The organism is Bradyrhizobium sp. UFLA05-89 (assembly GCF_059803475.1).
The window spans coordinates 1-55,980 of the sequence record NZ_JBANBA010000060.1; the positions used below are offsets into that span (position 1 = coordinate 1).

Below are 55,980 nucleotides of genomic sequence, written 5' to 3' on the forward strand. Positions count from 1 at the left end.
CGATGCCTTCACCCCCGAGGAATGCGCCAACTACCTCAAAAATTCAGGCTATCGAACTTAATGCCATCACGCTTTAGTTGGGAGTTTGCATGATGGGGATCGAGCTTTCGTTCTCATGCGAAACGGGAGGTGTCTTGAACGCGTAGCCTGCATGCAGCGAAACCGAGTGCGGGGAAACGTCACCCCGGATTACGCTGCGCTCCATCCGGGCTACAGGTCCAAACCATCACTCGATGATCGGCACATGCCTTGCAGCCGTGCGCGGCACCGTGCCGTCGAGGCGCGGGTCGTCGGCGATCTCGATCTGATAACGGAAGGCGCGGAAGCCTGAGCGCTGGTAGAAGGCGAGCGCTGAGGGATGATCGAAGGTGCAAGTGTGCACCCAGACGCGGCGCAAGTCGCGAGACCACGCGAGCTCCATCGCGCGGTTCATCAGGAAACGCGCAGCGCCAGTTCCGATCAATCCTGCAGTGACGCCGAAATAGACCAGCTCGCACTGGCCGGCCTCGCGGAAATCCAGCTCCAGCAGACCTTCGTCGCGACCGTCCACGACCAGCGCATGGATTTCTATTCCCGGCGCGTGGATGACCGCGGCAAGCTCCGCCTCGTTCATGCGTCCCCGCGAGAACCACAGCCATTCTTCGCCGACGCGGCGGTAGAGATCGCGGTACCAGTAGAGCGCTGGAGCGTCGACTTTGCGCAGGGTCCACGTACGGGAAGGATCATCCCGGTGCATGGGCCGCGCGGTCATCTCCAGATGGGTGACGACCGTGGCGATCTTCCCGCTCGGCACGTCCGAATAGCCGTCGGGGAGGATCATTCGCCGCTCACTCTCCCTCGTCGCTCGCGAGCACGCCCTTCACCGCGCGGGCCCAGCCGGCGAGCTTCCGCTCGCGCGTCGCCTGGCTCATGCTCGGCTTGAAGCGGTGCTCGAGGCGCCAGTTGTCGGCGAATTGCGTCGGCTCGGGATAGACGCCGGCATTGAGGCCGGCGAGATAGGCCGCGCCCAGTGCCGTGGTCTCCTGGATCACGGGGCGGTCGACCGGTGCATCCAAGAGATCGGCGAGACGCTGCATGGTCCAGTCCGACGCCGTCATGCCACCGTCGACGCGCAAGACCACGCTCGCCGTCTCCGAGCTCGGCCAGTCCGCGCGCATCGCAGCCCAGAGATCGAAGGTCTGGTAACAGACGCTCTCCAGCGCGGCATGGGCGAGCTCAGCCGGGCCGGTGTTGCGGGTCAGGCCGAACAGCGCGCCGCGCACGCGCGGATTCCAGTACGGTGCGCCCATGCCGACGAAGGCCGGCACGAGATAGACGCTTTGCATGGAATCGGACTGGTCCGCGAGCGGGCCGGTTTCGGCCGCGTGCTTGATGATGCCGAGGCCGTCGCGCAGCCATTGCACCGCGCTGCCGGCAACGAAGATCGAGCCTTCGAGGGCGTAGGTGCGTTTTCCGTCGAGCTGATAGGCGATGGTGGTGAGGAGCTTGTTCTTCGAGGCCACCGGCGTGGTGCCGGTGTTGAGCAGGGCGAAGCAGCCGGTGCCGTAGGTCGACTTCATCATGCCCGGACGGAAGCAGGCCTGGCCGATGGTCGCGGCCTGCTGGTCGCCGGCGATGCCGCAGATCGGTATAGCGCCGCCGAACAGGTCCGGGGTGGTCTCGCCGAAGCGGAAGGAGGAGTCTTTCACCTCAGGGAGCATCGAGCGCGGCACGCCGATCAGCTCCAAGAGCTCGTCGTCCCATTCGCCGGTATGGATGTTGAACAGCAGCGTGCGCGAGGCGTTGGTAGCATCCGTCGCATGCACCTTGCCGCCGGTCAGCCGCCAGAGCAGGTAGCAATCGACCGTGCCGAACATCAGTTCGCCGCGCGCGGCCCGCGCACGGGCGCCGGGGACGTTGTCGAGAATCCAGGCGACCTTGGTGCCGGAGAAATAGGGATCGATAATCAGGCCGGTCTTCTCTGAGATCCGCGGCTCGTGGCCTTCGGCCTTGAGCTTCGAGCAGATATCGGCGGTGCGGCGGTCCTGCCAGACGATGGCGCGGTGCACGGCCTGGCCGGTGGCGCGATCCCACACCACGGTGGTCTCGCGCTGGTTGGTGATGCCGATGGCGGCAACGTCCTTGGCGGTGACGCCGGCGCTCTGGAGCGCGTCGCGACAGACCATCACGGTCGAGGTCCAGATGTCCTCCGGCTCATGCTCGACCCAGCCCGAGGCCGGGAAATGCTGCGGAAACTCGGCTTGCGCCTTCGCCGCGATGGAAATGTCGCTGCGAAACACGATGGCGCGCGAGGAGGTGGTGCCCTGATCGATGGCGAGGACGAAAGACATGGAGGCTACCTTGGGCTTTCCCCGATTAAGGGAGGTTCTTGTGTCGCGCCCAAGAAAGGGGATTGGACGGGGAAGGTCAAGGTAGCTCTCCCCTACCCTCCCCTGTATGGGGCAGCAGCTCCGCTGTTTCCTCTCACTCAGTCGTCATCGCCCGGCTTGACCGGGCGATCCAGTACTCGGCGGTAGAAGTTGCGTGAATGAACTGCCGCTGCGGGGTACTGGATGCCCCGGTCAAGCCGGGGCATGACAGTCATCGTGTGACTAGATCAGCCCGCCAGCATCCGCCACGCGGCGCTGGTGATATTCGGTGTCGCCGAACGTGTTCTCGATCATGGTCAGGCGCTTGAAGTAGTGGCCGATCTTCGCCTCCATGGTCATGCCGATGCCGCCGTGGAGCTGGATCGACTGCTGGCCGACGAACTTCAGCGACTTGCCGATCTGCACCTTGGCCGCCGCGATCGCGTTGGAGCGCTCCTTGGCGTCCTCGAAATCACCAGCCATGGCCGCGAACATCGACATCGAGCGCGCCTGTTCGGCGGCCACGAACATGTCGGAGGCGCGGTGCTGGAGGCTCTGGAACGAGCCGATCGCCACACCGAACTGCTTTCGCGTCTTGATGTACTCGACGGTGGTCTTGAGCGACTCATCCATCAGGCCGACCGCTTCGGCGCAGAGCGCGATGCGGGCTTCATCGACGACGCGCTCGATCAGCGCAAGGGAATCCTCGGGGTCACCGATCGCAGCATCGGCGCCGACCTCGACACCGGTGAGGGTGATGTCGGCAGCGTGCAGACCGTCCTGCGTCGGGTATGACTTCTTGGCAACACCCTTGGCGTTCGCCGGCACGAGGAACACGCCGATGCCGCTTTTGTCGCGGCGGTCGCCGTTGGTGCGGGCGGTGACGACAAGCGTGTCGGCGTTCTCGCCGTTCAGCACGACGAATTTTTCGCCGTCGATGACCCAGCCGCTGCCCTTCTTCTTCGCCGTGGTCCCGACATCGAAGAGATCGTAGCGCGAGTTCTTCTCGAGCTGCGCAAACGCGAGCGTCTGGCTGCCCTCGATGATGCCGGGCAGGTGCGCGGCCTTCTGCGCGTCCGAGCCGCCATGGCGCAGGAAGCCGCCGCCGATCACGACGGTTGCGAGATACGGCTCGAGCACGAGCGCCTTGCCGAGCGCTTCCATCACGATCATGGTCTCGACGCCTCCGCCACCGAAGCCGCCATCGGCCTCCGCGAACGGCAGGCCCAAGAGGCCCTGCTCGGCGAGCTTGCCCCAGATGGCTTTGCTCCAGCCGCCCTTCTCGGCCATGTATTTCTTGCGACTCTCGAAATCGTAGGAGTCGGTCAAGAGGCCGTCGACACTGTCCTTGAGAAGCCGCTGCTCCTCGGTCAAATCAAAATCCATCTGTCTCTCCAAAAATCGACGCAGGGTTCTGTCCGCCTGCCGTCGCCTTACCCTTAGACGTCATCCCCGCGAAGGCGGGGATCCAGTAAACGCAACCGCCTGCCGTAATCACGAGCGGCACGGCGTACTGGGTCCCCCGCTTTCGCGGGGGACGACACCGCTTGTGCGTCCCTCAGTCCCTCAAAGCCCCAGCACCGCCTTGGCGATGATGTTGCGCTGGATCTCGTTGGAGCCGCCGTAGATCGAGACCTTGCGATTGTTGAAGTAGCTCGGCGCGATCTGGGCGGTCCAGTCCATGGCTTCGTTCGAACCGTCGTCGCCATGGATGTCGTAGGGCGCGGCGAACGGGCCGATGACCTCCATGAGCAGCTCGGTCGTGGTCTGCTGGATCTCGGAGCCCTTGATCTTCAGCACCGAGGACGCCGGATTGGGCTTGCCCTTGCCGTGCTTGCCCTCATCGGCGACGACACGAAGCTGCGTGAGCTCCAGCGCCTTCAGCTCGATCTCGCAGGCCGCGAGCTTCTCGCGGAAGGCAGCATCCTGGATGATCGGCTTGCCGCCGGACTCGACCTTGGAGGCCAGCTCCTTGATGCGACGGATGCGCTCCTTGGAGACGCCCACGCGCGCAATCCCGGTACGCTCGTTGCCGAGCAGGAATTTTGCGTAGTCCCAGCCCTTGTTCTCCTCGCCGATCAGGTTCTCGTAGGGTACCTCGACGTCGTCGAAGAAGACTTCGTTGACCTCGACGCCGCCGTCGATCGTCTGGATCGGGCGCACGGTCACGCCCTTCGACTTCATGCTGAAGACGATGAACGAAATGCCCATCTGCTTCTTGGCCGACGGATCGGTGCGGCATAGGCAGAAGATCATGTCGGCGTGCTGGGCGAGCGTGGTCCAGGTCTTCTGGCCGTTGACGATCCACTTGTCGCCCTTGCGCTCGGCCTTGGTCTTCAGCGAAGCGAGGTCCGAACCGGAGCCGGGCTCGGAGAAGCCCTGGCACCACCAGTCGTCGACATTGGCAATGCGCGGCAGATACTGCTTCTTCTGCTCCTCATTGCCAAAGGTATAGATGACCGGGCCCACCATGCTGACGCCGAAGGCGAGCGGCTGCGGCGCCGGATAGGACTGCAGCTCCTCGTTGAAGATGTAGTGCTGCACGCTGGTCCAGCCAGTGCCACCATATTGCTTCGGCCAGTGGCTGACGCCCCAACCCTTCTTGTTGAGGATGCGCCACCACGTCACCATCTCGTCCTTCGAGAGGTGGCGGCCCTCGACCAGCTTGCGCCGCGTATCCGGCGGCACGTTGTCGCGGAAGAACTGCCGCACTTCCTCGCGAAACGCCTGCTCTTCCTTCGTGAATGCGAGATCCATCGGATCCTCCTGTGAGCCTTATTCTCTATTCGTCATTCCGGGGCGCGCGAAGCGAGCCCGGAATCCAGAAGTTGTGAAGCGAGGTTCCGGGTTCATTCGCTTGTCGCGAATGTCCAGGCACGACGGTGAACTACTGCAACACCTCAAACAACCCGGCCGCGCCCATGCCGCCGCCGACGCACATGGTGACGACCGCGTATTTGGCCTTGCGGCGGCGGCCTTCGATCAAGGCGTGGCCGGTCAGCCGCGCGCCCGACATGCCGTAGGGATGGCCGACCGAGATCGCGCCGCCATCGACGTTGATCTTGTCGGGATCGATGCCGAGCTTGTCTCGGCAATAGAGCACCTGCACGGCGAACGCCTCGTTCAATTCCCAGAGACCGATGTCGTCGACGGTGAGTCCGTGACGCTTGAGCAGCCGCGGCACGGCGAAGACCGGGCCGATGCCCATCTCGTCCGGCTCGCAGCCGGCCGAGACGAAGCCGCGGAAGATGCCGAGCGGCTTCAGGCCGCGCTTGGCCGCTTCCTTGTCGCTCATGATCACCGACGCACTGGCACCGTCGGAGAGCTGGCTGGCATTGCCGGCGGTGACGGTAAAGCCTTCGCCGCGCACCGGCTTCAGGCCGGCGAGGCCTTCGGCGGTGGTTTCGGGGCGCGGACCTTCGTCCTGCGACAGCGTGACATCCTTGAAGGAGACCTCACCGGTCGCCTTGTCGGTCACGGCCATCTTGGTCGTGATCGGCGCGAGCTCGTCCTTGAACTTGCCCCCCTGCTGCGCAGCCGCAGTGCGGCGCTGGCTCTCGAGCGAATATTCGTCTTGGCGTTCGCGCGAGATGCCATAGCGCTTCGCCACGACCTCAGCCGTGTCGATCATCGGCATATAGACCTCGCCCTTGATCTTGAGCAGCGCCGGATCCTGGGCGTGAAAGGCGTTCATCTTGTCGTTCTGCACCAGCGAGATCGACTCGCCGCCGCCGCCGACCGCGATCTCGACGCCATCAAAAATCACCGAGCGCGCGGCAAGCGCGATCGCCTGGAGACCGGAGGCGCACTGCCGATCGATCGTGGTGCCGGCGACGGTGACGGGAAGGCCGGCACGCAGCAGCGCCTTGCGCGCGATGTTGCCGCCGGTCGAGCCCTGCTGGAGGGCAGCGCCCATCACGACGTCCTCGATCTCCTTCGGATCGACCTTCGCGCGCGCGACCGCCTCGCCGATGGCGTGGCCGAGCAGCGTCGCGCCCTCGGTGTTGTTGAGCGCGCCGCGATAGGCCTTGCCGATTGGCGTGCGGGCGGTGGAAACGATGACGGCGTCGGTCACGAGCGGACTCCTGTAGTGCTTTGTTGGGTGGATTGAGATGGTTTCTGCTGCTGGCGCAATTCGTGGCGCGACAGCTTGCCGACCGGCGTGCGCGGCAGCTCGTCGACGAACTCGACCGCCGCCGGCAATTCATGCTTGCCGACCTTGCCAGTGAGGAAGCTGCGAAGATCGTCGATGGAGAACGGCTTTGCGTCCGGCTTGAGCTTGATGAAAGCCTTTGCCGCCTCGCCGCGATACTGATCGGAAATGCCGATGACGATGACCTCGTGCACGCCCGGGTGCGTATAGATCGCCTGCTCGATCATCTGCGGATAGACGTTGAAGCCGCCGGAGATGATCATGTCCTTCTTGCGGTCGACCAGGAAGAAATAGCCGTCCGTATCCCGATAACCGATGTCGCCGGTGAGGAAGCGGCCGTCGGCAAAGGACTCCGCGCTCTCCTTCGGCTTGTTCCAGTAACCCTTGGTGACGTTCGGGCCCTTGATGCGGATCTCGCCGACTTCACCCGGCGGCAGCACGTTCGTGGGATCGTCGAGCGAGACCACGTCGAGTTCGATGCCGGGCAGCATCAACCCGATCGAGCCCGGCTTTTCCGGGCCGGCGGGCGGATGGCCGGTGCCGGGCGAGCAGGTCTCGGTCATGCCCCAGCCGCTCTTGAGCTTCTTGCCGACCTTGCGCTCGAAGAAGTTCGCGACCTCCACGGGCAGCGGCGCACCGCCGGAGCCGATGGCGTTGAGCGAGGAGAAATCGCGTTTGTCCAGATCAGGGAGCGCCGCGATCGCGATCCACATCGTCGGCACACCCGGAAAGTAGGTCGCGCGCTTGACCTCGATGTCGCGCATGACAGCCTCGACGTCGAACCGCTGGTGCAGCGAGATCAGATTGCCGCGGCGAAGCGAGGACAACAGAACGACGGTGAGCGCGTAGATATGGAACAGCGGCAGCACACAGATCACGCGCTCGATGACATTGCCGCGCGCGGCGCGGGCCGGTTTGCCCCAGACGTCGTAGATCGACACGGCCGAGGTGAGATTGCCGTGCGTGAGCATCGCGCCTTTCGGCAGGCCGGTGGTGCCACCGGTATATTGCAGCAACGCGACATCGTCGGCCGTGACGGCAGGCCATTGCGCCGGCCTGGTCGCGCCCTCGATGAAGGTCTTGAAGGTAACGATCCTGGGATCGGCGGGGATCGCGGCTTGCGGCGTGCCGACCTTGCCCCAATGATCATCCTCACAGACGACCAAGCGGTCGATCAGGCCCTTCTCCAGGAATTTCAGTGCCGTCGGCAGCAGCGCCGCGAGGTTGGAAGTCACCAGCACGCGCGAACCGGAGTCGGAGACCTTGTGCGTCAGGGCGATCTCGCCGTCGAGCGGCGACAGGTGCGCGACGCGGCTGCCTGCCTTCAGCGCGCCGAAGAAATTGACGGGATGGTCGGGCGTGTTGCCGAGGAACAGCGCAACGGAAGAGCCCTTGCCGCATCCGGCGCGCAGGAAGGCAGCGGCGGCCGTTTCCGCCATCGCTTCGAGCTCGCTGTAGCTGATCGGGCGATCGCGGAATTCGAGCGCGGCGCGCGCGCCGAAGTCGGCGGCCGCTTTTGAGAGGAGATCAGGCAACGTACCCTGGGAAATCGCGTCGTCCCAATGCACGCCTTCGGGATAAAACTGTTCGCCGGGATGGGTCATTGAATCGAATTACCGTGAGGTGAGCACGCAGGCTGGGCTCCCTTCCCCCTTGCGGGGAAGGGTTGGGGAAGGGGGTAGCCACAAGTGCTGAACTCTCCCGGGGCTATCCTCCTCCCTGCCCCTCCCCCGCAAGGGGGGAGAGAACGGAGAGAGCGCCGCCGGAACGACAGACGACTCGTGGCAAACCCCATCACGCCGCTTTCGACTCTGCTGCGAGCGAGGCGAAGGTCTTGCCTTCGGCCGCCAGCCTCTTCAGCAACGGCGCGGGCTCGAGGCTCGGGTCGTTGGTCTCCTTGGCATAGACCGACAGGCGGTCGGCGATGTGCTTGAGGCCAACCGTGTCGGCCCAGTACATCGGGCCGCCGCGATAGATCGGCCAGCCATAGCCATAGAGCCAGACCACATCGATATCCGACGGACGCGCGGCGATGCCTTCTTCGAGGATCTTCGCGCCTTCGTTGATCATCGGGTACATCATGCGCTCGAGGATCTCCTCGTCGCTGACGACGCGCTTCTTGCGCCCCAAGCGCAGCAGCGTCTCGTCGATCAGCTTCTCGACCTCTGGATCGGGCAGCGGCGCGCGGGAGCCGGCTTCATACTTGTAGTAGCCCTTGCCGGTCTTCTGGCCGAAGCGGCCAGCTTCGCACAGCGCGTCGGCGATTTCCGACTTGATGCCGCGATCCTTCCGCGAGCGCCAGCCGATATCGAGACCGGCGAGATCGCCCATCGCGAACGGACCCATAGGCATGCCGAACTTCGTCACGACGGCATCGACCTGCTGCGGCAGCGCGCCTTCGAACAGCAGCTTCTCCGCTTGCTTGCCGCGCTGCGCCAGCATGCGGTTGCCGACAAACCCGTCGCAGACCCCGACCACGGCCGGCACCTTCGCGATCTTGCGCGCGATGGTGACGGCGGTCACCAGCGCATCCGGCGCGGTCTTGTCGGCGCGCACGATCTCGCACAGCTTCATGACGTTGGCCGGCGAGAAGAAGTGCATGCCGAGCACGTCCTGCGGACGCTTGGTCGACTTGGCAATCTCGTCGATGTTGAGATACGAGGTGTTTGAGGCGAGCACGGCGCCCGGCTTGACGTATTGATCGAGCTTGCCGAACACCTCTTTCTTCACCGCCATGGTCTCGAACACGGCTTCGATGACGAGGTCGGCATTGCCGACATTCTCGATGCCGACGACGCCATTGATCAGCGCCATGCGCTTGGCGGGCGCGTCCGCCGGGATGCCGCCGCGGGCCGCGGTCGCTTCCCAGTTCTTCTGCATGATGCCCATGCCGCGCTTGAGCTGCTCCTCGCCGGTCTCGATCAGGGTGACGGGGATGCCGGCATTGGCAAAGGACATCGCGATGCCGCCGCCCATCGTGCCGGCACCGAGGATGGCGACCCGCTCCACGGGACGCGACTTCGTGCCCTCGGGCACGCCCGCGATCTTGTTGGCCTCACGCTCGGCGAAGAAGGCGTAGCGCTGCGCCTTGGACTGGTCGCTGGTGACGAGCTTCAGGAAGGTTTCGCGCTCCTTCTTCAGGCCCTCATCGAACGGCAGATCGATGGCGTAGCCGACGGCATCGGCTGCGGCGAACGGCGCTTCCAGGCCGCGCGACTTCTTGGTCATGGCGGCAACCGCATTGGTGAAGATCGAGCGGTCGGCCTTGGCGGCCGCAATCTTGCTGTCGTCATCACGCAACTTGCGGAGCGGACGCTTCTCGGCGAGCAGCTTGCGGGTGAAGGCTTCACCGCCGGCCGCCGGACCTTCGACGATCTCCTCGATCAGCCCGTTCTTCAGCGCCTCCGCCGCGCCGATCGGATCACCGGCCACGATCATCTTGACCGCAAGCTCCGGGCCGACCGCGCGCGGCAGGCGCTGGGTACCGCCAGCGCCAGGCAGCAGGCCAAGCTTCACCTCGGGCAGGCCGAGCTTGGCCTCCTTGGTCGCGACACGGAAGTGACAGGCCAGCGCAACCTCGAGGCCGCCGCCAAGCGCGGTGCCATGGATCGCGGCGACGACGGGCTTGGGCGAATTCTCGATCTCGGCGAGGACGTCATTGAGCGCGGGCGGCTTCGGCGGCTTGCCGAACTCGGTGATGTCTGCGCCGGCGATGAAGGTGCGGCCCGCGCAAGTCAGCACGATGCCTTTGATGGCGGGATCGGCGACAGCCTGCTTGACGCATTCCAGGATCCCGCCGCGCACGGCCGCACTGAGCGCGTTCACCGGAGGGCTGTTGACCGTGACGACCCCGATCTCGTCATGACGCTCAAGCTTGACCACTTCGCTCACGGCATACCCTCCGGTTAAGGATTTACTTTTGTTTCAATTTCGCAGTGCGGAATTTAATTCCGCATCTTGACGGCAGGGTTATTTTGAAGCACGTGGCTTGTCAACGACTCCGCGCAAGAAGCAGATCAGGGATGAAGCGTACAGGAAAGAAACCAGCGACCGATCGGAACTTCGTCGTCGCGCTTTCCCGCGGGCTCGATGTATTGCGCGCGTTCCAACCCAACGACGGGCTTCTTGGCAATCAGGAGATCGCGGCCCGCACGAACTTGCCCAAGCCAACCGTGTCGCGGCTGACCTATACGTTGACGAAGCTCGGTTATCTTACACCGGTTCCCCGCTTCGAAAAGTACCAGCTCGCGCCCGCCGCTCTGGCGCTCGGTTATGCGGCGCTGGCCAATCTCGGCATTCGACATCTGTCCGAGCCGTTTCGCGAGGAAGTGATGCGCGCCACGGGCGGCGCAGTCGCTGTCGGCGGGCGCGATCGCCAGAGCATGATCTATTTCGGGCAGAGCCGGGGCAGCGAGACGGTTGGCGTTCAACTTGACGTCGGCTCCCGCGTGCCGATTGCAACCAGTGCGATGGGGCGCGCCTATTTCTGGGCGCTGGACGAAGAGGAACGCGCTTCCCTCCTGCGCGATCTGCGCGAACATTACGGCAGCCGCTGGCCGAAATTGCGCGACGGGTTAGAGCGGTCCGGCGAGACCGTCGCGAAATACGGCTTCGCGATTTCGGTCGGCGACTGGCACGACGACATCGGCGCCGCTGGCGTTGCGCTCAGGCTGAACGACGGAACCGGGCCCTACGCTTTCAACTGCGGCGCTCCCGCATTCCGCTTCACGGAAGAGCGCCTGATCACCGACATTGGACCACGTCTCTTGGCGATGGTAAGGAACATCGAAGCGGCGCTCGGGGGAATGACGCCGCAATTCAAAAAAGAAGCCGGCAAGAAGCTGAAATCAGGAGGAAAAGTTGCACGTGTGGCCGAGGGGATCAGATAGCCATCGTCGTTGCAGAGGGCGCTTCGTGTCGCCCTTCGGCCCACTCAACGGTGTGGGCGAGACGAGATGACGCAGGCACAGCTCGCGCAGGGGAATTCTCCTCTGCTCGCGGTTCGCGACGTCAGCGTCGTGTTCGGCGGCATCGTCGCGCTCAACGGCGTGTCCTTTGACATGCACAAGGGCCAGATCCTCGGATTGATCGGCCCCAACGGTGCCGGCAAGACCACGCTGTTCAATTGCCTTTCCCGGCTCTACCAGCCCTCGTCCGGCGACATCCTGATGGAAGGCGCGAGCATCCTGACGCGCCCGCCGCACCGGATCGCCGAGATCGGCATCGGCCGTACCTTCCAGAACGTGGCACTGTTCCCCAACCTGTCGGTGATGGACAATGTGCGCGTAGGCACGCATGCGCGCACCTCCAGCGACATCGTCAGCGACTCGCTTCGCCTCGCCTGGGTTCGCCGCAGCGAGTCGAGCGTCAACAAGAAGGTGCACGAGATCCTCGCTTATCTCGACCTCGAGGACGTCGCCCACACCACCGTCTCCGGCCTGCCCTTCGGCACGCAGAAGCGCGTCGAGCTGGCGCGGGCGCTGGCGGCGGATCCCAAAATCCTGCTGCTCGACGAGCCGGCCGGCGGTCTCAACCATGAAGAGGTCTATGTGCTCGGCGACCTCATCCGCCGCATCCGCGACGACCGTCACATGACCGTGCTGCTGGTCGAGCACCACATGGGCCTCGTGATGTCGATCGCCGACCACGTCGTGGCGCTGAATTTCGGCAAGAAGCTCGCGGAAGGCACGCCCGCCCAGGTGCAGGCGGATCCCGACGTCATCAAGGCCTATCTCGGGAGCAAGGACCAATGACGATGCTGCTCAACGTCAAGGACCTGCGCGCCTATTACGGCCAGGTGCAGGCCCTTCACGGCCTGTCCTTTTCGCTCAACGAGGGCTCGCTGACCACGCTCCTAGGGGCCAACGGCGCCGGCAAGACCACCACGCTCCGCGCGATCTGCAACATGGTGCGCTCCACCGGCGCGATCGAGTTCGACGGCAAGCCGCTCGGCAGCCGCTCGACCGAGAACATCGTGCGCTTCGGCATCGCGCATGTGCCGCAGGGCCGCGGCACCTTCACCAACATGACGGTGGAGGAAAATCTTCAGCTCGGGGCCATCACCCGCAAGGACAATGCCGGCATCGTCTCCGACATCGAGCGCATGTATGCGCATTTCCCGGTCCTGAAGCAGCGGCATACCCAGCAGGCTGGCACGCTCTCGGGCGGCGAACAGCAGATGCTCGCGGTTGCCCGTGCGCTGATGCTGCGGCCCCGCCTGATGCTGCTGGACGAGCCGTCCTTTGGACTTGCGCCGCTCGTCGTGCGCGACCTCTTCAAGATCCTCGGCAAGATCAACCGCGAGGACAAGGTCACGATCCTGGTGGTCGAGCAGAACGCCCAGCTCGCGCTCGAGCTCGCCGACCAGGCCTATGTGATCGAGACCGGCCGTATCGTGATGTCGGGCCATGCCAAGGACATCGCGAACAACGAAGACATCCGCAAATCCTATCTGGGTTACTGAGGGAGCCGGGACGATGGAGCTGTTCACCAACCAGGTCCTGGCCGGGATTGCGACCGGCGCGATCTATGCCTGCATGGCGCTCGCGGTGGTCATGATCTACCAGGCGATCGACCATCTCAACTTCGCGCAAGGCGAGATGGCGATGTTTGCGACCTTCATCTCCTGGCAGCTGATGCAATGGGGCGTGCCCTATTGGGCCGCCTTCGTGATCACGCTGGCGTTCGCCTTTGTCGGCGGCATCGCGATCGAGCGCATCCTGTTCAAGCCGCTGGCGAAAGCGCCGATCCTGACCAACGTCGCCGGTTTCATCGCACTGTTTGCCATCATCAACTCCTCGGCCGGCCTGATCTGGGACTTCACCATCAAGCAATACCCGACCCCATTCGGCTCCTCGCCGTTCCTCGGCAGCCAGCTCATCTCGACCCACCAGGCCGGCATGATCGGCGTGACCCTGCTGCTGCTGATCGCTCTGTTCTTCTTCTTCCAGTACACGCGGATCGGCCTCGCCATGCGGGCGGCGGCCTCGCTGCCTGAATCGGCGCGGCTCGTCGGTATCAATACGAGCTGGATGATCGCGCTCGGCTGGGGCATGGCATCGGCGATCGGCGCGATCGCCGGCATGCTGATCGCACCGGTGGTGTTCCTCGAGCCCAACATGATGGGCGGCGTCCTGATCTACGGCTTTGCCGCGGCCGTGCTCGGCGGCCTGTCGAGCCCGTTCGGCGCGGTGGTCGGCGGCTTCCTGGTCGGAATCTTCGAGAACCTCGCGGGCACCTATATCCCCGGCGTCGGCAATGAGCTGAAGCTCCCGATCGCGCTTGCACTGATCATTTCCGTCCTGGTCGTCAAACCCGCTGGCCTGTTCGGCCGGCACATCGTCAAGCGAGTTTGATCATGAGCGCAGCAGAAGAAGTCGTTGGCGAAGGCCACGAGGCGGTCGAGGCCGTTCCGAAGCGGGCCATGACGCTGAGCACGACCACCTCGCTGGTGGTGCTGGCAGCGCTCCTGATCGTTCCGCTGTTCGCCAAGAACTTCATCATCTTCCAGTTGACGATGCTCCTGATCTACGGGCTCGCGGTGCTGGCGCTGAACATCCTGACGGGTGGCTCGGGTCAGTTTTCGCTCGGCCAGAGCGCGTTCTATGCCGTCGGGGCCTACGTCACGGCGGTGCTGATGGAGCAGTTCAACGTCAACTATGCGCTGACGCTGCCGGTCGCCGGCGTGGTCTGCTTCGGCTTCGGCTTCCTGTTCGGCCAGCCGGCGCTGCGACTCTCCGGCGTCTATCTCGCGCTTGCGACCTTCGCGCTCGCGACCGCCATGCCGCAGCTCCTGAAGCTGAACTTCCTCGAGCACTGGACCGGCGGCGTCCAGGGCCTCGTCGTCACCAAGCCGGACGCCCCGTTCGGCCTGCCGATGGGCCAGGACATGTGGCTGTACTACTTCACGCTCGTGGTCACGCTCGCGATCTACATCTTCTCGGTGAACCTGTTGCGCTCCCGCTCGGGGCGCGCCTTCATGGCAATCCGCGACAACGAGATCGCAGCCTCGTCGATGGGCGTCAATGTCGCGCTATACAAGACGCTGGCCTTCGGTGTCTCCGCCGGCATCACCGGCGTCGCCGGCGGCCTCAGCGCAATCGCGGTGCAGTTCGTCGCGCCTGACAGCTACAACATCACGCTCGCGATCTCGCTGTTCCTCGGCATGGTCGTCGGCGGTGTCGGCTGGCTGCCCGGCTCGTTCGTCGGCGCGGCTTTCATCATTTTCGTGCCGAACATAGCGGAGGGCATCTCCAAGGGACTCTCGGGCGCAGTGTTCGGCGTGCTGCTGTTCCTCGTCATCTACCTCGTGCCACATGGCGCAAGGCAGGTCGCGATCGTCAGCCAACAGTTGATTGGCAAACTCAAGAAGAACTGAAACGCTAAAAAGGAGACTGAATTGCTGTCTAGAAGAATACTTGGAATCGCCGTGGTCGTAACGGCGGTCGCAACGATCACCTCCGGCGCAGCACTCGCCCAAAAGAAATACGATACCGGCGCGACCGACACCGAGATCAAGATCGGCAACATCATGCCGTATAGTGGTCCGGCCTCCGCCTACGGCGTCATCGGCAAGACCGAAGAAGCCTATTTCAAGATGATCAACGAGAAGGGCGGCATCAACGGTCGCAAGGTCAACTTCGTCACCTATGACGACGCGTACTCGCCGCCGAAGGCGGTCGAGCAGGTCCGCAAGCTCGTCGAGAGCGACGAGGTGCTGGCCGTGTTCAACCCGCTCGGCACGCCCTCCAACACCGCGATCCAGAAATATCTCAACGCCAAGAAGATTCCGCAGCTGTTCGTCGCGACCGGCGCCACCAAGTGGAACGATCCGAGGAATTTCCCCTGGACCATGGGCTGGCAGCCCTCCTACCAGAGCGAAGCGCAGATCTACGCGAAGTGGCTCTTGAAGGAGAAACCCGACGCCAAGGTCGCGGTGCTCTATCAGAACGACGATTTCGGCAAGGACTATCTCAAGGGCACCAAGGACGGGTTCGGCGGCAAGGCCTCGAACATCATCATGGAGGAGAGCTATGAGGTGTCCGAGCCGTCGATCGACGGCCATATCGTCAAGATCAAGGCCGCCAATCCGGACGTGCTCGTGATCTACGCGACGCCGAAATTCGCCGCCCAGGCCATCAAGAAGGTGGCCGAGCTTTCCTGGAAACCCCTCCAGATCGTCACCAACGTGTCGAGCTCGGTCGGTGGTGTGATGAAGCCGGCCGGCCTTGAAAACTCGCAAGACATCCTGTCTGCCACTTACGGCAAGGACGCCGGCGACCCGCAGTGGAACAACGACCCCGGCATGAAGAAGTGGTCGGAGTTCGTCGACAAGTACATGCCGGGCACCGACAAGAACGACAGCTTCGTCGTCTATGGCTATGGCGCGGCGCAGACGCTCGCAAAGGTGCTGGAAATGTGCGGCGACGATCTAACCCGCGCGAACGTCATGAAGCAGGCGGCAAGCCTGAAGGACTTCGTTCCTGACACCTTGCTGCCCGGCGTGAAAATCAACACTAGCGCGGCCGACTTCGCCCCGATCAGCCAGTTGCAGATGCAGCGGTTCAAGGGCGAGAAATGGGAACTCTTCGGCGAGATCATCAGCGGCGACGTCCCTTCCGAATGATACGCGGACGCTAAAGACTTGATCTGCAACCATCGGCTAAGAGCCCCCGCGAGCAATCGCGGGGGCTTTTTGTTGACGGCCGACGCCAATCTTGTTCAATGCATCGCCGATCCAACCGGGTGGGGAAGAAATGACTGCCGTCCGTCTTCAGTTCGCGGCCTTGTCGGCCGTATTCGTCTTGTGCACTGCAACGAACGGCACCGCTCTGGCGCAAAAGAAATTCGACACCGGCGCCTCCGACACCGAGATCAAGATCGGCAACATCATGCCCTACAGCGGTCCGGCTTCCGCCTATGGCGTGATCGGCAAGACCGAAGCGGCCTATTTCGACAAGATCAATGCGGAAGGCGGCATCAACGGCCGCAAGATCAAGTTCATCTCCTACGACGACGCCTACTCGCCGCCGAAGACGCTCGAGCAGGCCCGCAAGCTTGTCGAAAGCGACGAAGTATTCTTGATCTTCGGATCGCTCGGCACCTCCACCAACAGCGCCATCCGCAAATACATGAACGAGAAGAACGTGCCGCAATTGTTCGTGGCCAGCGGCGCCTCCAAATGGAACGATCCGAAGAACTACCCATGGACCATGGGCTGGCAGCCGAGCTACGCCAGCGAAGCGCGCATCTACGCCAAATACATCATCAAGGAGAAGCCGGAAGCCAAGATCGCCGTGCTCTACCAGAACGACGATTTCGGCAAGGACTATCTGAGGGGCTTGAAAGACGGCCTCGGGCCGAAGGCCTCGATGATCGTGATCGAGGACGGCTACGACACCTCCGAGCCCGCGATCGACGAGCGCGTCGTGAAGCTGAAGGCCTCGGGCGCCGACGTCTTCATCAGCATCACCACGCCGAAATTCGCGGCCCAGGCGATCAAGAAGGCGGCCGAGATCAACTGGCATCCGATGCACATCATCTCCAACGTTTCGGCATCGGTCGGCGGTGTGATCGAGCCAGCCGGCCTGGAGGTGTCGCAGGGCGTCCTCTCGGCGACCTATGTCAAGGACGGCTCCGACCCGCAGTGGAACGCCGACGACGGGATGAAGAGGTTCTACGATTTCCTCGCGCAGTTTGATCCGAAGGCGAACAGGCTGGATGCCGCCGTCGCGTTCGGCTATGGCGCGGCGCAGACGATGGTGAAGGTTCTTCAGATGTGCGGCGACGATCTCACGCGCGAGAACGTCATGAGGCAGGCGGCGAGCTTGAAGGATTTCGCGCCGGACACGCTGCTTCCCGGGATCACGATCAACACCTCGCCGGACAATTTCGCGCCGATCGCGCAGCTCCAGATGATGCGCTTCAAAGGCAAGTCGTGGGAGCTGTTCGGAGACGTGATCTCCAGCGAGTTGAGCCATTAGGCGATCGCGGAGCCGCCTGCTGCCGGGCATCAAGGTTAACACCAGCCCCACCGACTTTGCTCCGCTGTCCCAAGTGCAACTCATGCGCTTCAAGGGCGAAAGCTGGGAACTGCTCGGCAATGTCCTCAGCAGCGACGTCGGCGGCTAAAGGTCCGGCCGGCGGCCGACTGATGACTACTAAAGAAGCAGCCCCTGCAACCTCATTGCAGGGGCTTTTTCTTGATGCTGCATCGCAAATCGTATTCAATCAGTTCCCGGCGCCGCCAAAAAACGCGAGAGAAAAAGGGCGCACACACACCAAAAAAATCAGGGAGACTGGAATGCCCGCTGTCACTGGCAAACTTGCTGCCGCGTCAGTCGCGCTTGCGCTGTTCGCGGCCTCGACCTCCACTGTATCAGCCCAGAAGAAATACGATACCGGCGCGACCGACACCGAAATCAAGATCGGCAACATCATGCCCTACAGCGGCCCGGCGTCCGCCTACGGCATCATCGGCCGTACCGAGGCGGCCTATTTCAAGAAGATCAACGATGAGGGCGGCATCAACGGCCGCAAGATCAACTTCATCTCCTATGACGACGCCTATTCGCCGCCGAAGACGGTGGAGCAGGCGCGCAAGCTGGTCGAGAGCGACGAGGTGCTCTTCATCTTCAACTCGCTGGGCACGCCGCCGAACTCGGCGATCCAGAAATACATGAACTCCAAGAAGGTACCGCAGCTCTTTGTCGCCACCGGCGCCACCAAGTGGAATGATCCGAAAGACTTCCCCTGGACCATGGGCTGGCAACCCAACTACCAGAGCGAGACGCAGATCTATGCGAAGTGGCTGCTCAAGAACAAGCCGGACGCCAAGATCGCCGTGCTGTTCCAGAACGACGACTACGGCAAGGACTATCTCAAGGGCCTGAAGGACGGCCTCGGCGCGAAGGCGGCGAGCATGATCGTTGCCGAGGAAAGCTATGAGACCTCCGAGCCGACGATCGACAACCACATCGTGAAGCTGAAGGCGACCGGCGCCGACGTCTTCATGAACATCACGACGCCGAAATTCGCCGCGCAAGCGATCAAGAAGAATGCCGAGATCGGCTGGAAGCCGCTGCACTTCCTCAACAACGTCTCCGCCTCCGTCGGCAGCGTGCTCAAGCCCGCCGGCTTCGAGAACGCGCAGGACATCATCTCCGCCGACTATCTGAAGGACGTGTCCGATCCGACGTGGGCCAACGACGCCGGCATGAAGGAATTCCTCGCCTTCATGACGAAGTATTTCCCGGAAGGCGACAAGCTCGATCACGGCACCATCACCGGCTACGGCGTGGCGCAGACCCTGGTGCAGGCGCTGAAGCAGTGCGGCGACGATCTCACGCGCGAGAACATCATGAAGCAGGCGGCGAGCCTGAAAGACTTCCGGACCGAGGTGCTGCTGCCCGGGATCCAGATCAACACCTCGGCGACCGACTTCGCGCCGATCAGCCAGCTCCAGCTCGAGAAGTTCAAGGGCGAGAAGTGGGAGCTGTTCGGCGACGTGATCAGCGCCGACGTCGGCGGCTAGCCGTCCGGCAGGTTCGAGGTATGAGAACGCCCCTCGCGAGGCCGTCGCGGGGGGCTTTTCATTGCCTTTCGACTATCATCACGCAATTGCATAATCGAATGATGAGCAAGCCCGCTTACGCTTCGCGCGGCGATGCGCTAGGCAAGAGGCGGCGAACTCTGGCGAGGTCGCCGGCAACCGCCTCTCCTTGACGAAAGCATCGCCATGACCGACCGACGCCCCCTGCTCCGCGCCCTCTATGACGCCGCCGTCGCCGCCGCCCACCCCGACGTGGTGCTGGCGCCGCATCTGCGCCCCGCGCCGAAGGGCCGCGTGATCTGCCTCGCCGCCGGCAAGGGCGCCGGCGCCATGGCCGCGGCCGCCGAGCGGCACTATCTCGACAGGCTCAAGCTCGATCCGGAGCGACTGGTCGGCATCGCCACCACCCGCCACGGCTACGGCGTGCCGACGCGGCGCATCCGCGTGGTCGAGGCCGGCCATCCCGTGCCGGACGAAGCCGGCCTGAAGGGCGCCGCCGACTCGCTCGCGCTCGCAGGCGAGGCCGGCCCCGATGATCTGCTGCTGGTGCTGCTCACCGGTGGCGGCTCGGCGAACTGGATCGCGCCGGTGGACGGCATCAGCTTTGCGCAAAAGCAGGCGGTCAACAAGGCGCTGCTCCGCTCGGGCGCGCCGATCGGCGAAATGAATGTCGTGCGCAAACATCTGTCGCGCATCAAGGGCGGGCGGCTGGCGCGCGCTGGCAAGAATGCCGCTGAGATCGTCACGCTCGCGATCTCCGACGTGCCGCATGACGATCCCTCCGCGATCGCCTCCGGCCCCACGGTGCCCGATCCGACCACGCTGGCCGATGCGCGCGCGATCGTCGCAAAATACAAGCTCGAGCTCGACGAGGCCGTGCGCCGCGCGCTCGATGATCCCGGCAATGAGAGCCGCAAGCCCGGCGATGCCGCGTTTGCGCGCGCGCATTTCGAACTGATCGCGCGGCCCAAGCAATCGCTCGACGCCGCCGTCAAGCTCGCGAAGGACGCGGGCTATGAGGTGATCGATCTCGGCGCCGATCTCGAAGGCGAGGCGCGCGAGGTTGCCGCCGAACACGCCAAGCTTGTCCTGAGCGCGCGCGCCGCCGGCAAACGCACCGCCATTCTCTCCGGCGGCGAGCTTACGGTGACCGTGCGCGGCAATGGCCGCGGCGGCCCCAACCAGGAATATGCGCTGGCGCTCGCCGGCCTCCTGAAGGACACGCCCCACATCGCCGCGCTCGCCGGCGACACTGACGGAGCCGATGGCGGCGCCGGCAACCCCACCGACCCCGCCGGCGCATTGATCGACGCGGCGACGTTTGCGAAGATGAAGACGCTGGCGCTGGAGCCGCAGGCCTATCTCGACAACAACGACGCGACGGCATTCTTTGCCGCGACCGGCGACCTGCTGCTGCCCGGGCCGACACTGACGAACGTGAACGACATCCGGGTGATCCTGGTGGATTGAGAGGCGTTCTGTCGGTCTGATCGGGCCAGGCTGCTCTCGAGCACGATCGTTTTGAGCTCCTGACCAGCAGCCACCTTCTAAAACGCCCCCGCCAGCTCCCTCGCACCGGTATTGTTGCTGTTCGAATCCATCCGCGCGTCCGTCACCGCCAACAGCTTCGCCACCGTGTTGTGCCGGATCGCGACCGGGTTGCGCTCGTAGCCGCCACGCTGGAAGAAGTTCGAGGTCGGCACCTGCTCGCGCATGGCCTGCGGCATCGTCACCATGTCGAGACCTGTGCCGTCGCCGGTGAGATTCATCATCTCGAGCTCGGCGGCGGTGAGCGAGCGGGTATAGCCCTTGGCGCGCGCGAACAGCACGGAGGTGAGCAGCTTGTGGGTCTGGAGCATCGGCCCGACGTCGATATCCAGCACCATCGCGTGCATCGCCCAGCCCTGCGCGGTGTCGCCGATCTTCTCATGCTCCGACCAGGTGTCCGGCACCGACTTCGCCTGCGCCACCATCTTCTTCAACACAGCGAGCTTGTGCTCCAGCGCCTTGCGCGCGGGTCCCGCGGCCTGCGCCGTCTTCTCGGAGAGCGCGCGGACCAACTCATGGCCCTGTTCGGCGAGCAGCTCGACGCTGTTGGTGGTCAAGAGCTGATTGTAGCCGATCGCGGTCGAGATCGCCCGCTTGCCGCCATGTTCAATTCCCGCTTGCACGTCGTGATTGCCGGTGCCGCCGGTCTCGAACGAATAGACCCGCACCGCCTGCTCGCGCGTCAATCCGAACGCGAGCGCATAGCGGGCGTAGGCGCGCTTGAACTCGACCTCGGTCGTCGGCCGCTGCGGCGTAAACTGGTAGAGATCCTGCGCGGCCCGCAACAGATCCGCGACGACGGGGATCGGCTTGCGCGGGCGCGGCTCCGGCTCCTCGGTGGGTTCAGGATTCACCGGCCGCTTCGGCCCGGTATAGAGCGGGGGCTGCTCCAGCACGTAATCGTCGAGCGTGATCTGCTGACCGCCACGCCGCTTGGCGTTGCGGGTGCGACGTTTTTCGGAGATCGCGCCCCAATAGGCGCCGGCCTCTGCGTCGAAAGCGGCGCGCGCCTCCTGGTATTCCTGGAGGCGACGACGATATTCGAGGATGGCCTGGGGCGACGCCTGCGCCATCGCATTGCTGACGGCCGGCGGCAGCGCGGAGGAGTCGCGCGCGGGCGCGGGCGGTGCGAGCAGGGCGAGCGCGAACGGTGCAAGCGTCAGGGCGCGTCGAATCGGTCGGTGATGCATGGTGCCCTTGTAGCAACCACCGCGTGACTGTCAGGTTAAAACGCCGTTTACTTCTAAGGTCATTTCCAGGCGAACACCGGCTGTTCCAGCTCGGCAACGCGGGTTACGCGCCCCGCCAGCACCTCGCGGAACTGATAGATCAGGGCTGCAGTCGGAGCGTGGATCAGGCTGTCTTCGTGGTGGAAGCGGATCACGCGCCGCGTGCTTTCGGGGATGGCGACGAAGTCGAAGGCGTCCTCGCGCTCGATCGTGTCAAGGGCGATGCGATGTACGGAGGCGACCTCCTGCGGGTTCGGCACGAGTCTCCCGCTGCCGGCGGCCCACACCACCACAGGCGTGATCAGATAGCCGGAGCGGGTCGGGTAGTCGTCCAGGAGGCCGAGCACCGTATCCGCCGCGAGCCTCAATCCGAGCTCCTCGTCGAGCTCGCGCAGCGCCGCCTCGACCGGTGTTTCACCGGCATCGCAACGCCCGCCGGGCAAGGCCCATTGCCCGCGATGAGCGCGCAGGTTCGATGCACGCAAGGTCAGCAGCAGCGCCGTGTCGCGCCCCTCGCCTGCCGCGGCAAGCGCAATGGCAACCGCGGCGCGCTTCAACCCCAGCGGGTCGCCATTGTCGGGCAGACGCGCAAACCTCGCGCAAGCGCCAGCGATATTGCGCCGTGTGGCATCGTCGAATGGTCTCATGATGCTTGACTACACCAGGAGCGCGCTTGATGAAATGAGATGCAGATGCTCTGCTTTGACAGACGGACCCGAACATGATCGACAAGGCCGCCGCCAGACTCAAGCACGACGGCTGGACCGTTGTCGAAACCACCGGTTTCATGCACCTCATCGGTCCCCTGTGGGAGCGCCAGCTCGACGGCCAACATGAATACGCGCTGATCACGCAGGACAAGCATCACAACCGCCGCGGCATGGTGCAGGGGGGCGTGACGATGACCTTCGCCGACCGCACCTGCGGCATGACCGCGCGCTACGTCACCGGGAGGCAGTACATGGCGACGGTGCAGCTCGACACCCATTTCGTCGAGGCCGGCAAGATCGGCGACATCCTGATCTCGCGCCCGCGCGTGGTGCGCTCGACCCGCAGCCTGATTTTCATGAACACCGACGTCACCGTCGACGACCGCTGCATCGTGATGGCGAATGGCGTGTTCAAGATCCTGAAGGGGCCGGAGTAGGTGCCAAGCACTCCGCTTTCATTCCCCGCGAAAGCGGGGAATCCAGTACGCCGCGGCCTCTCCGCATCCCTCCGCCGGCTCTGGAATGCTGGATCGCCCGCTCCAGTGCGCAGTTGCGCACAAGGCGGGCGATGACACCTGCGAGGATGGCAAACGCGTACCCCAAGCTCGTCATTGCAAGCTCAGCGAAGCAATCCAGAGTCTTTCCGCGAGCGAATATCTGGATTGCTTCGCTGCGCTCGCAATGACGGAGCGAGATCGTTATGCTGGTGCCCACACAAGCGTTGAGGAAGAACCCATGCAATACCGCCAGCTCGGCCGCAGTGGCCTGAAGGTTTCGCCGATCTGCCTCGGCACGATGATGTTCGGCGGTCCCACGAATGAAGCGGATTCTGCAAAAATCATCGCGAAGGCGCGCGAGGCCGGCATCAACTTCATCGACACGGCGGACGCGTATTCCAAGGGCGGCTCGGAAGAGGTGGTCGGTCGCGCAATCGCCAACAACCGTCACGCCTGGGTGCTCGCCACAAAGCTTGCCAATCCCATGGGCGATGATCCCAATCGCAGCGGGCTGTCGCGGCGCTGGGTGTTGCAGGCGGCCGATGAAAGCCTGAAGCGCCTCGGCACCGATTTCATCGACATCTACTATCTGCACAAGGAAGACCACGCGACGCCGCTGGAGGAGACGGTGCGCGCCATCGGCGACCTGATCCGCGTCGGCAAGGTGCGCTATTTCGGCGTCTCGAACTATCGCGCCTGGCGCGTCGCCGAGATCTGCAACATCTGCGACCGGCTCGGCATCGACCGGCCCGTGGTGAGCCAGCCCTACTATAACGCGATGAACCGCATGCCGGAGGTCGAGCACTTCCCGGCCTGCGGCCATTACGGCCTCGGCATCGTGCCCTACAGCCCGCTGGCGCGCGGCGTGCTCACCGGCAAGTACAGCCCGGATGCGTCGCCCGACAAGGAGACGCGCGCGGGCCGCAACGACACCCGCATGATGCAGACCGAGTGGCGCCCCGAGTCGCTCAAGCTCGCTCAGGAGATCAAGCAACATGCGGAGAAGAAGGGCATCACCGCGGGCCAGTTCGCGGTCGCCTGGGTGCTCAACTCCGCCTTCGTCACCTCTGTCATCGCCGGCCCCCGCACCGAGGCGCAGTGGGACGACTACATCCGCGCGCTCGACTATCGCTTCACCGCGGAGGACGAAGCGTTGATCGACGCTCTGGTGACGTCGGGCCATCCCTCGACCCCGGGCTATAACGACCCGGCCTACCCGATCGAAGGCCGCCGTGCGCGGACAGCGTGACGGGAGTAACCATGGCGCACCAGGACCGCTACGGGCTTCCGATCTCCACCTCATCCGATGCGGCGGCGAGCGCCTATCGCGAGGGCGTCGACCTCATGCTCGCGGGCTGGACCGGCACTGCGGAGGCGCTGGAGCGCGCGATCGTATCTGATCCTGATTTCGCGCTCGCGTACATCGCGCGCGCCCGCGTGCATTCCTTCTATCAGCAGGGCGAGCTCGCCCGGACAAAAGCGGGCCTCGCGCGGGAGCTGGTGGCAAAGCGCGGCACGGCGCGCGAACGCTCGCATGTCGAGGCGCTGGCGCTCGCGGCCGAAGGGCGGATGCCCGAAGCGCTGGCCGCGACCTTGAAGCATGTCGAGGCCTGGCCGCGCGATGCGGTGGTGCTGGCGCTGCCGCTCGGCGCATTCGGCCTGTTCGCCTTTTCCGGAATGGCCGACCATGACCGCGCGCGGCAGGATCTCTGCGCAAGCGTCGCGCATCACTATGGCGAGGACTGGTGGTTCCTCACGCTCTACGGCTGGGCGATCACCGAGAACGGCGACGTCGTGCGCGGCCGCACCATCACCGAGCGGGGCTTTAGTCTGAAGCGCGAGAACGCGCACGGCGCCCACGCCGTGCTGCATGCGATGTTCGAGGACGGCTCGATCGACGAGGCGGACCGTCTCGTCGACGAATGGATCAGCGGCTATGACCGTTCCGGAATCCTGCACGGCCATATCCGCTGGCACCAGGCGCTTGGCGCGCTCGAGCACGGCCATGCGGCGCGCGCGCTCGCGATCTATGCCGACGTGCTGCAACCGTCGATGACGCAGGCGCCGCCGCTCAACGTGATCACCGACGGCGCCTCGCTGTTGTGGCGCCTGTCGGCCTATGGCCACGCCGTGCCCAAAGAGCTCTGGGCCGAGGCTGACGCCACCGCGCAAAAACTGTTTCCGAAATCGAGCATCCCCTTTGCCGACGTCCACATGGCGCTGCTCGCGGCCGCCACGCAGGATCGCGAAGCACTCGCCACGCGGCTTGCCGTCATCGAGCAGCGGTTGGCCGACGGCAAGCTGCCTGCGGGCCCCGTAGTGCCCGCGATCTGCCGCGCGATGACGGCCTTCGCCGACGAGGATTTTGCGGGGTGCGTGCGCGAGCTCACGCCGGTTCTCAATCAGGTCGTGCGGATCGGCGGCAGCCATGCCCAGCGCGAGCTGATCGAGGACACTTTTGTCGTCGCCTTGATGCGCAGCGGCGAGCTCGGGCGCGCCCGCGCCATGCTCGATGCCCGGCTGCACCGCCGTCCCTCGTTGCGCGATGCGCGCTGGCAGGCGGCACTTCAGTGAGATGCCCCGATCAGGCGGCGCCGAGCCGCTGCCGTGCGCTGTCGGTGGCGTCGGTGATGGCACCGGAGGCGCCGGCCTTGCCGAGGCCGAACGGAGGCATGCCGCTGTAAATTGCCTCATAGTCGCCGGCGTGGACCCTGTAGGTCTCGTGCCAGATGCCGACGTCGCCGCGGCTGTCCTTCAGGCGCCGGTTGAAATCGACCCAGGCCGGCCAGTGTTGCGCGTCGTGCGCCCTGGCGTAGCGCTCCAGATGATCAAAGCTCCGCCAATACTGCACCATATTGAGAAGGCCGAGCTCGGTATGGCCGAGGAAGCCGACCTCCTTTGAGGCCTTCTCCAGCTCCTTGATCATCCTGGGCATGGCGAGCGCGACCGGCAGCCATTTGTGGAGCGCCCACGGCTTGTTGACACGCATGCCGATCAGAAACACGACGAAATCGCCTTCGATCCGGCCGGCGACCCGGCTCGGGATGACCTTGGCCATGCGAAGCCTCCCCGTAGATTTCCGGAAAGACTGCCGGAGGGCGGTGACGGCGACAAGCTTGCCACGAAAAAAACATGACCCTGACGGCAAGTGCGCACGGGGGACGGGGTTGAGGCGGTTTTCGCAAATCGCCGGCGGGTGGCACGGTGGTATTGCAGACGGGCATGTGCATTGCACAACAAACGGGATCGCAACCAATTGGTGGTTCGATGTTTGATGCACGGAACTTTTCCGTTTCCACCACGCGCCATGCGAGTCCCATGATGCGCTGCTTCCGACCGGTTCTGGCCGCGAGCCTGATCGCTCTCGCAACTCCTTGTTTTGCCGGGTCTTCCGTTCCCATCAGGGTCGACAACCGGGCCGAGCCGCAAAACTCCTTCATCGACCTATTGGCGCTGATGTCGGGACAGTGCAAGACCTTGCGCATCGCGGGTCGCGAGTTCGCCTGCAAGACGGTGGCCTACGCCCATGGTGACAAGGGCCGGGTCAATTTCGCTGTCGCGGTCGACGACCCCGCCGACGAAAACCACGTCGTCTCATTCTCGGGCGAGAACGGCAAGCGCGCCGACGACAATTCCTACGAGCTGCCGATCGACCGCATGCTGCTCAATTCCAAGGATCGGCCCAGGGTCGACGGCCTGCCGGTGCCGGCCGAGCAGACCTCCACCGGCGTCTGCCGCCAGACCGGCAATTTCGCGGCAAAGCAGGTCTCGAACATCACCTGTACCGCGACGGACAATGAGGGCCGCAGGTATGAGCTGCTGTTCGTCTCCGACGGCACGCCGGTGAGCGTGCGCCGCGTCCGGCAATCCGCACCGTCGATCCAGGATCCGTTCAAGTAAGCGCGCCGGCCGCCCGGTTCACCTCTTCGGGCTTGCCGGCAGGTGAAGATCATTTCGGCCGCGGCGCCGCCGACGGCCTCTTTGCATAGATCTGCTCGATCTCCGCGGCGAAGCGATGCTCCAGCGCGGGGCGCTTGTTCTTCAGCGTCGGCGTCAGCAACCCCGCTGCGATCGTCCACGGCTCCAGCGACCACGACACCGCACGCGGCGTCGCATAGGCCGGATAGTCCTTCACGGCCGTGGCGATCCGTGCGAGCAGAGCAGCGCGCTCCCCGCCCTCGCCCTGCTTGCCGAGCCCAGCGAGCCTCCGTTGCTCCTGCTCCCACGCCTTGGCGTTGAGCACCACCAGCGCAGTGAGGAACGGCCGCTGCTCGCCAACCACGAAGGCCTGCTCGAACAGCGGATCGGCGAGGATCGCGGTTTCGAGATCGACCGGCGCGATCTTCTCTCCGGTGGAGGTGACGAGAATGTCCTTGATGCGCCCGGTGATGGTGATGCGGCCGTGCTCGATGCGCGCCTGGTCGCCGGTGTGCAGCCAGCCGTCGGCCTCCTTGACGCGGCGCGTCTCCTCCTCCCTGTGCCAATAGCCCAGCATCACGCTCGGGCCGCGGACGAGCAATTCGTCCTTCTCGCCGAGCTTGACCTCGATGCCGTCGAGGACATGGCCGACCGAGCGCGGGTCGTTGTCGTCGGCGGTGTTGACGGAGACGACCGGCGAGGTCTCGGTCATGCCATAACCTTGCAGGACGTCGAGCCCAAGAGAGAGGAAGAGACGGATGACCGGTTCCGCGATCGGCGCGCCGCCCGAGACGGCGACGCGCAGACGGCCGCCGAACTGCGCCAATACCTTGTCGGCGACCAGGCGCTTCAGGATCGGCCAGGACAGGCGGTCAAACAGCGAAAGCGCGCGCCTGCTCTGCCGCGCGTCAAAGCACCGGCCGCCGACGGCGAGCGCGAGATCGAGCAGCGCACGCTCGACGCGGCCGGCCGCTTCGCGATGCTGCATGATCAGCGCAAAAATGCGCTCATAGATTCGCGGCACCGAGATCAGCACCGTGGGCTGCACATGCTTCAAGTCCTGCGAGAGCTGCGGCACCGAACGCGCATAGGCGACGCAGGCGCCCGCCGCGATCGGATAGTAGTAACCGCCGGTGCGCTCGAACGTGTGCGAGAGCGGCAGGAAAGAGAGAAAGACATCGTCCGGCTCGGCGGCGATGCGCTGCGCGATCGCCTTCACATTCGCAACGACGTTGTCGTGCGACAGCATCACCCCCTTCGGCCGTCCGGTGGTACCCGAGGTGTAGACAATGGCGGCGAGATCGTCCGCTTGGACGACCACGTCGACAATCGCGGGACCGCCAGCGTTCGAAGAGAGCCAGCGATCAAGCGCGACGACGCGGGCGTCAGTCGGCGCTGCCTCCGAGATACTCGCGCAAACCACGCGCCCGAGATCCGGAACCGGCTGCCCGGTCGAGACGATCGCCTGCCAGCGCTCCAGCGTATCCACGAACAGCAGGCGCGCGCCGGAATCGGCGAGGATGTAGGCGATACTGTCGGGGTTGTCGACGGCATGCATCGGCACCGGCGCGAGACCACGCGACAACGCGGCCTGGTCCATTGCGATATGCGCGATGCCGTTGGGCACCAGGATCGCAACCCGCTCGCCGGCGGCAAATCCTTCGGCGGCGAGGGCCCGGCGCCAACGCTCGATCTCGGCATCGATCTGCTGCCAGGAATAGCTCGCCCAGCGTCCGGCCGTCACATCGTACTGCCGATAGGCTTCGCGGCCCGGCGTCAGCGCAACGCGCCAGCGCAACAGCTGCGGCAACGTCATCACCTCCGCCAGCGCGCGCGGGCGATCTTGAGTGTGAACGGTGAGGTCTGCCATAGAATCATCCCGCAGTGCCGTCGCCAATGTAGAGATCGACAGCGATCCCGGCCAGTCGGCGCGACCTTGATCCTCGGCAATGCCGGCGTTTACCCCTGCACCTTGCAGGTGACGGGGCCGTTGTCGAGCATGAGCTGGTTGCCGCCGAGGTCGGTCACGATCTGCCCGGCATAGATGCCCCTGGCCTTGTCGCGCTGCGCCGAGATCACCACCCGCACCCGGCTCTTGTCCGACTCGTCCATGGCGACGACCAGGAGATTGTCGTCGCGGAAGCTGAACAGCGTGACTTTCGACGGGTAGTCGAAGTCGATCGGCGGCAGGCCGCCCTGCTTTTTCGGCACCTCAAACGTCAGCTCCTGGTCCTGCGGGTAGGAACAGGTGATCGACTTCGCAGCCGCCGCACCCGCATGCAGGATGAACAGCGAGGCAATGCAGAGGATGGCGGCGCGCTCCATGATAAAACTCTTGACGTGAATCTTGTGCATCTGTCGCGCCGGGCGGCCAACACGTTCAGGCGTTAACCGCGAAAGAATCGACTGGTGCGTGACCTACTCACCAACAACCAGTGTCATGCCCCGCGAAGGCGGGGCATCCAGTACGCCGCGCCTTATCCGTATCCCTGCGCCGCTTCTGGAATACTGGATCGCCCGGTCAAGCCGGGCGATGACACCAAGAGTGTGGTACGCGCGTGACACAAGTTCGCAACGACGTCGAAGATGGTGTGACGCAGCACTTCAAGCTTTGCGGCGATTCTGCGCCGGCAAAGCACAGATCAAGGTCGGGCAAGGCGGCACTTTGTCGCCGGAACGCGCGAGCGAGCCATCCCGTTATCTCCGCACACATCAATCGGAGTGAATGACGGAATGAAGAGTTTCTTTGTGGCGATAGCTGTTGCTGCTGCGGCGCTCGCAACCTCATCCGCGGCAAACGCCGCCGGCAAGGGCACGGCCAAAACCGCGCATGTGCAGGCCGGCCAACCGACCGACATCAGCGCGCAGGGCCGGCATCGTCACTGGCACGGCCCGCGCCATCATCATTGGCGGCCTCACGGCTACTATCGCCCGCATTATCGCAGCTACGGCTATTCTCCGCGGCCGCATGGCTACCACGGCCGGCCCCACGGCTATTATGGCGGCCATCGCTGGTGAGAAGAAAAGCCCGCAGCGATGCGGGCTTTTTTGTTGGGGAGTCTGCATCGATGCTTTCAGACCAGCAGCAGCGGCCGGCTTGACGTCGCCACGTGGCGGATCAACTCCATGTCCTCGTCCGAAATCTCGAACAGGCCGAGACGCAGCTTGTAGCCCCAGTTCGGATTGTCGCGCGCAAAGGAGAGGCTTTCAAGCAGCGGCCGGATCGGCACCTCGGCGGCGTCACCCCACGTGACGTCGCGGCGGAACGGATGGAAGCCACCGCCCATATCAGCCTGGTAGGGCACGCCCGGCTTGACCACGCCGATCGCGGTGAAGGCCTGGAGCCGATCCTTGCCGCCAAAGGTTACGGTCGGCGAATAATAGGCGATGTGATCGCCCGGCGAGATCCGCCGCAGGGGTCCGCCCTTGCCGTGGCAGACCTGCATGAAGCCGTGCGCACGCCCGATCCGGACGTGCTGGGCCGAGGCGACGGCGATCCAGTGTTTCATGTAAGGTCCTCCGACAGAGGTCCACCTTTTAGCAGCAGCCGTGTCAGATTCTGGCAGCAGCCATTCGACGCACGGTTTGACCAAGCCGAACACTCCGGCCGCAGACACACTTAACGTCTTAGTTGCAATTACTTACGTAGACTAATGACGAGAGTCGGCCGCTGGCCGAGCCTATCGTGGAAATGCGCCGATGAGTTTGGTCCGACCGATGTCAGAGCTTCCTTCGCCGTCTGAGCACTCATCCGCAAATCGCTCGAAGCACGGGGTCAGCCTGCGATGGAAAATCCTGGCTGGCAACCTGATGACGGGCCTCCTCGCCGTGGCCTTCGCCGTTTCGGTCGCCTGGGATGGATGGCGCGATCTGCGCAAGCGAGAAGCGGCCGCGCGTACGCTTACCGCATTCGAACTGGTGATGAAGGCCAACAGCCTGATTCCGGCCGAGCGTACCGCTTGGTTTGCGGTTACAGGCCCGACGGCCGAGGCGGCGACGTCCGAAAAATTGTCAGCCTTGGACAAAGTTGTTGCCGGCACCGACGCTGCCATCAGCGCCGCCAAGAAGGCCGTTGGCGCGGCGGATCTTCCGGTCGCATCGATTGAGGCAGCCGAGCTTGCCTTGCAACAGACCCGCAGTGCTGGGCGCCAGACGGCGGTCACGGCCAAGGCGCAGCGTCCACCCAACGGCCAGACGGCGATCGTGGATGGGCTTGCGCGCGCCGTCGACTCCCTCACCGCCGCGACCGGCGAAGTCCTGATCAACCTGTCGCGCACAGGCAGCGACATAGAAAACCTGTTGCCGTCGGCGCAGCTCGCGCAAAGCGCACAGGCCATGCGCACCACCAATGGTGCGCGCACGGCGATCCTCGGCCTCTTCGTCCGCAATCAGCCCTTGTCTGCCGCCCAGAACGTCGACGTCACCGAATTGACCGGTCAGGTCGCGCTGCTCTGGCGGCAGATCGAGCAGGGCGTCAGCAATGCCGGCAGCGCGCCGGAGCTCGTTCGCTCGATCGACCAGGTGCGCGCCAAGCTCATGACCGAAGGCGAGCCACGGTTTCGCGAGGTCGCCGCGGCCGCGCGCGATGGCCGCCCCTCTCCGGCCAGTGAAGCCGAGTGGCCCGGCTGGATCGCCGGCACCCTGAACAGCGTGCTGGGCCTGCGCGATGCCGCCTTGGACTTTGCGCACAAGGCCAATGACGCTGCGATCGCTCAGGCGCAGATGCGGCTGAGCTGGGCTCTCGCGGCACTGTTCGTCGTGCTCGCCGCCTCGATCGCCGTGGTTTTCGTAGCGATGCGCCACGTGATCCGGCCACTGGCGCGGCTGACCGGGGCGACGCTGCGGCTTGCCGACCGGGAGCTCAGCGTCGAAATCCCGGACGGACATCGCAAGGACGAGATCGGCACCATGGCCAACGCGCTGCAGATCTTCAAGGACGCGCTGATCGCGAAGAAACTCGCGGATGAAGCGGCTGCACGCGAGGCCGAGGCGCAGATCGAGCGCGGCCGGCGGGCCGACGCCATCACCCGCGATTTCGAGGCCGTGATCGGTGAGATCGTCAGCACGGTGTCGTCCGCGGCGACCGAGCTCGAGGCTTCCGCCGGCACGCTGACGGCGACGGCCAACCGCTCGCAGAAGCTCACCACTGCGGTCGCGGCGGCCTCCGATGAAGCTTCCGTCAACGTGAACTCGGTGGCCACCGCCACCGAAGAGCTCACCTCGTCGGTCACCGAGATAAGCCGCCAGGTTCAGGAATCCGCGCGCAGGGCGAGTGAAGCGGTCGAGCAGGCACACAACACCAACAAGCGCGTCGGAGAGTTGTTGCTTGCGGCAAACCGGATCGGCGATGTGGTCGAGTTGATCAACTCGATCGCGAGCCAGACCAATCTCCTGGCGCTGAACGCGACCATTGAAGCCGCGCGCGCTGGCGAAGCCGGCCGCGGCTTCGCGGTGGTCGCGGCGGAGGTGAAGGCGCTGGCGCAGCAAACCGCGAAAGCGACCGAGGAAATCCACCAGCAGATCCTGGGCGTCCAGACGGCGACGAAGGAGTCGGTCGGCGCCATTGGGGAGATCAGCGACACCATCGCGCAATTGTCGGAAATCTCCTCGGCGATCGCCGCCGCCGTCGAAGAGCAAGGCGCGGCTACGCAGGAAATTGCTCGCAACGTCCAGCAGGCGGCGCTCGGCACCGAGCAGGTATCCACAAATATCGCCGACGTGCGCGACGGCGCGAGCCAGACCGACTCGGCTTCATCGCAGGTGCTGTCAGCCGCCCAGCTACTGGCCCGCGACTCCAGCCGTCTGAAGCTCGAGGTCGGTAATTTCCTGGAATCGGTGCGCACAGCCTAGCTTGAACGGCAACCGCGGACAGCCCCCTGCGGGGAGAGTTAACCAAGCTGCGGCGCCTGCACTTCATCTCATCGCTTTGGTCTTACCTGACACGCCCCGCAGGATAACCCCGGCCGTCTCCCGTCCGCTCGCCAGCGCCGCCTCGACCGTGCCCATGTCACGGCCGCGGTAGAGGGCTTCACCGGAAAAATAGACGGGCGTGCCATCCGCGCTTGAGAGGATCGATTGCGCCACGCGCGTTTGCGGCGTGGCCCAGGAATAGGCGCCGCGCGCGAAGGGATCGTGCGCCCAGTTGATCGCCCGCGCCGCGACGAGCTCTTTCGCGAGATCGCCCGGTGACAGGCCGAAGATGCCGGCAAGCGACGCAAGACCAGCCTGGATCAGCTCCGGCTCGGCGAGCCCCGCAAGGCCTTTCGTCTGCGGACCTCCGAACCAGCCGGTGAGCACGGGATGCTCGGCCGGATGCTGCGTCCACCATACCGGGATTTTCTCATTCGAGAGCAGGAAGGTCAGGTCAGCAAGATCGGCCTGCCGCTCGAGCCACCAGCGCCGCTCGAATCGCAGCAGGATTTTGATGACGTTGCCGAAGCCGATATCCGCGGCCGCCGCAACTCTCTCTCGGGTAGCGCTCGGCAGCGCGATCTCCCTGAGCAGAGGCAACGGCACGGTAAGGACCGCAACATCGCCATGATGTACCTCGCCGCTGCCGCAACGAACGACCACGCCGCCATCGCACTCCTCGATTGCTGACACGGCGGAGTCAAAGTGGATGGCGACGCCATGGGTGCGGCACTCGGCCTCGAGAAAATCGATAAGAGGGCCATAGCCGCCGACGGGACGCGCCTGCATATGCCGCCCGCCATCCATCCATTCGTCGCGCAGCGCCAGCGTGCTGGCACGCGCGGGATCGGCGGCGTCGTAACCTTCGACCATCCGCTCGACGGACTGCCGCAACGACTCGTATTGGGCATCGGCAAAATAGCGACGCAGAAATTCGGAGACGGTCAGGTCGTCCTTCAATTCCCTGACCACCTGGTGAAGCTCGGCCTCGTGCGGATCGTGGCGCGCTTCGCGCGAGAATTTTCCGCCTTCAAAGCTCCATTGCGTCCCTTCGATCGCCTCGAGCGAAAGCCCCGCCTCGGCAAGCAAAGCCCGCGTGACCGGCCCTTCGCCATGGACGAACTCGGCGCCGCCGGCCGCGTCGTATCCAAACTCCGCGGCAGGAAGCGGATGGATCCGCCCGCCACACCTCGCGCGCGCTTCCAGGATCGTCACGCGCCGGCCGGCACGGGCGATCTCGCGCGCCGCCATCAGACCGGCCGCACCGGCACCGACGATCACGATCTGCTCCGACTTGTCCGACATGCCCTGCTTTACTGGCCCGCGGCTTTCGGATCGTTCTGGAGGAGATAACGCAGCAGCAGCACGCCGCCGCCGAGCGGCCGCGTGCTCTCGAGTGTCATCGCGGTGACGGGCGCACGCTGCTCGCTCTCGGCTTCGCCCGAGTCGAACACGATCGGCGCACCACTGGCACCGTCCACGGCCGGACAGAGGATCAGGTTCAGCTCATCGATCAGCCCCGCGCGCAAGAATGCGCCGTTGGCCGCGCCGCCGCCCTCCAGCAGCAGCCGCTTCACGCCAAGCTCGCGATTGAGAACTTCGAGCGTGAGCGAAAGATCGATCTCCGACTTGCCGGCGAAGACGTAGGACACGCCCTCGCCGCGGAGACCGGCCAGATGCGCATCCGATACGCGCTCGGTCAGCACCACGACGATCGGATCGCCGCCAATGTCCGAGCGGCCCCAGCCGATCTTGCCGTGCGCATCGAGCACCACGCCGTAAGCTTTCGCGTCGCGCCGCGCAAACCAGTTTTCACGCGGGAATGTCGCGCTCGTCGTGGGATAGGGCTTGCCCTTGGCGAACTCCGAGCCGGTGACGCGGCCGATCAACCAGGCATCGCCGCCGAGCTCGTCATGTATCTTCTCGAACCAGTCCGCGCCTGCGCCCTTCGGACGCCAGCGGCTGTGATGGGTGCGGCCATCGACGCTCGAGGCCATCAGGCAGATGACGTAGGGCTTCATGCAATTCTCCCTGCTTTCTTCTCAGGCCGCCGGTCCGCCACCCTCGAGGCGATCCTTGGCACGATCCCTGGCACCGTCCTTGGCACCATCCTTGGCGCCATCCTTGGCGCGATCATTCAGGATCACCGCCAGCGGATTGAGCCTTGGCGGCGCGACCAGCTTGAGTGTGTTGGCGTCGTGATGATTGAACGGCGCACCTCGCACGAAAAGCTCGGTCTGGATCAGATAGGTCCAGCTTCCATCGTCGTTGAAGGTGATGTCGCAGCGGTAACTGTCGGTGCGGAAGGCTTGTTCCAAGAAGTCGGTCGAGCAGATCCCGTACGTCGTCTCGCCGCGCTTGGCCGTGACAGAGATCTTCTTGTCGTCCGGCCCGGCCTTGCCCGACGCGAGCAGCACCTGGCCGCGCGGAATCGCCAGCGTCTGCATGATCAGCCCGGTCGCCGGCTCCCACAACCAGTAGCCAACCTGGTCATGGAAGGTGATGTCCTCCTCGGGCGTGTTGATGTGGATGTGATAGCGCAGCCCATAAAACAGCTGCGGTCCGTTGGCCTGCGGATCGATCGGGTCCATCCGGATATGCTCGATGAAAACCCGCCGCTCCGGTCCCTCGGCCTTCGGGTTGATATCGACACCCTTGTTGGCCTGCCAGACACCGGCGAGGCGGCGAAGCGGGCCAAGATTGGCGAGTGCATCGGGAGAAACATCATCGGGCTCGGTGAAGATGTCGGCGGGAATGGGGAGCATGGGGGCGTCTCCGCTGGGGTGCGGGGAGCAGCAATAGCATGAGGATGGTGTGCGTGGCTTCAACACGTCCTTCACAAGCGCGAGTGGGCAAGGGCCACATCTGGAGCCGAAAAAGCCGGCGCGGCCAGGATGTCAGGTTTCGGGTGGCGCTCGCTGGCACCTTGCGGTTGGATGGCAGAGTCATTGCCGAGAGAACCGAAGGTAAACATGGCCGCCAGGACCTACGGGACGGTCTGTCCCGAGCGACAAAAGGAGATGAACGGGCTGGAGTTCGTCAAGGGCCTTGCCAGCGGGGCGCTCCCGCTGAACACGATCGCGCAGACCTTGGGCTACGACGTGGTGGAGGCCGAGAGCGGTCGGGTCGCTATCACGCTCGATCCAACGGCCGCGCACCTCAATCCATGGGGGACGGTGCATGGTGGTCTCACGGCGACGCTCCTCGATAGCTGCATGGGCCTCGCCATCCAGTCGATGCTCGAACGAGGCGTTGGCAGCACGACGCTCGAGTTCAAGATCTCGCTTGTCCGAGCCATCACGCTGGAGACCGGCCAGATCAGGGCCGAGGGCAGTGTCCTGAATTGCGGCCGTCGTGTCGGGACGGCAGAGGGCCGTGTAACCGATACCAAGGGCCGATTGCTCGCGCATGGCACGACGACCTGCCTGATTTTTTCGAGCTAGCGTTGTTGCACCCGTTCCACGGGGCTGTCAGTTCTGACGGGCATTGAGTCGAGCACCGTCACCGTAATGCGCTTCGTCCGTTGCCTGGCCTTTTGAGCTAGACGCGCGTGACGCGCATCGGCCCATCGCGCCCCCAAAAGAGAATCCCATCAACAAAGGCCAACCCGGTCTGCCGTATCGGGCGCCCACCGACATCGTCAACATCGGTACGACGAAACCAACGAATCTATGGTACCTCGCTACGGGCAGGGGAATATCAGGGGAATCGGATGCATTGTGCCTTTCGCAGGGTCGCTCGGGCGATCCTGGCCACTATCTCGATCATGGCTTTCGGCGTCGGCACGGCGCTCTCGCAAACCGCCAGCTATTCGTCACCTGCCTACAAGGAACCCGTCACCCTATCCAGCGAGAACGGCGTGCTCGAAGTCACGCTCACCGCGCAGCAGGGCGAGATCGCGCTCGACACCGCAGCGGCCCCGGTCAGGGACGCTCTCCTGTTCGGCTATCGCCTGGTCCGCGGCAAGGCGTCAAACGGCGTCACCGCTGCAAAGGGCCTCTATCCGGCACCGACGCTGCAGGTCTTCCCCGGCGAGCGCCTCGTCATCCATCTCGAGAACGCGCTGTCTGGACTCACGATCCGCGACTTCTACGACCCGCGATACACGCTGGCCGGCGGCGAAGTACCGACCTATCCCGAGCAGCTCGAGGTCTCGCCGATCAATCTCCACACCCATGGGCTGCACGTCAGCCCGAAGGGGAATGCCGACAACGTCCTCATCCACATGCCGGTCGGCACGTCGAGTACCTATGTGTACGACATCCCCACCAACCAGCCGCAAGGAGCCTATTGGTACCATCCGCATCTCCACACGCTAACGACGGCGCACGTCTACGCGGGGCTTGCCGGCCTGCTTGCGATCGGACGGACCGACGGCAATCTTCCGATCGTGACGCAGAAGGGGATCCCGGTCCGCAACATGATGCTTCAATACAACTTCGTGTTTGATCGCCGGGGGCCGAAGCCGCAGCTCAACAATCCCAACTGGCCGCAATTCGTCAGCACCCTCACCCCCCCCGCGCCGGGAGCGCTGGCGAACGGGACCTATCGCCCGATTCTCGCGCCGGTGAATTTCACCGCAGCGGCGCCCGGCTCCCGCTTCGCCACCGTATGGTATGCAGGCCCGCTCTCGATCCAGAATATGCGCGGGCGCTTCCAGTTCATCCCGAACAATCTCCAGACATTTACGGCCAGCAGCGGGCGGGCGGATGACGTGCCGGCCGATCCGTCGCTTCCCGACCATCTCCGCGATGTCCAGTTCACGGTGAACGGCCAATTCCAGCCAACGCTGCGGAGCAAGCCGGGACAGACCGAGATCTGGGTTCTCGCGAATGTGAGCGACATGGCCTATATGAGCGTGCGCCTCACAGAGACGGCGACCGGGCACCATCCGAAGATCGCCATCGTGGGGCAAGATGGCAATCCCAGCCCTGCAGTCCGCTATCCCGTCGAAGAGAACGGAACCCGCCTCGTCATACCGCCGGCATCGCGCTTCGCGATTGCGGTCACGATGCCGGATCGCGGTGACCTGATTCTGGAAATGCCGGAGCGGGGTGCCGGTGCGCGAGCAGAAAATGCGCCGGGCATCCTCTACACCAGCAACGGCACCGAAAATCCGCCTGCGGTGCTCGGCACACTCAGCGTGCTGCCGTCTGCGGTGAGCTATTATGACGGGTTCTTTCTGTTCCCGACACAGGTCCTGGCGCGGGCCATGACCGAAGGGGACAAAGGAGAGACCACGGCCTTCACCGAAGGCCAGCCACTCGGCGCCTTCACGCCATTCGAAGATCTCTCCACGGTCACGCCCGACTTAACGCGCCATATTCTGATCAATGGCGGTTTTCTCAACGACCTCGCGAGCACGCATGATCCCAAGACCTTCATCTATGCTTTCGACAGCGGCGCGTTTCCAAACGTCCCCCTGATCCAGCCCCGCCTGAATTCGATGGAAGAATGGGTGTTTCGCAACGAGAACAATGACGAGCATCCCATCCACGTGCATGTGAACGATTTCCAGATCACTGGCATCTCCGACCCCACCACGGGGCTGAAGGTCGGATCCGTGAAGCAGGGCATCGACAATGCCAATGTGCCGGTCCCCAATCTCGGGCCGGAGGAGTCCGTGATCCAGCCCGGCACGCTGTCGATCAGGACCCGCTTCAAGGACTATGCCGGCCTCTTCGTCATGCACTGTCATCGCCTCAATCACGAGGACAACGGTCTCATGGCGCTGGTCAATGTCATCCCGGCCGTATCGTCCTATGCGGTGGCGATTCCGGGCAGCCACGGTCGTCCGGCCACGGTCAGGATTCTGGACGGCGACAGACTGCTCGCGACAGTCACGCCGTTTCCCGCATTCGAAGGCACTCTGAGCGTGGCGATGGGCGACGTCGACGACGACGGCATCTACGATCTGGTCGTCGGGGCCGGTGCCGGCCACGCGTCGGAGATCGCCGTGTTCTCCGGCGCAGCGAAGAATGGCGCTGCCCCCTTCGCAACACAGCTTGCGCGCTTCAACGCGTTTGGCGCCAACGCACGCAACGGCGTGAGTGTGGCGGTCGCGAAGATCGACGGCATCACCACCGGCGACAACATCATCGTCGGCTCCGGGCCCGGCGACAAGAGCGAGGTCAGGGTCTTCAGCTCCGCGCTGCCGGTCCTCGGCACCGCGCCGAGCGTGTTCTCGTCCTTCAGCCCCTATCCGGGGGATCAATCCGGTGTGGTCCTCGGCGCGGGATTCGTCGATTTCACCACTGGCCGCCAGAGCATCGTCACGGCGCCCGGACCAGGCGCTCCTTCCACCGTGAAGGTCTTCGTGTTTCCGCTGCTCGAGCCGATCGGTCACGCGTCCGGCGATCATCACCATGGCTCCGCCGGCACCGGGCAGCCGGTGGCGACGACGGAATTCTCACCTTTCGGCGGCGCCTATCGGGGTGGCGTCTCGCTCGCCACCGGCTGGCTCGCCGGCACGCTCGGCGGCGCCGAACGCATCGTCGTCGGCCAGCGTGACGGTGGGGTGGTCAAGATCTTCTCCAGCGGCTCGGCGCTCGATGGCGGGCCTTCGATGTATCTTCACAGCGCCGCTGCGCATCCTCATGCCGGCTTTACCGAGATGGCCTCCTTCGTCCCCTTCGGCGAAAGCGCCCGCGGCGTGAGCGTTGCCACGACGAGCACGACGGACGGGGCAGACCTCCTGGTCAGCCCGTTGTCGTCCAGCAGCAATGCCACCATTCGCCGCTTCGCGCTCGAGCGGCCCAGCAAGACCGCGACGTCGCTGGCAGCCGTCCTCAGGGCCGAGATCCCCGTGGAGGGACCGGTCACTCTCGGCGGCGACTGAGGGTGGAAGTCACGGTGCTCAGGGGCGGAATCGCGCTTATCCTCTGCAGCGCGATGAGATCAGGATGAATCGTCATCGCGCTTCAGGTCGTTGCTTGAGCATGTTCCCTCGCGACAAACGCGTTCCGCGTTTGTCGCGAGGGAAGACCGCCTCACAGTTTTCCGGATCATGCTCTAAAGGTTTCGTCTCACACTTTCGAGAAATCGTTCTTTCTCGCCAGGCGCGTAACCTTGGGAAGCTCCGTAATACGGCTCATTGAAATTATTGTACGGTGCGGCCCGGTATTGGATCGGCGGCCCAGATGGCGCGTAGATCATGCCCTGATTGGGACGAACAATAGCGTGCCGCCGGTGTGCGGGATGCGCCGTAGCTGCGTTCGCAGAGCCACACAGGGTGACCAAAAGGGCTAAGGCCAAAATAGAACGCATCGCTTTTTCTCCAATCGGCCACCCGTCCCAACCAACAGCAGCTTCACGATTGGTCACACCTCTTCAGCCGAAGGTGCGTCGAGCAATGACTTAGACACTGGCTACGGGGCGCGGCGGTTGATCCAAGTCAAAAGCGCGCCGGGCCAATGGCTTGCAGCCGGACAGGAGCGGCGCCGCTTGTCGCGTCGATGCCCAATCCCAGTCCGGTAACGGCGAAGGGCTTCGTTCTATTGACCTATGTCAAATCGGCCCTCTCCCACTCAATTCCGATTGGGGTTGGTGCCGCGCAAGCTTGGAGGACGAGCGACATGCGGATCCTTAGAACGATATGCTGGATATGCGCGTTGCTCGGATTGCTGTGTACCAGCCTTCCTTCACGAGCCCAGACAAGCGATCAGACAACTCAAACGCCGAGCCCTACGCCCTCGCCGGTTCCGGAGCAGCAGCCGCTCAAGCCGGCCGAACTCGAGGCACTGGTCGCGCCGATTGCGTTGTATCCGGATACATTGTTGTCGAACGTGCTGATGGCATCGACCTATCCGCTTGAGGTGGTACGCGCAGATCGCTGGATGAACCAGAACAAGAACCTCAAAGGAGACGCCCTGAAGATCGCCGCGGAGAAACAGGACTGGGACGCGAGCGTCAAGGCTTTGGTCGCGACGCCCTCGGTTCTCCAGATGTTGCACGAGCACCTCGAATGGACGCAAAAGCTCGGCGAGGCGTTTTTGGTGCAGCAGCAAGACGTGATGGACGCTGTGCAGCGGTTGCGTTCAAAGGCCTATGGCAGGAACAAGCTGGTCACGACGCAAGAGCAGAAGGTGACGGTAAGGCAGGAGCAGAACCGACAGTTCATCTACATTGAACCCGCATCGGCGGACAGCATCTACGTCCCCTACTACGAACCGCAGGTGGTTTTCGGCGATTGGCCGTACTCCGATTATCCTGCCTATCCCTACTACTGGGGCTATCCCGGCTACGTCGGCGCCGGCATCATCGCGACCGGCGTGGCCTTCGGCGCGGCCTACGCACTGGGGCGATGGGCCAGCGGCGGCTACTGGGGCGGCGGCGGATGGTGGGGTGGCAGCCGGGTCAATTGGGGTGGCGGCGCTATCGACATCAATCGCGGTGCTCGCGTTGAACACTGGCAGCACGACGCAAGGCATCGACAGGGTGCACGCTACAACAATGCGAACCTGCAACAGCGATTTGGCAATGCCAATCAACGGCCAGGTGGGAACCGGCAAGGATTAGGGGCCGGCGCCAATCGTCCGAACGCGGGCGACCGGACGCAACGCGCCGACCGCGGCCGAGCGACAAACAGGCAGGCAGGCGCTGGTCGAACGGCCGGCAATCGCCAAGTGCGTGACCGCTCGGCGGCGGCCAGGAACGCAAGGTCTGCAAGGTCAGGTGGTCGCGCGGCGCACCGCGGAGCTTCCAGAGCTGCGCATTTCAGGCCTGCGGCGGGTCGCGGGGGCGGAGCGCGGTTCGCAGGCGGAGGACATCGAGCCGCAGCATTCCGGGGCGGCGGAGGCTTCCGTGGTGGTGGAGGATTTCGCGGCGGCGGTGGCGGTTTTCGGGGCGGCGGCGGTGGAGGGTTTCGAGGCGGCGGCGGTCGTGGCGGTGGACGCCGCTCGGACATCAACCTCAAGCACGATGTCGTGCTCCTCGGCCGGCTCGACAACGGTCTTGGTTACTATCGCTTCGCCTACAACGGCAGCGACAAGCTCTATGTCGGGGTGATCGCGCAGGAGGTGCAGACTGTACGACCCGACGCAGTCACACGCGGCAGCGACGGCTATCTGCGGGTCCATTACGAACGGCTCGGTCTCAAGTTCCGGTCGTATGACGATTGGGTCATCTCCGGAGGCCTGCCGCCGCGCTGAACGGCCACGTCCCCGGCCTCCAAGGCGAACGCTTGATTTAGGTCATGGCTCGCCGGTGGGGCCGGAAGCTTCATCACACCACATCGCATCACAAGTGGAGCATACGGATGTGGGTCCTGATGTACGTCTTCTCCTACTCGGTCAATCCTGCCGCCACAAACGACAGGGCGGAATGGCGGCTCTACCCGAATGTGGTGTTTCAGGAGTTCTCGAACGAAGAGCGATGCAACGCGGCCAAGACGGCGCTTGAAGGCAGCTTGAAGGAGGCGGGAGCCACACTGAGAAGTGGATTAGAGGACTTGAGGAGCCTGGGTAAGGCCGACCCAGCGCAGATCATCGTTGCCTACAAGGTAGAATGCCTTCCGAAGTAACGTCGAAAATCGTGGGACCGCAGAGTGTAGATCGACAATTGTCGAGCACGAATAGCCATCGACTTTCGTTGGCCTTGTCTACATTCGGGAGACGCACGGGAGTTTGAGAACAGTCAGAAGCACGTCCGTATTTCTCAGTCCGGGCCCTTTGACTTAGATCAACTCGCCGCTAATCGGCAGGCTCGTTCTGTTCGGGGGCATACGATACGAGCCTCAGGAGTTTGCAATGATGAAAGCAGCCGTCGCAGCGATTGCGCTTTTGACGACGACCTCGTCTCTCACGTACGCAGCAGAGACATCATCCACCGTCGGAGTGGGACAGCCCGGCGCAGCCGACCTGAAAAGCCTGACGGATATGCGTGTCGGCATAGTCAAGGCCGCCTTGCAGCTGACACCCGATCAGGAAAAATACTGGCCGGCCGTCGAGGAGGCCATCCGCGCCAGGGCGAAGAACCGGCAGGCGCGCTTGGAACGGATAGCCGAATTACACGATGGTGAAACGGACGCCCTCCACCAGAGTAATCCAGTCGAGCTTATGCAGCGCAGAGCGGACCGGCTCATTCAGCGCGGTGGCGACCTCAAGAAGCTCGCCGATGCTTGGGAGCCGCTCTACAAGACGCTGAGCGAGGATCAGAAGAAGAGGATGTCCTTCGTGTCATATGTCGTCATGCGCGGGATGCGCGATGTGATCGAGCACAGTCGCGAGACCGACGAGGACGACGAATAGACACAACGGTGTGAAGATATCGCCTTTCGGCGTACAAGCCGGCGTAGCGCTCCGCGACGCGGCCTTGCGGCTGGTGTGGATGACTCCAAAGCACTGCCGCGTCGGCAGCCATATTGTTGGTGCTGCTGCCCTGTGACGACACCACGCGCGATCTGAGATGACATCAATGGACGTCGACACCGGCGGGAGACAACGACGATCTCTCCCGTCAGCCGAGAAGTTGGGTTTGCCGAAAATGATGGCTTTGGGGAGTGAACCACCTGGCCAGGGCGCGCACCTCGTCTTCGCATGTTTCCAGTGCGATCTTCTGGGCGAGCATCACGTCGCCGATTGGCAGATCACCAATCGTCGTGAAACACAGCCCATCGCGGAGGCGGCCTCTTTTGTCAATCTCGCATACGTTGACCGAGGTGCCGGTAAAGATCCTGTAATGATTTCCGGTGTTGCCTCCGACCACATCGAAGTAGCCGTTGCTTGCGAACTGCTCGCGCTGCGCCTGCGACAGCCAATCTCGCAGCATCCGCAGCGACCGCCCCTCAGGCGTGGCCTCCGCGCCGCGCCTTAGGAAAAGGGCTCTCGTCGCTCTCATGCGGGAGCGGGTACCCAACGGCAATGGTCGAAATCGAAACATGACAGGAAGGCGACTACCCGCCGATCAGTCTGGGAAAAAAGAGTGTTTCTTCCGCCGTGGGGTCGAACGATCGGATTTTCGATACCTGACCATGACTGGTCCTGACCGCTGCGGTGAAGCCAACCCCGGTCAGTTCGTAGAACCGCCGTTCCGCTCGGGCCAGCTCCTCTGCGTCGTCGGAGTTGAAGGAATAACGGCTATCGCCGCTGCGGTCCATCACGAGCTGGATTGGCATGATTGCCCTCCTATGATCGCTGTGGTCGGAGATCCTCGATCCAAAAGTATCGCTTGGGCAACGCCCAGTCCGGGCGTTGCCGTAGCCGCGCTCCTTTAGCCTCGCTTAGCCGCCTCGTACGTGTCCCGGTATCCTCTGGCAATCGTTCGAACGCCCCGTCCGATATCGTCGTAGACATCGTCCGGCAGGTTCGCCAGGGAGACACGCAGCGACCATTCGGGGGCATCGAAGCCGCCACCATTCAGCAGCACGATCCCGTGGGCTTCCGCCAAGCGGAATGCAAGATCGAGCGGATGAATGTGCTTCTTCAGATAGTCGACGGCTTCGTCCCCGATGTTCTTCCGGGCCCAGAACTCGAAATCGATCAGGGCGTAATAGGCGTCGTAGTTGGGATTGGGCGACAGCTTGTCGGCAAGTCCCAGGCCATCGAGCAGTGCCCACAGCCGCTTGTTGACGATTTCCATGCAGGCGGCCTGATAGGCCTTCTTCGCATCCATCATCTCCGCGAGCGAGAAAAGGCTCATCATCACCTGCTGCGGCAGCGACAGGCCCGCGGTGTGATTGAGCGCGACGTCGCGACTGTCGGCAACGATCCGATCGATGAACTTCAGCTTGCGCGGCTCCAGCGTCAGCGGTCCGTAACGCTTGTCGAGCGCCTTCACAGCGTCGTCGGGCAGCTTCGCGATCATCTTGTCGAAGATGTTGTCTTCATGAATGGCGATGGCACCGAGCCGCCATCCCGTGCAGCCGAAATATTTGGAATAGGAATAGACGCCGATGGTGTTGTGCGGGAGCTCACCCAGCAGCGAGCGGAAGCCGTGGACGAAGGTACCGTAGACGTCGTCGGTGAGCAGCATGAGGTCGGGGCGCTTGGTCTTGACCAGCTTGCCCAGCTTGGCGATCGTCTCCGGGCTCACGCCCATCCCGGAGGGATTGGCGGGATTGACGATGAAGAACGCCTTGATCTTCGGATCCTCCAGCTTCTTGATTTCCTCGTCGGTAAACTGGAATTTGTTCTCCTGCGGTGCCCTGATCTGGACGACCTTGAGGTCGTAATCTTCCAGATGCGTCATCTCGATGTAGGGTGTGAAGATCGGCGTTCCCAGCGCGATGGTGTCGCCGGGAAGCAATAGGCGGTTGGCCTTCAGCGACTTGAAGAGGTAGCACATCGCCGCCGTGCCGCCCTCGACCGCATAGATGTCGAACTTGCCGGCCGGCCGCGGATCACCGCAAACGGCCCACATCAGATATTCGTGCACGACCTTTTCGTTGTGCACCAGCATGCGGTCCGGCACCGGATAATTGTCCCCGATGATGGAATCGACGAGTTCGTGGACGAAGGCATCCGCGTCGAAGCCGAATTTCTTGACCGCAAAGGGCAGCATCTCCGAAAGGAAGCTCGCACCCGGCATCTCGGAGTGCTTGGCGAGCCAAGCCTCAAACCGCGCGGCAATGCCCTTCGCCTGGGGCATGCCGCCAATCCCCGCCGGGTGCTCCATGACCCGCTTGCTTTCGGTGATCGCGAACTGTCCCAGCAGGAAGAAACCTTCGCGCGGCGTGGTGGCCACCCAGTTCGGGTTGCCGCGGCCGGCGTTCAGGAACGCGGATTGCGTCCGTTTCGACGTCGCCTTGGCGAGATTGATCAGCTCGTCCTTGATCTCGAACGGGCTCAGCGCCTCGAATTTTTTCAGGGTCAAGATGTCGGCCATGTGACACTCCCGGACTGTGCGATCTGTTGGAACGAGCACGAGGTGGACCAGGCTCTGGCGCCCGCGAAGATCGCGCCGAGGATGATCGGCGCCCGCTGGCGTCTCTTGATCTACCTCAAGGCATAGGCGGCAATGACGCTCCGAATCTCCGCCATGCCGCAACGCACCAAGACGATGTCGTCGGTGATGCCTCGGATGCCCCGCAGCTCGGCCGTTGCGCTTGACATAAATCAACATGTCCTGTCCGGACCGTCGCCTCATGTTGGTCGATATTGCTTCAGCTCTCGTCGTCGGGTCTTCGATTCTCGAAGCGGAGCGGGAGCGAAGCGGGCGCACGCCGACGGCATGAACGGGGTGACATCATGATCGACTGGTTCTTTCAGACGCTCAAGACCTATCCGGAAATCGCGATCTTCCTGTCCCTGGCGCTGGGCTACTATTTTGGCTCCTTCACCTACAAGGGTCTGGGACTTGGAGCTGTCACCGCGACGCTGATTGCCGCTGTCATCATCGGCCAGATCGGGATCACGATTACAGGCCCGCTCAAGCCGTTTTTCTTCCTGATGTTCCTGTTTGCCATCGGCTACGGCGTCGGGCCGCAATTCGTGCGCGGCATCGCGCAGGACGGTGTTCCCCAAGCGATCTTCGCTGCCGTCGTGTGCGTGTTCTGCCTGCTCGCCGCGTATCTCGGGGCGAAGATTGCCGGTTACGATGTCGGCTCGGCCGCCGGACTCTATGCCGGTTCGCAGACGATTTCGGCGTCAATGGGTCTGGCGACCGATGCCATCAACCGGCTCGGGCTGTCGCCGGAAGAAACCAAGAAGATCCTCGACGGCATGCCCGTCGCCTATGCGGTGACCTACATCTTCGGCACCGTCGGATCCGCGATCGTCCTCGCGCTGCTTGGGCCGGCCCTGCTCGGCATCGATCTGGAAGCGGCGTGCAAGAAATATGAGGAGGAGCACGGCGGCAAGAAGCAGTTGGGCGGTCCCGGCACCGCCTGGCACCAGTTCGAGGTCCGCGCATTCCGCGTTCGCGAGCGCGGCCCGGCGGTCGGGAAGACGGTGCAGGAGGCCGAGGCGCTGGTCCCCGATCAACGGGTATTCATTCTGCGGCTGCGACAGAGCGGGAAGATCATCGATGCCATCGCCGATGCCGTGATTCATGCAGGCGATGTCGTGGCCGTGGCAGGCCGGCGCGACGTGCTCGTCCAGCTGATCGGCGAACAGGCGGAGGAGGTCGACGATCGCGAGCTGCTTGCCATGCCGATCGAAGGTGTCGATGTCTACGTGACCAGCAAGGACGTCGACGGCAAGACCCTGGAGGAGCTGGCGAAGAGCCCGGCATCGCGCGGCGTATTCCTGCGCAAGATCACGAGGGGTGCGATCGCGGTCGAGATTCCCATTCTTCCCAACACCAAGCTGAACCGGGGCGACATCGTCACCATCGTTGGACGCACGCCCGATGTCGCGGCCGCGACAAAGATGCTTGGCCGGCCGGATCGCGCAACCGACGTTGCCGACGTTGCCTTCATCGGTGCCGCCATTGCCATCGGCGCGCTGGTCGGCGCGATCGTCTACAAGATTGGCAGCGTGCCCCTCACATTGTCCACCTCGGGAGGAGCGCTGATCTCAGGCCTGTTCTTCGGCTGGCTGCGTTCCGTGCGGCCGACCTTTGGCCGGATTCCCTCGCCTACCGTCTGGTTCATGAACTCCGTTGGCCTGAACGTTTTCATTGCCATAGTCGGCATTTCGTCGGGGCCGGGATTCGTTGCCGGCCTGAAGGCGCTTGGCATCGGCCTGTTTCTCTGGGGCGTCGTGGTGACGACCGTACCGTTGATCCTCGCAATGTATGTCGGCAAGTACCTGTTCAAATTCCATGACGCCATCGTGCTCGGATGCTGTTCCGGCGCACGGACCACGACTGCCTCGCTCGGCATGATCAACGATCGCGCCAGGAGCCAGATTCCGGGTCTTGGCTATACCGTCACCTACGCGGTTGGAAACACGCTGCTGACGATCTGGGGCATGGTGCTCGTCATGCTCATGACATAGAAATCGGCTGCCCGAGATGCTGACCTGGCTGGAGCAGTTTCTCGTCCGTTATCCGGAACTCGCGCTGTTCCTGGTTATCGCCGCGGGCTACTGGATCGGAAGCTTCAAGATCGGCGCCTTCAGTCTCGGCCCGGTCACGGGCGCATTGTTCGCCGGCCTGGCGGTCGGCGACTTCGCGCATGTGCCCGTTTCCAGCATGACCAAATCGTTCCTGTTTCTGCTGTTTCTGTTCGGAGTCGGCTATTCCGTCGGTCCGCAATTCGTGCAGGCGATGAAGCGCGACGGGCTGAAGCCGATGCTGCTCGCCGTCGTCGTGTGCCTCACCGGCCTTGCGTCCGCAATCGCCGTGGGGCGGATACTCGGGCTCGACCCCGGCTTTGCGGCGGGGCTGATGTCTGGGGCGCTGAGTCAAAGTGCGGCGATGGGAACGGCGACCGACGCGGTCAACGGCCTCTCGGCGCCCGAGGCGCAGCGTGCCTTGTATGTTTCGCACATCGCAGTCGCTGACGCGGTCTGCTACATCTTCGGCTATGCGGGCGTGATCACGTTCTGCACGGTGATAGCGCCTGCGCTCCTGAAGATCGACCTGCGGGAAGAGGCGCTCAAGCTCGAGCAGTCGCTGGGAATGACTCGCACCAAGCCGGGTCTGGCATCCGCGTGGCGAAAATTCGAGCTGCGGGCCTATCGGCTGGACGAGAGCTCTCCCCTCGCCGGATCGACCGTCGCGGCCGCCGAAGCCCGCCTGCCCGAGCACCGCCTGTTCATCCATCGGATCCGCCGTGGAGAACGTATTCTCCAGGCGGAGCCCGGCGCCATCCTCGCGCCAGGCGACATCATCACGATATCGGCGCCGCGTCAGATCATCGTGGAGCTGATCGGCGCCCGCGCCGAGGAGGTCGAGGACAGAGGGCTGCTCGACATTCCCTTGATCTCCGCTGACGTTTTCCTGATCGATGCCAAGCTCGCCGGCATGAACCTGCAGGAGGCCTCACAGCGGGACTGGACACGCGGCCTCTATTTGCGCTCGTTGAGCCGGGGCGGCCAGGAGCTTCCGATTGCTCCCGGCGTCGTCCTGCAGCGTGGCGACCTGCTGCGCGTCGTCGGCCCCGAACCGGTCGTGGAGAACGCGGCGAAGAATATCGGTGTCATCGTTGCCCCCAGCACCAGCATCGATTTCGTCGTGCTGGGGCTCGCCATCTTCTTCGGCGGCGTCGTTGGCGTTCTCGTGAGTTTTCCTGTCGGCGGCATCAAGATCGCGCTGAGCACGAGCGTCGGCACGCTGCTTGCCGGGCTTCTGGTCGGATACCTCCGCACGCTCAATCCGCGCTTCGGCCGGATTCCGGACGGCGCCGTCAGCCTGATGACATCACTCGGACTGGCCGCGTTTGTCGGGCTCACCGGCATCCATGCCGGGCCGATCTTCCTTTCCGCCCTGCGAGAATCGGGCATCGGCCTGCTGCTCGGCGGCATGGCAGTGACCCTGCTGCCGCAGATCGTCGGATTCTGCTTCGGTCATTTCGTCTTGCGCATGAACCCAATTCTTCTGCTCGGCGGTCTGACCGGGGCGCAAACGGTAACCGCGGCAATGGCCGCCCTCCAGGAGCGATCGGGAAGCCCGGTGCCAGTGCTCGGCTATACACCGGCCTATCCTATCGCGAACATCCTGCTCACAACCTGGGGCTCGGTCATGGTTCTCGTATTTGCGGCCTGAGCCGACACAGCATCATCTATATGTCGGGAGATTCAGCCTTCGGCCGCACCGCGAAGAGCCAGCCATCGGCAAATGTGCTCGTTGGAAAGACGGACAATTGGAGGACTGCGACTCCGAAGCCGGAAGTCATTCCTGTTCCGGCACCACGAATCCCGCAATGCATCACCTTGCCGCGTTTGCGACCCGCGGGCAGTGGGCGGCCCGCGAGATCCTGCACGCCTGTCTTATGCCGCTCGTGCGGGGACTCTTGCTTACAACGTAAAGTTGGTCTTGAATGGAGCTTTGCCGCTTCTGCCATTCAAGAGCCCAGCGATGATCCGCAGCACGATTTTCCTGATCGTATCGATATTGAGCACGACCGGACTTCTCGCCACGAGAGCAGCGGCCAATTCCGCAGAGTGGACGGTCATGGTTTTCATGAACGCAAAAAACAACCTTGAGCCCGATGCCATCGAGAATTTCAACGAGATCGCGAGCCGGGGAAGCACGAGCGACGTCAACGTGCTGGTCGAGATGGGAAGGCCGGTTGTTCACTTCACTGAGGCCGCAGAGAAGTGGTCAGGCGTCCTCCGATTTCGCGTGAAGAAGAACCAGGAGCCGGTGCCCGCGCAAGCGGTTGTGGATCTCCGGGGTAAGCCCGAACTTTCCGATCTAGGGTCCCCCGCCGCCCTTCAGGACTTCGTCGATTGGGCCGTGGATACTTATCCGGCCAAGCGCTACATGCTCGTCATCTGGAATCATGGGCAAGGCTGGCGGTTTCAGTTGGCGAGCGATACTAATGTGCGGGCAACTTCGGCATCCAGAAATCCGAGTGTCCAGACGGTCAACGCAGCCGATCTGCAGAGAGCGGCGGAAAACACGCCGCCGCTCGGCGGATTCCGCGCGGTTTCCTTCGATCAAGACACAGGCAACTTCCTCTACAACAGCGACATCCAATCGGTCACGGAGACTCTTTCGTCCCGGCTCAAGAAGCCAATTGATGTGATCGGCTTCGATGCCTGTCTGATGTCGATGCTGGAGACGGCGTATGCGTTCAGAAGTTCATCTTCCATGCTCGTCGGTAGCGAAGAGTTGGAGCCGGGCGCAGGTTGGGACTACGACTATTTCCTGAAAAGGCTGCTCGCCAAACCGTCGATGACTGCACTTGAGCTCTCCCGTGCCATCGTAGATGGCTATCGTGCTCGTTACGGCAATTCTCATTCGACGACTTTGTCTATTCTTGATACGCCCAAGGCGCTCGAGACTGCGTCCGCCGTTTCCAAGTTTGCCGATGTCCTCATCGCTAAGCACGATGGGGAAAAGTCCAACATCGTTCAAGCGCGGTCCGCAATGAAGACGTATGGATCTAGCGCGGGCATGAAGACATCCGTCGACTTGATCGGCTTCGCCCATGGGTATGCGGCCATAACGAAGGACGCGGATGCCAAAAAGGCCGCCGAAACGGCGGCCGCAAAGGCGTCTGAGATCGTTCTCTATAACTACGCTTCTGCTCGCAGCAAGAAGGATACGGGTTCGAACGGCGTTGCGATATATTTTCCGGCGTCCGCGCAGGACTTCCGGTCCGACCCTTACCATGAAGGCTATCTGAAGAAGAACACTTCTCACGTCGTCGATTTCGTGTCGAAGGAACGTTGGGCCGATTTTCTCGAGCGAAATCTTCAGTGATTTGGGCGAGTGTTGCAAGGCAGGTAAGGTCTAATGTCGCCTGTTCGGTGCTCATCCTTCTGCTGTCGACGATTGCGCAATGTCTCGCAGAGCAGCGGAATCCGATCGAGTTTAGGGGCGCCCTAGAGTCGTTCGCGCAAACCGTGGCCGATCGATGGGGGCACCCGCAGGCTTCGCACTTCATCCTCACGCTCAGCCCTAAGCAGAATATTCATGGTCCGATCTTCGTGAACTTGGCGAACTCGCGAAGCGGCGATGGTGCCATATATCGGGACAACTGCGTCGCTACTCCGTTCGACAGCGTCATTGATTGCGATCTGAAGCTCGTTGATGACTTGATCGATGACTTCCGGCTGATGGAGATCTTCGGGAAAGGCACGCAACAACGCGCCATCTACAGGAAGTATATCTTCCTTTGGATCTTAGCTCACGAGTTGGGGCACGTCGCCCTGAAGCACGGAATGAGCGACTTCGGCGAGGGGACGAGCGGCGAGCGCGTGTTCGACGTCGAGAAACAGAGAAGCGAACTTGCTGCGGATGCCGCAGCGATCAGCTTCGTAGGAAATCTCGAGCAAGCCTCGATTCCGGCATATCAAACGGTTCTGGACATCACGAACGCGCTTCTACGCAAATCGATGTGTCCGGACACGTTTCCGAAGCTTTGCCCCAAGATCCCATTGGGAGGCGTAGGGCTGGACTTCGACTACACGACCGACGCACCGATAAGAATTCCCTTGTCGGGCACTCACCCCGCATTCGTAGCCCGGTTTCTGCGAATTCTCTACCTGTCTGGCGTCGACACTTCAGCAAATTCCATCAATTTTCTCGCAAAGGAAGCCATCGACCGGTTATCCGTCGAGACGGATACGAACGATTGGCGGTCTTTAAAGAGCGCACTACAACGATGAGATCGAGGAACACGCGACGATTTAGCGGAGCGGTCGCGCAAGAGACCGGTTCAATCGTCCAATTCCGACAATCGAAACGCCTGAGGTCTTCCCGCCGTCGACCGACCCTCCGGCGCATGCGTTACGAGCCCTTGCAAACTCTCGACATCCGCGTTCGTGATACAGCGAGAGATCTGCAACGTGCTCGCCATGATCGAGCCCGCCGAGTCCGAATGGCCGAGACCAATCCAATGCCCGACTTCATGAAGCATTATTTGCATAAGATCCAATGTGCGGGCCCCAGAGCCTACGCACGTGACGGCGTCGGTACCCATGCAGAATCTGTAATCTCGGCCATTCAGCTCGACGAGAGTCGCATCTTCTTCACACGCGATGATGTTTGCTCCCCTCCCGCATGCAGTTGGCCGATCCGTCGGCATCAACAGCGTTATGTTCGTGATGATGCGGCTGTCGGTTGCTGTTGAATTGAAGCACCTCAGAGCGGCTTTGATCCGGTATAATTCCGTTGGTTCGGATCCCAAATTCATTGCGCAGACCAAGCGTCGCTTTTCTTCCGTTATAGGCGCCTCACCGAAAAGTTCGACGCCGCCAGCGCCGGTTGCCGCACGTTCGAGAAGACGATTCCCTTGAAGGCCGCCTGGTTGACCGGGTGCGAATATCGGATTCGCGATGTCCGATCTCAACCAATATTGAGTTCCTATCCGTAGGACGGATATCGCGTCGTAATTGCAGCCGCGACAGTTCGCGAGCCAAATCCCGATTGCCGTTCGCAGGGATCGAAGAAGAAAAACAGAGCCTTCCTGACTTGTGTTTTCCGGTAGGTCGATCCCCAATCCTGTCGAGATCGCAAACGCAATCAAAGGCGGCGGGCTCTGCTGTATTGGTGAACGAGCAGCCCCGGGGGTCCAAGCGCGGCATTGATAGCAGTCGCTGGCAATCTTCCAGGCGAGCGATCCGGAGTCACCTGCAGCATGCGCGGGGAGCGGCTCCGAGCCCACCTCGCGGAACGCCGTTGCATAGATAGAACTGAACGTTGGTGTGCCAGCCTCGCCGATCGGCTCAATCTCAACTCGCCAAAGAGGGTGTATGATCCGGTCCCAATCGGCTTGGCCGGTCAGATACCCGTGTCCCTCAGTCGGCGACAACTCGACGATCGATTCGCAAATTCCGCGGAACGCCAGACCACTCGGCTCTTTTGCGTATAGACGAACGCGCGCCCTGACAGGACGGTCCGCCTTCAACTTGATATACAAGTATCGGCCAGCAGTTGCGAACCAAAGCCACGGGGTATCGGACTTGATATTTTCATTGCTGGTCGTTCTCGCCGGCTCGAGAGTACCGCCCTCACGAATCGAGGTCGCGCTTTCCCCGCAAGGACGGGAGGGCTCGCTGCCGTCCCCCGAAAATGGCTTGTCGGACGGCAGCGGCGAGACGGCCGTCAATCTTGGACCTCCGGGCGTAGCCGGAGCGTGCATCATAACGTCGATAACGTAAGGAAACTCGCCGGTAGGACCTCCGCCAGCGCTGTCGAAGACCCTTAGCCTCCAGACCGAGACGTCACCTGCCGTCGAGGGGGTGCGAACAGTGACCGGCTTGGCGGTGCTGAGCCATTCTGTGGTGCATCGGTCTTGAAATTCACTGGCATCGTCCGTCTTTCTGTCGATTTCTATGCGCACTTGGCCTTCGAACTTCGAAAGTGTCCTATGCATCGCAACAAATAACGGGCCCGGACCTCGCACCTGCACCTCTTGCGGCAGATCGACTCGCGCTGACTTTGCGACGAACGAAAGCATAGAGCTCTTGGGTATGGCGCTCGATATCTCGCATCGCACTTCGCTAGTCGCCGAATCGGCCTTGGCTGGCGCCTTCCCCGCAAATGCTGCGAGAACGATAACCCCCGATAAACAGAAACGGTAGTTGAACATGGCATCTGATCCAAACGTCTTTGGCTTCCCTTGGTCTTGAGACCGCCAAATCTAATTCACTTTCTCGGAATCCAAAACTAGGTTGCCAAGTAAGGACGATGCTACTTGATCGCCGGTTCGGTTTGTGAAACGCTCGTGGATAGGGGCGTATGAAATGGTGGGCAGGCGTATTCTTGCTGCGTTTGGTAGCTTGGTCGTGGCTGGTTGCGCGACCATGCCGACGGAGCAGCTTGATGGCGTTTCCATCGTCGCGGTGGAAGAGCGCGTCAAATGCGAGATAGGACAGGCCTTTCTTGCATTGCATGGTAAGCAGGGATATCCGGACCTGTCGAAGTGGGCTGCAGGCCTCACTCTTACGCTCGCCATAGATTCGACGGGCACTCTCGCGCCTTCGGCGTCATTGGCCGGGCCTTTCGGGAGCGTGACGCCGCTCGATCTGAATGTCGGTGTCGTACACAATTCTAAACGTACGGCCCTTCTGAAGATCTATGTTTCATTTCTCGAAGCTTCACATCATCCATGCCCCGCACCGGGTCTAAGTCCGCTGCAGGGCTCGCTTGGTCTCTCAGAGTGGATCGTCCGCGTCTTCGACGACCAGCGAGAGGCGGATGCCCGATCGGAAGCAGTCAACCGTCCAGAGGATAGATTCAAGCCGACGGTTTTCGACTCGAAAGATAAGGCAATCGGCTACTCTCTCGACTTTGCCTTGACGCTGAGTGGTGGCATCGCGCCGACCTTCGTCCTTACAAGTGTGACTGCGAAGTCGCCGCTGTCCGGCGAGTCCAAGTCCACTGACTCGATCGATCTCGCCTTGGTAGAGCTTTCGGATGAGGATTTCCGAAAAGAGTTCTATACCGTCGTGATCCCGGCGCATAAAAAGACGATCAAGCAGAAGACGCGTGCGGGCGAAACGATCGAAGAGACCGTGGAAGTGCCCGAACAAAAGGTCACCCGATCCCGTCCAGTTGCCGTGGGCATCGGGCCTTACACGAAAGCGCATATCGACAGCGTGATTCAGGAACTTCAGTTCCGAACTTTGCTCCCTCGCCGTTAAGCCTTTACGATCAAAAGCATTGGGTCGACTTTCGAGAAACGTCGTGCGGGATGAGGACGTGGTGCAGTTCGGACGTACTCCGAGTGAAGGCACCTCGTCGTAGAGGGCTGTCGTTGGCATCGCAGGCGATAGCGCAATTGCCGCCGGTCTTGGCAGAGAGAGCCTTGATATCGGCAAGCGACTTTTCGGACGACCCTTCGTTGATCAGCGAGACCAGACCATCTTTCAGCTTGCCAATGGATTCCACGAAAGTCCGACCGCCGGAAACGATCGAATTCCAATAAGCCGAGGCGCGATCGCGGTAGGCGCATGTAATCGCGAGGTCGGAGAGAGCCGCCCACGCACTACCGCCGCTGAAAGCGGCTGGCATAGCAACCGCGCCGATGCCCGCCGCTGACGCGAGCAGGAAGTTGCGCCGGCTTAAGAGCTTCCTTCGGTTCGAAGTCGTCGAGATGGAGCTGCTGTTCGTTGTTGCGTATATCGAGATAGGCGTTTTCGATAACGGCCTGGAACAGATTGTCCTTGCTCCCGATGAGCGCCTGGTCCGGTTCACGTGGCAATACCATTTGAAAACTCCTGAATTCTTGACGCTGGTGAACAGCGAGATCTTCACCGGGCCAGGCACTTGAAAAAGTCGGCGCTGATCAAGGTGGCAAGCCGCAAATTCATCACCATGCTCGCCAGCATACTTTAAACAGGCGAAAAAAGCGGGGAGTTTCGAGCAGGGATTGATCCCGTGCAATTGAATATTACGATTGCGGCGGTTGGCTACTATTACCCGACCAACCGATCCACCGGCTCGATAATTTATGATCGCGACCTGATGAATCCGGATGCGCTGGATGAGCGCCTGCAATTCAATATCGACACCATCATTCAACTTGTATGCAAGCAGTAACCTAGTAATCCTCCGCTGGGGGCCGCCTTGTCAGGTGGACCGTTGTGTTGAGAACTGTCCTTATGGACAGGCATACTCAC

Annotated in this window: 47 protein-coding genes; 26 read left to right on the top strand and 21 right to left on the bottom strand. The window is 63.0% G+C overall.

All coding sequences use genetic code 11. The features are described 5' to 3' along the window. Positions 1–226: 226 nt before the first annotated feature. The 7 genes from SO139_RS26900 to SO139_RS26930 form a co-directional block, all read right to left on the bottom strand. Complete coding sequence (locus SO139_RS26900) at positions 227–820, bottom strand: GNAT family N-acetyltransferase (RefSeq protein WP_449381326.1); 594 nt, start codon at positions 818–820, stop codon at positions 227–229. A gap of 7 nt (positions 821–827) precedes the next feature. After that, positions 828–2,330 (bottom strand): glycerol kinase GlpK, encoded by a 1,503-nt coding sequence (gene glpK, locus SO139_RS26905; RefSeq protein ID WP_449381327.1) that lies wholly within the window; start codon positions 2,328–2,330, stop codon positions 828–830. Positions 2,331–2,591: 261 nt separating this feature from the next. After that, on the bottom strand, positions 2,592–3,734 hold the full coding sequence (pimD, locus tag SO139_RS26910) for a pimeloyl-CoA dehydrogenase small subunit (RefSeq protein ID WP_449381328.1): 1,143 nt from the start codon (positions 3,732–3,734) through the stop codon (positions 2,592–2,594). A 180-nt stretch (positions 3,735–3,914) separates the two neighbouring features. Then, positions 3,915–5,105, bottom strand: a complete 1,191-nt coding sequence (pimC, locus tag SO139_RS26915; protein WP_449381329.1) for a pimeloyl-CoA dehydrogenase large subunit — start codon at positions 5,103–5,105, stop codon at positions 3,915–3,917. 130 nt (positions 5,106–5,235) lie between these two features. Continuing rightward, positions 5,236–6,423: an acetyl-CoA C-acyltransferase gene (locus SO139_RS26920; RefSeq protein WP_474801832.1), complete on the bottom strand. Its 1,188-nt coding sequence runs from the start codon at positions 6,421–6,423 to the stop codon at positions 5,236–5,238. Continuing rightward, positions 6,420–8,105: a dicarboxylate--CoA ligase PimA gene (pimA, locus tag SO139_RS26925; RefSeq protein WP_449381331.1), complete on the bottom strand. Its 1,686-nt coding sequence runs from the start codon at positions 8,103–8,105 to the stop codon at positions 6,420–6,422. Before pimA ends, SO139_RS26920 begins: the two co-directional genes overlap by 4 nt. A 190-nt stretch (positions 8,106–8,295) precedes the next feature. Then, the gene (locus SO139_RS26930) at positions 8,296–10,392 is read right to left on the bottom strand and encodes a 3-hydroxyacyl-CoA dehydrogenase NAD-binding domain-containing protein (protein WP_498540951.1); all 2,097 of its coding nucleotides are present in this window, start codon (positions 10,390–10,392) and stop codon (positions 8,296–8,298) included. Positions 10,393–10,523: 131 nt separating this feature from the next. Between SO139_RS26930 and SO139_RS26935 the strand changes: the two genes are divergently transcribed. From SO139_RS26935 to SO139_RS26975, 9 genes are all read left to right on the top strand, one after another. After that, on the top strand, positions 10,524–11,390 hold the full coding sequence (locus SO139_RS26935) for an IclR family transcriptional regulator (protein ID WP_449381377.1): 867 nt from the start codon (positions 10,524–10,526) through the stop codon (positions 11,388–11,390). 66 nt (positions 11,391–11,456) lie between these two features. Continuing rightward, positions 11,457–12,254 carry an ABC transporter ATP-binding protein gene (locus SO139_RS26940; RefSeq protein ID WP_449381333.1) on the top strand — a complete coding sequence of 266 codons (798 nt, stop codon included), beginning with the start codon at positions 11,457–11,459 and terminating at the stop codon, positions 12,252–12,254. Beyond that, complete coding sequence (locus SO139_RS26945) at positions 12,251–12,964, top strand: ABC transporter ATP-binding protein (protein WP_449381334.1); 714 nt, start codon at positions 12,251–12,253, stop codon at positions 12,962–12,964. The genes SO139_RS26940 and SO139_RS26945 overlap by 4 nt, the downstream gene beginning before the upstream one ends. Positions 12,965–12,977: 13 nt before the next feature. Then, on the top strand, positions 12,978–13,856 hold the full coding sequence (locus tag SO139_RS26950; RefSeq protein ID WP_449381335.1) for a branched-chain amino acid ABC transporter permease: 879 nt from the start codon (positions 12,978–12,980) through the stop codon (positions 13,854–13,856). 2 nt (positions 13,857–13,858) lie between these two features. Beyond that, positions 13,859–14,878: a branched-chain amino acid ABC transporter permease gene (locus SO139_RS26955; RefSeq protein WP_449381336.1), complete on the top strand. Its 1,020-nt coding sequence runs from the start codon at positions 13,859–13,861 to the stop codon at positions 14,876–14,878. A gap of 21 nt (positions 14,879–14,899) precedes the next feature. After that, on the top strand, positions 14,900–16,126 hold the full coding sequence (locus SO139_RS26960; protein ID WP_449381337.1) for an ABC transporter substrate-binding protein: 1,227 nt from the start codon (positions 14,900–14,902) through the stop codon (positions 16,124–16,126). 130 nt (positions 16,127–16,256) lie between these two features. Then, positions 16,257–17,483 (top strand): ABC transporter substrate-binding protein, encoded by a 1,227-nt coding sequence (locus SO139_RS26965; RefSeq protein ID WP_449381338.1) that lies wholly within the window; start codon positions 16,257–16,259, stop codon positions 17,481–17,483. A 320-nt stretch (positions 17,484–17,803) separates the two neighbouring features. Continuing rightward, positions 17,804–19,033: an ABC transporter substrate-binding protein gene (locus tag SO139_RS26970; protein ID WP_449381339.1), complete on the top strand. Its 1,230-nt coding sequence runs from the start codon at positions 17,804–17,806 to the stop codon at positions 19,031–19,033. A gap of 204 nt (positions 19,034–19,237) precedes the next feature. After that, on the top strand, positions 19,238–20,521 hold the full coding sequence (locus tag SO139_RS26975; protein WP_449381340.1) for a glycerate kinase type-2 family protein: 1,284 nt from the start codon (positions 19,238–19,240) through the stop codon (positions 20,519–20,521). 77 nt (positions 20,522–20,598) lie between these two features. Here SO139_RS26975 and SO139_RS26980 read toward each other — a convergent pair whose 3' ends face one another. Then, positions 20,599–21,789: a hypothetical protein gene (locus SO139_RS26980; RefSeq protein WP_449381341.1), complete on the bottom strand. Its 1,191-nt coding sequence runs from the start codon at positions 21,787–21,789 to the stop codon at positions 20,599–20,601. A gap of 59 nt (positions 21,790–21,848) precedes the next feature. Next, positions 21,849–22,475, bottom strand: coding sequence for an NUDIX hydrolase (locus tag SO139_RS26985; protein WP_449381342.1), 627 nt, complete (start codon positions 22,473–22,475; stop codon positions 21,849–21,851). Between the two features lie 74 nt (positions 22,476–22,549). On the opposite strand from SO139_RS26985, the gene SO139_RS26990 reads away from it, so the two are divergent. From SO139_RS26990 to SO139_RS27000, 3 genes are all read left to right on the top strand, one after another. Further along, positions 22,550–22,975, top strand: coding sequence for a PaaI family thioesterase (locus SO139_RS26990; protein WP_449381343.1), 426 nt, complete (start codon positions 22,550–22,552; stop codon positions 22,973–22,975). A 298-nt stretch (positions 22,976–23,273) separates the two neighbouring features. Beyond that, the gene (locus SO139_RS26995) at positions 23,274–24,284 is read left to right on the top strand and encodes an aldo/keto reductase (protein ID WP_449381344.1); all 1,011 of its coding nucleotides are present in this window, start codon (positions 23,274–23,276) and stop codon (positions 24,282–24,284) included. A gap of 11 nt (positions 24,285–24,295) precedes the next feature. Continuing rightward, positions 24,296–25,609 (top strand): tetratricopeptide repeat protein, encoded by a 1,314-nt coding sequence (locus tag SO139_RS27000; protein ID WP_449381345.1) that lies wholly within the window; start codon positions 24,296–24,298, stop codon positions 25,607–25,609. Positions 25,610–25,619: 10 nt separating this feature from the next. Here the strand turns inward: SO139_RS27000 and SO139_RS27005 are convergent, their stop codons facing one another. Further along, on the bottom strand, positions 25,620–26,093 hold the full coding sequence (locus SO139_RS27005; RefSeq protein ID WP_449381346.1) for a DUF4188 domain-containing protein: 474 nt from the start codon (positions 26,091–26,093) through the stop codon (positions 25,620–25,622). Positions 26,094–26,356: 263 nt separating this feature from the next. Between SO139_RS27005 and SO139_RS27010 the strand changes: the two genes are divergently transcribed. Then, complete coding sequence (locus SO139_RS27010; protein ID WP_449381378.1) at positions 26,357–26,935, top strand: hypothetical protein; 579 nt, start codon at positions 26,357–26,359, stop codon at positions 26,933–26,935. Positions 26,936–26,984: 49 nt separating this feature from the next. On the opposite strand, the gene SO139_RS27015 is transcribed toward SO139_RS27010, so the two are convergent. Together SO139_RS27015 and SO139_RS27020 are read right to left on the bottom strand one after the other, a co-directional pair. Continuing rightward, positions 26,985–28,823: an AMP-dependent synthetase/ligase gene (locus SO139_RS27015; protein WP_449381347.1), complete on the bottom strand. Its 1,839-nt coding sequence runs from the start codon at positions 28,821–28,823 to the stop codon at positions 26,985–26,987. Positions 28,824–28,912: 89 nt separating this feature from the next. Beyond that, positions 28,913–29,308, bottom strand: coding sequence for a hypothetical protein (locus SO139_RS27020; protein WP_449381348.1), 396 nt, complete (start codon positions 29,306–29,308; stop codon positions 28,913–28,915). A 378-nt stretch (positions 29,309–29,686) separates the two neighbouring features. On the opposite strand from SO139_RS27020, the gene SO139_RS27025 reads away from it, so the two are divergent. Continuing rightward, positions 29,687–29,971: a hypothetical protein gene (locus SO139_RS27025; RefSeq protein ID WP_449381349.1), complete on the top strand. Its 285-nt coding sequence runs from the start codon at positions 29,687–29,689 to the stop codon at positions 29,969–29,971. A gap of 56 nt (positions 29,972–30,027) precedes the next feature. Here SO139_RS27025 and SO139_RS27030 read toward each other — a convergent pair whose 3' ends face one another. Further along, complete coding sequence (locus SO139_RS27030) at positions 30,028–30,462, bottom strand: EVE domain-containing protein (protein WP_498540952.1); 435 nt, start codon at positions 30,460–30,462, stop codon at positions 30,028–30,030. A 301-nt stretch (positions 30,463–30,763) separates the two neighbouring features. Here SO139_RS27030 and SO139_RS27035 point away from each other — a divergent pair, with 301 nt between their 5' ends. Next, positions 30,764–32,803, top strand: a complete 2,040-nt coding sequence (locus SO139_RS27035; protein ID WP_449381351.1) for a methyl-accepting chemotaxis protein — start codon at positions 30,764–30,766, stop codon at positions 32,801–32,803. Positions 32,804–32,866: 63 nt separating this feature from the next. Here the strand turns inward: SO139_RS27035 and SO139_RS27040 are convergent, their stop codons facing one another. Genes SO139_RS27040 through SO139_RS27050 form a run of 3 tightly spaced genes read right to left on the bottom strand, consistent with a single transcriptional unit; the run spans position 32,867 to position 35,628 of the window. Further along, positions 32,867–34,168 carry a flavin monoamine oxidase family protein gene (locus SO139_RS27040; RefSeq protein ID WP_449381352.1) on the bottom strand — a complete coding sequence of 434 codons (1,302 nt, stop codon included), beginning with the start codon at positions 34,166–34,168 and terminating at the stop codon, positions 32,867–32,869. Positions 34,169–34,176: 8 nt separating this feature from the next. After that, a complete protein-coding gene (locus tag SO139_RS27045; protein WP_449381353.1) occupies positions 34,177–34,884 on the bottom strand; it encodes a RibD family protein in 708 nt (235 codons plus the stop codon). A 21-nt stretch (positions 34,885–34,905) separates the two neighbouring features. Next, the gene (locus tag SO139_RS27050; RefSeq protein WP_498540953.1) at positions 34,906–35,628 is read right to left on the bottom strand and encodes an FABP family protein; all 723 of its coding nucleotides are present in this window, start codon (positions 35,626–35,628) and stop codon (positions 34,906–34,908) included. Between the two features lie 207 nt (positions 35,629–35,835). Between SO139_RS27050 and SO139_RS27055 the strand changes: the two genes are divergently transcribed. From SO139_RS27055 to SO139_RS27075, 5 genes are all read left to right on the top strand, one after another. Further along, entirely contained in the window at positions 35,836–36,306 is a 471-nt protein-coding gene (locus tag SO139_RS27055; protein WP_449381355.1) for a PaaI family thioesterase, read from the top strand. A gap of 269 nt (positions 36,307–36,575) precedes the next feature. Continuing rightward, complete coding sequence (locus SO139_RS27060; protein WP_449381356.1) at positions 36,576–39,701, top strand: multicopper oxidase family protein; 3,126 nt, start codon at positions 36,576–36,578, stop codon at positions 39,699–39,701. 736 nt (positions 39,702–40,437) lie between these two features. After that, entirely contained in the window at positions 40,438–42,012 is a 1,575-nt protein-coding gene (locus SO139_RS27065; protein WP_449381357.1) for a DUF3300 domain-containing protein, read from the top strand. A gap of 107 nt (positions 42,013–42,119) precedes the next feature. Further along, positions 42,120–42,383 (top strand): hypothetical protein, encoded by a 264-nt coding sequence (locus tag SO139_RS27070; protein ID WP_449381358.1) that lies wholly within the window; start codon positions 42,120–42,122, stop codon positions 42,381–42,383. 226 nt (positions 42,384–42,609) lie between these two features. Next, positions 42,610–43,110, top strand: a complete 501-nt coding sequence (locus SO139_RS27075; protein WP_449381359.1) for a Spy/CpxP family protein refolding chaperone — start codon at positions 42,610–42,612, stop codon at positions 43,108–43,110. 208 nt (positions 43,111–43,318) lie between these two features. Here SO139_RS27075 and SO139_RS27080 read toward each other — a convergent pair whose 3' ends face one another. The 3 genes from SO139_RS27080 to aspD form a co-directional block, all read right to left on the bottom strand. Then, positions 43,319–43,630: a hypothetical protein gene (locus SO139_RS27080; protein WP_449381360.1), complete on the bottom strand. Its 312-nt coding sequence runs from the start codon at positions 43,628–43,630 to the stop codon at positions 43,319–43,321. 124 nt (positions 43,631–43,754) lie between these two features. After that, positions 43,755–43,976 carry a hypothetical protein gene (locus SO139_RS27085; RefSeq protein WP_449381361.1) on the bottom strand — a complete coding sequence of 74 codons (222 nt, stop codon included), beginning with the start codon at positions 43,974–43,976 and terminating at the stop codon, positions 43,755–43,757. Between the two features lie 95 nt (positions 43,977–44,071). Further along, positions 44,072–45,685 (bottom strand): aspartate 4-decarboxylase, encoded by a 1,614-nt coding sequence (gene aspD, locus SO139_RS27090; protein WP_449381362.1) that lies wholly within the window; start codon positions 45,683–45,685, stop codon positions 44,072–44,074. A 362-nt stretch (positions 45,686–46,047) separates the two neighbouring features. On the opposite strand from aspD, the gene aspT (SO139_RS27095) reads away from it, so the two are divergent. The 4 genes from aspT (SO139_RS27095) (at position 46,048) to SO139_RS27110 (ending at position 52,023) form a co-directional block, all read left to right on the top strand. Beyond that, a complete protein-coding gene (aspT, locus tag SO139_RS27095; protein WP_449381363.1) occupies positions 46,048–47,739 on the top strand; it encodes an aspartate-alanine antiporter in 1,692 nt (563 codons plus the stop codon). A gap of 16 nt (positions 47,740–47,755) precedes the next feature. Then, positions 47,756–49,450, top strand: coding sequence for an aspartate-alanine antiporter (aspT, locus tag SO139_RS27100; RefSeq protein ID WP_474804197.1), 1,695 nt, complete (start codon positions 47,756–47,758; stop codon positions 49,448–49,450). Positions 49,451–49,762: 312 nt separating this feature from the next. Next, positions 49,763–51,115 carry a clostripain-related cysteine peptidase gene (locus SO139_RS27105; protein ID WP_449381365.1) on the top strand — a complete coding sequence of 451 codons (1,353 nt, stop codon included), beginning with the start codon at positions 49,763–49,765 and terminating at the stop codon, positions 51,113–51,115. 47 nt (positions 51,116–51,162) lie between these two features. Next, positions 51,163–52,023, top strand: a complete 861-nt coding sequence (locus SO139_RS27110; RefSeq protein ID WP_449381366.1) for a M48 family metalloprotease — start codon at positions 51,163–51,165, stop codon at positions 52,021–52,023. Positions 52,024–52,073: 50 nt separating this feature from the next. Here the strand turns inward: SO139_RS27110 and SO139_RS27115 are convergent, their stop codons facing one another. Beyond that, positions 52,074–53,948 carry a matrixin family metalloprotease gene (locus SO139_RS27115; protein ID WP_449381367.1) on the bottom strand — a complete coding sequence of 625 codons (1,875 nt, stop codon included), beginning with the start codon at positions 53,946–53,948 and terminating at the stop codon, positions 52,074–52,076. Positions 53,949–54,162: 214 nt separating this feature from the next. Here SO139_RS27115 and SO139_RS27120 point away from each other — a divergent pair, with 214 nt between their 5' ends. After that, positions 54,163–55,002: a hypothetical protein gene (locus SO139_RS27120; RefSeq protein ID WP_449381368.1), complete on the top strand. Its 840-nt coding sequence runs from the start codon at positions 54,163–54,165 to the stop codon at positions 55,000–55,002. 10 nt (positions 55,003–55,012) lie between these two features. Here SO139_RS27120 and SO139_RS27125 read toward each other — a convergent pair whose 3' ends face one another. Beyond that, positions 55,013–55,744 (bottom strand): hypothetical protein, encoded by a 732-nt coding sequence (locus SO139_RS27125; protein ID WP_474804193.1) that lies wholly within the window; start codon positions 55,742–55,744, stop codon positions 55,013–55,015. Between SO139_RS27125 and SO139_RS27130 the strand changes: the two genes are divergently transcribed. Continuing rightward, positions 55,739–55,900 (top strand): hypothetical protein, encoded by a 162-nt coding sequence (locus tag SO139_RS27130; RefSeq protein ID WP_449381371.1) that lies wholly within the window; start codon positions 55,739–55,741, stop codon positions 55,898–55,900. The two genes, SO139_RS27125 and SO139_RS27130, sit on opposite strands and share 6 nt — an antisense overlap. The last annotated feature ends 80 nt before the right edge of the window (positions 55,901–55,980 follow it).

Excerpts from the sequence above, each read along its gene's own strand:
- SO139_RS26900 (WP_449381326.1), bottom strand. The coding sequence starts at position 820 with ATGATCCTCCCCGACGGCTATTCGGACGTGCCGAGCGGGAAGATCGCC.
- glpK (WP_449381327.1), bottom strand. The coding sequence starts at position 2,330 with ATGTCTTTCGTCCTCGCCATCGATCAGGGCACCACCTCCTCGCGCGCC.
- pimD (WP_449381328.1), bottom strand. The coding sequence starts at position 3,734 with ATGGATTTTGATTTGACCGAGGAGCAGCGGCTTCTCAAGGACAGTGTC.
- pimC (WP_449381329.1), bottom strand. The coding sequence starts at position 5,105 with ATGGATCTCGCATTCACGAAGGAAGAGCAGGCGTTTCGCGAGGAAGTG.
- pimA (WP_449381331.1), bottom strand. The coding sequence starts at position 8,105 with ATGACCCATCCCGGCGAACAGTTTTATCCCGAAGGCGTGCATTGGGAC.
- SO139_RS26935 (WP_449381377.1), top strand. The coding sequence starts at position 10,524 with ATGAAGCGTACAGGAAAGAAACCAGCGACCGATCGGAACTTCGTCGTC.
- SO139_RS26940 (WP_449381333.1), top strand. The coding sequence starts at position 11,457 with ATGACGCAGGCACAGCTCGCGCAGGGGAATTCTCCTCTGCTCGCGGTT.
- SO139_RS26945 (WP_449381334.1), top strand. The coding sequence starts at position 12,251 with ATGACGATGCTGCTCAACGTCAAGGACCTGCGCGCCTATTACGGCCAG.
- SO139_RS26950 (WP_449381335.1), top strand. The coding sequence starts at position 12,978 with ATGGAGCTGTTCACCAACCAGGTCCTGGCCGGGATTGCGACCGGCGCG.
- SO139_RS26955 (WP_449381336.1), top strand. The coding sequence starts at position 13,859 with ATGAGCGCAGCAGAAGAAGTCGTTGGCGAAGGCCACGAGGCGGTCGAG.
- SO139_RS26965 (WP_449381338.1), top strand. The coding sequence starts at position 16,257 with ATGACTGCCGTCCGTCTTCAGTTCGCGGCCTTGTCGGCCGTATTCGTC.
- SO139_RS26970 (WP_449381339.1), top strand. The coding sequence starts at position 17,804 with ATGCCCGCTGTCACTGGCAAACTTGCTGCCGCGTCAGTCGCGCTTGCG.
- SO139_RS26975 (WP_449381340.1), top strand. The coding sequence starts at position 19,238 with ATGACCGACCGACGCCCCCTGCTCCGCGCCCTCTATGACGCCGCCGTC.
- SO139_RS26980 (WP_449381341.1), bottom strand. The coding sequence starts at position 21,789 with ATGCATCACCGACCGATTCGACGCGCCCTGACGCTTGCACCGTTCGCG.
- SO139_RS26985 (WP_449381342.1), bottom strand. The coding sequence starts at position 22,475 with ATGAGACCATTCGACGATGCCACACGGCGCAATATCGCTGGCGCTTGC.
- SO139_RS26990 (WP_449381343.1), top strand. The coding sequence starts at position 22,550 with ATGATCGACAAGGCCGCCGCCAGACTCAAGCACGACGGCTGGACCGTT.
- SO139_RS26995 (WP_449381344.1), top strand. The coding sequence starts at position 23,274 with ATGCAATACCGCCAGCTCGGCCGCAGTGGCCTGAAGGTTTCGCCGATC.
- SO139_RS27000 (WP_449381345.1), top strand. The coding sequence starts at position 24,296 with ATGGCGCACCAGGACCGCTACGGGCTTCCGATCTCCACCTCATCCGAT.
- SO139_RS27005 (WP_449381346.1), bottom strand. The coding sequence starts at position 26,093 with ATGGCCAAGGTCATCCCGAGCCGGGTCGCCGGCCGGATCGAAGGCGAT.
- SO139_RS27010 (WP_449381378.1), top strand. The coding sequence starts at position 26,357 with ATGCGCTGCTTCCGACCGGTTCTGGCCGCGAGCCTGATCGCTCTCGCA.
- SO139_RS27015 (WP_449381347.1), bottom strand. The coding sequence starts at position 28,823 with ATGGCAGACCTCACCGTTCACACTCAAGATCGCCCGCGCGCGCTGGCG.
- SO139_RS27020 (WP_449381348.1), bottom strand. The coding sequence starts at position 29,308 with ATGCACAAGATTCACGTCAAGAGTTTTATCATGGAGCGCGCCGCCATC.
- SO139_RS27025 (WP_449381349.1), top strand. The coding sequence starts at position 29,687 with ATGAAGAGTTTCTTTGTGGCGATAGCTGTTGCTGCTGCGGCGCTCGCA.
- SO139_RS27030 (WP_498540952.1), bottom strand. The coding sequence starts at position 30,462 with ATGAAACACTGGATCGCCGTCGCCTCGGCCCAGCACGTCCGGATCGGG.
- SO139_RS27035 (WP_449381351.1), top strand. The coding sequence starts at position 30,764 with ATGACGGGCCTCCTCGCCGTGGCCTTCGCCGTTTCGGTCGCCTGGGAT.
- SO139_RS27040 (WP_449381352.1), bottom strand. The coding sequence starts at position 34,168 with ATGTCGGACAAGTCGGAGCAGATCGTGATCGTCGGTGCCGGTGCGGCC.
- SO139_RS27045 (WP_449381353.1), bottom strand. The coding sequence starts at position 34,884 with ATGAAGCCCTACGTCATCTGCCTGATGGCCTCGAGCGTCGATGGCCGC.
- SO139_RS27050 (WP_498540953.1), bottom strand. The coding sequence starts at position 35,628 with ATGCTCCCCATTCCCGCCGACATCTTCACCGAGCCCGATGATGTTTCT.
- SO139_RS27055 (WP_449381355.1), top strand. The coding sequence starts at position 35,836 with ATGGCCGCCAGGACCTACGGGACGGTCTGTCCCGAGCGACAAAAGGAG.
- SO139_RS27060 (WP_449381356.1), top strand. The coding sequence starts at position 36,576 with ATGCATTGTGCCTTTCGCAGGGTCGCTCGGGCGATCCTGGCCACTATC.
- SO139_RS27065 (WP_449381357.1), top strand. The coding sequence starts at position 40,438 with ATGCGGATCCTTAGAACGATATGCTGGATATGCGCGTTGCTCGGATTG.
- SO139_RS27070 (WP_449381358.1), top strand. The coding sequence starts at position 42,120 with ATGTGGGTCCTGATGTACGTCTTCTCCTACTCGGTCAATCCTGCCGCC.
- SO139_RS27075 (WP_449381359.1), top strand. The coding sequence starts at position 42,610 with ATGATGAAAGCAGCCGTCGCAGCGATTGCGCTTTTGACGACGACCTCG.
- SO139_RS27080 (WP_449381360.1), bottom strand. The coding sequence starts at position 43,630 with ATGCTGCGAGATTGGCTGTCGCAGGCGCAGCGCGAGCAGTTCGCAAGC.
- SO139_RS27085 (WP_449381361.1), bottom strand. The coding sequence starts at position 43,976 with ATGCCAATCCAGCTCGTGATGGACCGCAGCGGCGATAGCCGTTATTCC.
- aspD (WP_449381362.1), bottom strand. The coding sequence starts at position 45,685 with ATGGCCGACATCTTGACCCTGAAAAAATTCGAGGCGCTGAGCCCGTTC.
- aspT (WP_449381363.1), top strand. The coding sequence starts at position 46,048 with ATGATCGACTGGTTCTTTCAGACGCTCAAGACCTATCCGGAAATCGCG.
- aspT (WP_474804197.1), top strand. The coding sequence starts at position 47,756 with ATGCTGACCTGGCTGGAGCAGTTTCTCGTCCGTTATCCGGAACTCGCG.
- SO139_RS27105 (WP_449381365.1), top strand. The coding sequence starts at position 49,763 with ATGATCCGCAGCACGATTTTCCTGATCGTATCGATATTGAGCACGACC.
- SO139_RS27115 (WP_449381367.1), bottom strand. The coding sequence starts at position 53,948 with ATGTTCAACTACCGTTTCTGTTTATCGGGGGTTATCGTTCTCGCAGCA.
- SO139_RS27120 (WP_449381368.1), top strand. The coding sequence starts at position 54,163 with ATGCCGACGGAGCAGCTTGATGGCGTTTCCATCGTCGCGGTGGAAGAG.